Origin of the sequence: Corynebacterium sp. MSK035 (genome assembly GCF_030232615.1) — a bacterium.
Taxonomy (GTDB): Bacteria; Actinomycetota; Actinomycetes; order Mycobacteriales; family Mycobacteriaceae; genus Corynebacterium; species Corynebacterium jeikeium_D.
This window is the reverse complement of the sequence record NZ_JASPJP010000005.1, coordinates 1-57,671: the sequence shown is the minus strand read 5'-3', so window position 1 is coordinate 57,671 and position 57,671 is coordinate 1. Positions and strand designations below refer to the sequence as shown.

The window sequence follows — 57,671 nt, the reverse complement described above, 5'->3', positions numbered from 1 at the left end:
CCGCGAAACCGACCTGGCGGAACTCATCGTTCAGCTTGCCGACGACATGCCGAGCCACATCCTGGTTCCTGCTATCCACCGCAATCGCGAAGATATCCGCGAGATCTTCCTCAATGGAATCCCCGGAGTCGACCCGGACCTGAAAGCCAATCCGGCCGATCTCGCCGAGGCATCCCGTAAGTTCCTGCGCGAGCAGTTTATGGAGGCCAAGGTTGCGATTTCCGGCGCCAACTTCGGTGTAGCCGAAACCGGCACGGTAGCCGTCGTCGAATCTGAGGGCAACGGCCGTATGTGTCTCACACTGCCGGAAACACTGATTTCGGTGATGGGTATTGAGAAGCTGCTTCCCACCTTCCAGGATCTGGAAGTCTTCTTGCAGCTACTGCCACGGTCGTCGACAGGCGAGCGTATGAATCCCTACACCTCTCTGTGGACGGGAACGACTGACGGCGACGGCCCGAAGAATTTCCACATTGTGTTGCTGGACAATGGGCGCTCGGCCACTCTTGCAGATCCGATTGGGCGTGAAGCGCTGAAGTGCATTCGCTGCTCGGCATGCCTGAATATCTGCCCTGTTTATGAACACGTGGGCGGGCACGCTTACGGTTCGGTCTACCCGGGCCCGATTGGTGCGATTTTGTCCCCGCAGCTCACTGGCATGGATTCCTACGATGATCCGAATGCTTCGCTGCCCTATGCGTCTTCGCTGTGCGGGGCTTGCTTTGAGGTCTGCCCGGTGCGAATTGACATCCCTGCGGCACTGCTGGAGCTGCGCCACCGTAAGGTCACGGAACACCGCCCGCCGGTGGAGGGCAAGCTGTTTGCCACGCTCGGGTTCATCATGGGCAATCAGAAGCTCTGGAATATGAGCGCAAAGATGGCCTCCCTCGCCCGCGTGCTGGGCCTCAAGGACGGCGAAATTCACGCCCTGCCGCTGTTCCTCAGCGGTTGGTCCGATGTGCGTGACACGCCGGTGCCGCCGCAGAAGCCCTTCCGCTCCGTGTGGGGTTCGGAGGATCTCTCCGCTCAGTTGGCGCGTGAATCGGCGCATCAGGTACCGACCAAGATCAATGGCCAAAGCGAAAAGGAGTCCTAGCGATGACCAACTCTGGCGCCAAAAACGACATTCTCGGCCGCATCCGCAACGCGCAGAAGATTGCCTTTGAGGGCCGCGATTTAGCCTCTGACGTGGGCATTATCACCGGCGAGCCCGGCGCGCACTTCTCCGTTCCACGCGACTATGAACGAAGCTCGGAGCTGCCCCACAAGGACATCGTTTCGCTTGCCGACGAACGCATCGCCGATTACAAAGCCGATGTGCGCCGTTGTGGCAGCTCGGCAACTGAAATCAATGACGCAGTGAAGAAGGCTATTGCGGATGTTGGGGCCTCGCTGATTGGTATCCCCGAGGGCTTGGACCGCGACTGGGTTGCGGGGCTTGGCTCTGGCGAGACTGCTGAAGGGGCGACCGAAATCCGCGTCGATACCGGTTTCAACGCCCGCGAACTGGACGAACTCGATGCCATTGTCACCAGCTCTGCGGTTACCTGCGCGGAGACCGGCACCATTTTCCTGGACGGCTCCGCTACCTCCGGGCGCCGAGCCCTGACCTTGGTGCCGGATAAGCATATTTGTGTCGTCCCAGCAGAAACGATTGTCTCTGGCATTCCGGAGGCCATTTCCCGCCTGCGAGAGGTTGACCCCACGGCTCCAATCACTATGATTTCCGGGCCTTCTGCGACCTCGGATATCGAGCTTTCCCGCGTCGAAGGTGTCCACGGCCCGCGCACCTTGATTGTGATTATTGCTGGGTAGGGGCGAATACTCCCTGTTATCGCCCTGGCCAGTACCTTTTGACTGACACGAATAGCATCACCGCTACCGCCACGATTGTCACCGCAGCGGTAGCGCCAACATGGTGCCGCGGCACATTTGATGCAACTACCACAGCGCAAGGACTGCAGCCCAACCTTGTCGCGCCCTTTTATCCCATTTGAAGGCATTGTCCTCCCAGTCCGGGTCAAAGACCCCTTCCCTATTGCGGTAATCAAAAACGAACTGAACCGCGATTAGTAGCAACACACCGGGAAAAATCCACTTAGTTGTCAATCCCGCCCATGCAATGACTCCGATTAAGAACCCGAAAATGGCAGCATAGATAACTGCTTGTCCCCATACTGCACTAGGGCTTTTGGGTCTTTTCAGCGCAACTTCGGTTTCCGTCATAGATTCCAGGCTAAACCTCAAATCGAAGCTCCACAGCGGTTTCAACCAAACCTCGGAATATTGACATGACAACAATGCGTTATGGAAAATGAAACAACCTAGCTAAAGGAGCCTTCCATGAGCGCAATCATTCAAAAGTTCTCAGTAGCCGACAACCCACAGCTCCCCGGCATGGACCCATTCCTGTTTGCCGTCCACCATTATGACCTATATCCACAGGCCAAGGGCCAAACTATGGCTCCCGATGCCTCGCTTCTTGGCCGCAATATCGGGATGGACTTTTCCGGCAAGGACGGCTGGTCCATGTACCACGGCACGACCGTCCCCGGTTTCCCTTCCCACCCACACCGCGGCTTTGAAACCATCTCGATCGTCGAGGAAGGCTTTGTTGACCACACCGACGCCGAGGGCGCACAGGCTCGTTACGGCGAGGGCGACACGCAGTGGCTGACCACCGGCGCAGGTACAGCGCACGCAGAGATGTTTCCGCTTTTGCATGTCGATGGCCCCAATCCCCACCACATGTTCCAGATTTGGCTGAACCTGCCGCCCGAAGGCAAGGAGGCAAAGCCACACTTCCAGATGTTCTGGGCAGAAGACACTCCGCATGTCACCGGCACTGATGACAATGGCCACGGCTACGACGTAAAGGTCATCGCGGGCGCATTCGGCGATACTCAGCCGCTTGCTCCGCCACCGGAATCCTGGGCCGCTGCACCAGATTCCGATGTAGCCGTGTGGGTGCTGCGCCTGCAGCCGGGCGCACAGCTAACGTTGCCACCAACCAATTATGCCGAGACAATTCGGACTCTCTACTCTCTACGCGGCAGCCTCTCCGTCGAGGGCGAAACGCTGGTGCAAGAGGGCGCAGTGCTACGCTCAACCGAGGCACTGGACATTTCTGCAGGTGACGAGGGGGCCTTCGCGCTCATCCTCCAAGGCCGACCAATTGGCGCTCCCGTGTATCAGCATGGCCCGTTTGTCGCGAATAGCCGCGAAGAGCTCGTTGAGGCATTCGATGCCTACCAGCGTGGCGAGTTCGGCGCATGGCGGTTTGATTCCAACGATCCGGTTGCACCCTTTGAAGAGGGGCGCTTTGCCCGCTATCCGGACGGTACGGTTCGTCGCCCGGTCAATTAACCGGGATCCCCCGACGGGCTGCACATGTGAAACTGTGTGAGTTTATGACACTTTCAGGCCATTTTTTGGGTCATTTTTGTCATAAACGCAGTCAGTAACTCGGATTGGTCCGCTTCCGCCAGGTACACCCGAAACAAAAATCCCTCAAGCAACCAGGCGAATCTAATCGAACCTAACCGCTTAAGGGATAAGACGTGCCCCCGAGAGGAGTCGAACCTCCGACCTTCGGTACCGGAAACCGGCGCTCTATCCACTGAGCTACGGGGGCGTGTGGCACAAGTACAACAAGTGCAACGAGAAGAGATGTTACCACGTGGCTGGGGCGATTAGCGAAATGCCCCGCACCCCAGCCAAATCCGCACTATGCGGCCTCAGAAACCTGGTCTTCCTCAATAGGACACACCACAGGCACGCCTCCATCATTAAGCACGCGGGCTCGAATTCCATAGACGCGGGCCAAAAGATCCGGTGTGAGAACGTCAGCAGGACTCCCCTGGGCAACCACGTGGCCGTCGTGAAGCATGACAAGCTCATCGCAGTAGCGGGCTGCGAGATTGAGATCGTGGATTGCGACGAGCGCCAAGGAGCTCCGTGAGGCGACCTCCGCGCGGACGAGCTGTAGGAGTTCCACCTGGTGGCGCAGGTCGAGGGCGGAGGTGGGTTCGTCGAGAAGCATGACCTCGGGATCGCGGACAAACATCTGCGCGACGGCGACGAGCTGACGCTGACCGCCGGAGAGCTCGCCGACGAAGCGGTCGGCAAGGTGCTCAATACCAACCTTCCGGAGAACCGCCGCCGTGTGCTCAATCTCGGAGCCGCGCACGCGCAGACGCCCGGCGCGCCGACCAGAGACCAGTACCGATTCGAATGCGGTCAGCGAGGCGCTAGCCGGCAGATCCTGCGGCACGTAGCCCACCACATCGCGCAGTTCGGAGCCGATGACCCGCTCATTGTCACGGGTCAGTGCAATCTCCCCGGACATGGGCTTTCGAATCCCCGCCAGAGTGGTCATCAGTGTGGATTTGCCCGCAGCGTTGGGCCCGAGCAAACCCGTCACCGTACCGGGCTTCAGCGTGCGTACTGAGGCCCCGCGCAGCACCTTCCGCTTGCCATAGCCTGCAGCTACTTCGTTGACATCGAGAAATACGCCCATTAGTTCCACACCGTCCTCTTACGCAGGAAAACCAAGCCAACAAAAAATGGGACACCGACGATTGCGGTAATGATGCCAATCGGCACTGCCACACCCGGCACCACCGTGATGGATACCGCATGAGCTGCCGCCAGCAGCGCCGCGCCTGCCGCCATCGATGCCGGGGCAAAGAAGCGCTGTTCTTCACCGACCAGCATGCGCGCAATGTGTGGACCGACCAGTCCGATGAAGCCGATGATGCCGGCAAAGGCCACTGCGGTTGCCGCCAGCAGCGAGGCTACAATCAGCGTCGCAATGCGCAGCCTATCCACATTGATGCCCACGGCTTTTGCGCGGGCATCGCCAAGTCGCAGCACCGTCAGCGCCCACGCATAGCGAATGGTGAACGGAATGGCGATCAGCAGTGCCGCCGCAATAATGCCGTTGGCCACCCAGTTCGCGCGCTGGAGCGAGCCCATCGTCCAGAACACAATCTGCTGGAGCGCCTCGGTAGTCGCGCGGTATTGCAACAGCGACAACAGCGCTTGGAATAGAAACACCAGACCAATACCCAGCAGAATCATCGATTCCTTACCCGAGCCGCGCCATACCGACGCCGCCGCCACAATCGCCACCGCGATGACGGATGATACCCAGGCCACGGCCGCCAGGTTGAACTGCGCATGCGGAATGATCACCCAGCCCAGCACAATCGATGCCGCCCCACCGAACGCCGCTGCAGCCGAAATACCGAGGGTAAACGGCTCCGCCAGTGGGTTGTCGAGGATTGTCTGCATCTGTGCACCGGCAAGCGACAGCGCTGCACCAATCAGCACTGCCATCACTGATGCAGGCAGGCGCAGCTTCCACAGCACCGTACGAGTGGTTTCGTCAACATCATTCGGGCTCACGATGCCCCGGACGACATCCCCCACACTCAGTGACATCGGCCCCACGATCGTCGCTACTACAAACGCGCACACGGCCAGCCCCACCAGCACCGCAATAACGGCAATCTTCCGGGCGGAGCGTCGTCGGTACTGTCGCGCAGAGTCGTAGGTCGTGCTTGACGACGGACACTCGTGCTGTTCGGTGGCGGGCTGCGACTCTTGACCGCCACTGTCGTTGGTGGAGGTGGGCTCGCGGGGTTCGTCGTCAAGCCCTGACGCGGGAGCGTGCAGATTGGTGTAAGTCATCGGATTCCTTCTTCGATGGTGGAAGATGGGTTACTTGGTCGGCTCCAGCGCGGTGAAGAAGGTGCCGCTGAGTTCGAAGGGCAGATAGTCCTTGTGGAACTTGGCGAAGTCAGCGACTGGGTCGAGGTCAGCGAACTCTTCGGGGTGAATCCACTTGGCGAATTGCTCGAGGGCGAAGACGTTGTACGGCGAGTCGTAGAACTGGTGGAAGGCGGCGTACAGGTCCCCCTTCTTCGGCGCGGTCAGGGTGTCAAAACCCGGAGTCTTCAGCAGGCCTTCCAGAGTGCGCTGTGCGGTCTCTGGAGTGGCGGTGTAACCGAGCTCAACGTGTGGCAGGACTTCCGGCTTCTGCGGGTCGAGCGCCCAGGAGCCGCCGGTGGCGATGATCTTTTCCGGCTGGACGGACAGGACTTTCTCTGCGGTCACGCTGCCCGATTCGGTATTGATGAGGCTGTCTCCGAGGTTTTCACCGCCGGCTGCTGTGACGAGGTCACCGAGGTTGGACTTGTTGACGGTCGAGCAGCAATCCTTGAGACCAGCTGCTCGCCAGACAAAGGTCTTTGGCTTGTCTTCGAGCTTGGCGGCACGTTCGGTGATCTCGTTGACGCGCTCAGTGTAGAAGTCGGTGAACTTTTTGGCATTGTCCTGCTCGTCGACGATCTGGCCGAGGAGCTCGACGGACTTGGCGGTATTCTCCAGGGGCTTCTGACGGAAGTCGGTGAATACGTACTTCAGACCTGCCTGATCGAGCTTGGTGAGGAAGCCGGACTCCTCCGCGGCCTTCTTGTGGTCAAGGGTCATGACGACCACGTCTGGGTCGTGGGAGATGAGGTTTTCAACTGTGACATCGCCCTTGGCAATATTGCCGATGGTCGGCATATCCTTCAGCTCTGGATTCGTCTCGAAAAGCTTGGCTTCAAACGATGGAGCGCCCGAATGCAGATCGCTGCCCATGGCGACAACATGGTCACCCGGGTTTTCTTGGTCAAGCATCGCGGTGACAAACATGGCGCGGCCTTCACCGAGCACGACTCGTTCTGGCTGCTTGTCGAAGGTCACAGTGCGACCTGCGACATCAGTGACAGTGAGTTCTCCCTTGTTGTCGGCAGCCGTGTTCGACTCTGCGTCCGCACCGCATGCTGTAGCGACGAAGCTCAGCGCTGCACACCCGATTGCGGCCAGAGTTTTGGTCTTTGGCGCGGTTTTAGCCTTGGCGAAAATATTGACTCTCATGCGTTCTTGTTTCTGCCTTATTTATCTCTGCGTAGTTTTTTTGGTGTTTAGGGCGCACAAAGAGAAGTGAATACTCATCCCTTTGCATTAGGCACGCCTTACCTTACAGATTGAAACGGAGAGAAAAAAGCGCCCTGCTAGTGGTGGTTTTACTAGCAGGGCGTAGGAGGCTTATTTCCTTTCGAGAACCGCCTGGAAGCACCTCAACATCACTTCGCGGTCTTCATTCGCAAGTGGCGAAATAACTTCCTCGCGAACGGTGTCTACGTAATCCGGCGCCGCTTCGGCAAACACGTGTCGACCAACACCTGTTAGGACGACGACATAATCCGAGTCCGGGTCTTCGCCGTGATCTTCGGTGTGAATAAATCCGCGCTTTTCCAATCTGTTGGTATGCAGCAGCGCGCGGGGGTGGTTCCACTTCAGTCGATCACAAATCTTGTCAACATGCAGAATCCCATCCTCCACCTCATGCAAAGCGATGAGCAGGGTAAAGTCAGCGAACGTCAGCCCGGTGCGAGTGCGTAGGCTCCGCTCAATATTGCGCTCTACCTCGCGAAAAGCAGCTACCATCGACTGCCAAAAGAGCTGTTCATCATCACTCAGCCATTCAAATGAGTTCATACTGCTCTAGGCTAATGGTGAGAGCCTCGAAGCGGAGACAAATGAGAAAACACTCACAGAAAAACTTTTGACTACTCTGCTTTTCCGTCGACGGAATCGGTGACCGCAGCATTGGCGGTCGCTGCAATCTTATCGAGCACAGCGGAAATCCCCTGATAGTCGATATTTTCACCGAGCACGTCAAACAAGACATGACGTACAAGCTTCACATGGTTCGGCGCCGCCTTCTCAATCACGGTTCGACCGTGTTCAGTAAGCGTGACATCGATACCACGGTTATCGCAGGCGCAGCGTTCCTTAGTTACTAGTCCACGTCGCTCCATGCGAGTAATTTGGTGCGACATTCGGCTGCGGTCCCATTCCAGGGACTCACACAGGGTGCGCATGCGCACAACATTGTCTTCAGCCTCGGAGAGAACAACCAGAACCGAAAAATCTGCAGTGGAAATATCGAGAGAATCTTGCAGCTGAAGGTCAATTGACCTGTCAACGGCCCGTTTAGCGTTCAGAATTGAGCGCCATAACCGCTGCTCTTCATCACTTAACCACGGAACATCTTGCATATGTACAGAGCCTACTATCTTGAAACCAAATCCTGAATTTTCATAAATTCCGCTCCTGTCACGCGATCAAAACGGGCTTCATCGCACGTCAGGACTAATACCTGCATATCGCGCCCCGCTTTGGCAAGAGCATTATTCATCCGCCGCAAACGGTGTTCGTCTGAATAACCTAACGCATCATCAATAATCACCGGAGCGCCTTGGCCGCCCTCCAGGACACCGGCAACGGCCAAGCGCAGCAGAATGTCCAGCTGCTCCTGCGCTCCACCAGATAGTTCATCGACATCGAACTTGCCATCAGCATTGGACCGTGACTCAATCTGCAAGTCCTCATTCATCGTGAACTGGGTTCCCGCACCGAACACACCGCCGCCGTACTCTTCGAGCTTGCGGAGCAAGGGGTCAGCCAGCGCATTCCGCGATGCCGCACGTGCCTGTGTCATTACCTCCATAAGAGTCTTGGCGGCGGCTGCACGGCGACGCATCGAGTCCCGATCTCGCTGTGTTCGCTCCACTACCCCCTCAGCAGCTGCCAGCTTCTCATTCGCGCTGTCGAAATAGTCCAAGTGCACCCGAATCTCTTGCCGGCGCTTTTCCAGCTCAGCCAGGCGATTCTCAACTGCATCCCGTCGCTGCTTAGCGCCCGCGAGCGATGCTTCCACGTCGTCGGCATCCCGCTGCGCCAACTCTTTCAGAGCCGCAGCCAGCTGCTCTTCTGCCACCTCATAGTCCTTGCCTCGGTTTTCCACCGCAGCAAAAATCTCGGCATCCGAGGCTTTTTCTCGCGCCGTCGTGAGCGAATCTTCGCGGACCTTTAGGACGGACCGAGCCCCTTCAAGCTCGCTGCTGGCCTTCGTATAGTTGGCGTGTGCAGGACGCTTTTCCAGCTTCGACAAGCGCATATCGGCATTGTCACGCTTCGACTCGGCATCCCTACGCCCCGCTGCAGCTTCTTCCAACCGCGCCTTCGCCGCTACCAAGTCAATCTCCGTCGGCGCATCCTCGCCCGCAAGTGCCCGATACCGCTCGCCCTGTACTCGTGCTTCTTCCTTCGCATCGTCCAACTCTGCGGTGAGCTGGTGATACTCCACACCGTCGGACACCGCAGTTATGGATGTCTCCACCTGGAATCTTGCTTTTTCCGCTTCACGCCGTCGTGTGTGTGCCTCTTGTGCTTCCGCGACGGAATCAGCGCCTGCCGCCTCAAGCTGTTCCTTGAGCGATATCTCTGCTTTTTCTAGCTTGCGCTGCTGCGAATCTGAGCCGTCTCCGGGCTGGATAGCAACCGTGACGTCGCCAACTTCGATGGCCAACGGCTTAGTAACCGCACGTTGAACTGTCTCAGCCTCCGGAGCTAGCCCCACTTTCTCGCCGTCGACTGTGACCTCCTGCGCACTACTAGCCGAGAGCTGCACACTCGGGCTCGACGCCTCCAGCACAGCGGTGGCTGTTGCAACTTCGCGTTCGCAGGTCAACAGTTTTTCCATTACCTCCTCGGTAACGGAATTCCGAGCAATTACCTCCTTTTGCTCTGCCAATTGCGCGCGGAGCGCATCGAGCTTCTCCACTCGCTTCGACAAGGCTTCAACCAAGCCGCGCTTCTCCCCCAATGCGACTTCAGCTGCAGCCAGCTCTTCTGCTTTTCGAGCTTCGCGGTACGCGGTCACAACTGCATCGCGATCCTCCTGCGCCTTCTTTAAAGCTGCGACCTCCTTATCGAACGCTTCCTTAAGTTCAGCAACTTTCTTCTCTGTGGCGGAATGCTGATCCCTGGCATCTTGTGCCTGCTGAATGAAGGTTTCGCGCTCTTGCTGAGCCTGTTTAGCTAAGTCGAGCTGCTGCTTCGCCGCTGCAGAGACCTCCTGTGCCTGGGACACGGCAACCCTGAACTTTTCGAGTTCTTCGAGCGCCTGCGCCCAATGCTCGACTTCGTTTTTGGCTTCTGGCAACGATGCCCGCTGCGTGTGTTGGCTTTCTTCATTACGAGCAGCTTCCTCATTGAGCGCTTCGAATTCCCGGACCTTTTTCGCCGCTTCGTCGCGCACCCGCTGGGCTTCCGCCAGCTCCTTGTCTACGTCGGTAAGCTGCTTGCGCTCTTTGCCATTTTTTTGGAAATAGTTGCCGTATTCAGCTTCAACGGCTTCAAACAGACCTACCTCTTCTGCGGTTTCCGCGCGCTGCCCCGATGCCGACTGCAGTGCGCTTGTGACCTGCGCATACCCGCCCAAGGAGAGTGTCTTTTGCGCTTGTCCCTGTTCAGCAACGAAAACCTGCCACAGGTTCTTGGTGTCCGCATTGTGCATTCGGGCGGCCAGCCACTCTTCCGCCTGGTCATCTTTAAGAACCTCGGCTGTCGGAGAGTGGACGGTGACGATTGTGCCGGTGTCCTTGGTGCTACCAAAGACCTTGTCCAGCGTAAATTCGTAGCCGTCAAGCTCCAGCCGGAGCTTAACCTGCGGCTTTTCCTGGCTGGAGTGACTGTTCAGACTAAGCGCTTCGCTTGACCTGGACTTCCATTTTGTCGTCAGCGCAACGTGAATAGCTTTGGCAATTGTCGTCTTACCTGACTCGTTTTCACCGGAAATCACTACCACGCCACGCTCGGCGAGCCCTGTGATTGAGAGTGAATCAATCGCACGTACATTGTGTAATTCGATGTCGTGAAAACGCATGATTTATTCCTTCTCTCCGGCCAGGCGCGCCAGCAAGCGAAGCGCATCGGCTGCTGCGGTGGTTTCAGATTCTGATAGGGGGCTGCCGCTCTCGGTTCGCCCTTTGCTCAAGACCGTTAGTTTTTCTGCAGCTATGAGCGGATAACCGGTGAGATTGAGATTAGAGATATCCCCCTCGGACGGAACCACCGTCAAATCGGAGCCACTTTCCCGGCGATAAAGTGCAGCGAAAAGCTGTTGGTACTGCTCAAGTCGGTTTTCAAAGGTCGTCGACTCTGACAGTGTCACGGTTCCTCGCAATGAATACTTCACCGCTGTGTCTGTCTTCGTCTCTATACCGTCCAGTTCAGCAAAGAACTCATCGAGGTCTTCCGCGCCAGTGATATCCATGTCGATGGCATGAAAAGCCCACCGCCCCACTCGGTGGGAGGCTACGGTAACTGAGCCCTTTTCGGAGTCGTCCTCTGCGATGTCGACGACTAGCGCATTGCCGGAATCCCGTTCTTTGTCGTCATACGCTGTGGTTTCGTGTGCGCCGGAGAAATAAACTCTGCCAGCATGGTCAAGTTGGCTCGTGGAGTGGGAATCCCCCAGCGCCACATAGTGCAACGCCCCACGGTCAATAGCCTGTTCCAAGCTGGTCAAATCAATGGTGGCTCCCGCATCAGCACCAAAGCCTTCTACTTGGCCATGTGCGACCATCACTCGGATTCCATCGGCCGGCTCAAGCTCCGTGGCTATTTCCGCCACGATGTCGTCTGCCGAATACTTGCCGCGTACTGGCACACCGATGAGTTCCACCCCGTCACGGATGGAAATGGGCTGGCTGTCGCGAATTACGTAAACTCCTCGGTCTTCCAAAGATTCGAAAGCACTACGTCGATAAATGGAAGAAGCATCAAGCGCATCATGGTTGCCGGGCAGGAGATACACCGGCACGGGTAGCTTGGCTATTCGCTCAAGAGCCCGCAAGAACACCTTGTCCGGCAATGTGTTGGAATCGAACACGTCTCCAGCGACGACGATGAACTCAGCGCCTTCGCTAGTCGCCAACTCACCGATGCGGTCGATGGCGTTGAGGCGACTTTCGTGGAACCTAGCTTGGGCTTCACCGCCATCGAGCTCTAGGAACCACCGAGTCATTCCCAGTTGCCAATCTGAGGTGTGAATGAATTTCATGACTAGCGCTCCTTTTGTCCCAGGCTCAGCGATTCCTGCAGATGTTGCCAACAATCTTCCAAATCGGCGACTGCACGAATGGTCTCTCTCGAAATTACGCAGGTTGGCTGCAATGCTTCATGCAGCAAACTACGGTCGGTAACTGTTAGTGGGGCAATAACCTCGAGCGAAGGAACACTGACTCGTTCCAAATCATTGCCCCAGTAGTCGGCTTCGACCGCGAAAAGCTCGGCAACCTTTTTCTGCTCGTTGTCACCGCCATCATTTCCACCAGCGCCATCCGCCTTCTGGGCGATTTTATTGGGATCCTCCCGAACCGCGCCGCCAAGCCCGAGGCGCTTTGGCGCAGTCCGGTTTCGCAGCTGTGTTAGTTCCTGAAGTCGGCGTTGCAATTCGCGCTGCGGATAATCGCGCAGCTGCATTAGCGACAGCGGATCACGGTCAATATCAGCGACAAGTTGAGCGGCGACTGCAACGGTGTGCTTACACACAGGTGCCGGGTCCGGGCAGGTGCATTCGCTATAAATGTGCTCTTCACCATCGCACAACAGCATTTCCATCTGCTCATACGGCAACTCGCCGTGCTCAAACTCTGTGAAGGCCGACGGATTGTTCACCAACCACCGCAGTACGTCGTCAGTTTGTTTCTGCTCCCGCCGTGGGAACCGAATAAAGACTGAGAATGGTTCCGGCTGGCTGCCCTGCACTTCACCGATGATGTAACCATCCGCGATTCGAAGCCCCAGCACATTGCCGTCGAACCTGTACTTCTCACCTCTGTGAACACGACCCGAATCAGCACCACGGATGATGAACTCCCACACCCACCGGGCAAAAGTAGTACGTGGCTCGACCGCCACGCGCGCTGCGGTTCCACGTCGCTGCTGTCCGGTAAATGCACCAGCCCAGTCCTGGGTGGCCAGGAGCTTTTCAATCGTCGAGCTGGTTGCTGGCGCGCTTCGCGCCGTAGTCCTTTTACGACCACGCTTTCCAGAGGGCCCCTTGCCAAACTCGGCAAAGATGACATTGTCGCCCCATGTCACGTCTCCGTCACCGGCCATCAGTACCACCTCTTCTGGACTCTAAACGGGGTCACATTGTTGGGAATCGAATCGTCATCCGAGGTTGTGGAGTCCCATGCCGTGCCCTCCGGGTTCACCCCATCAGTCACCGTCCCACCGGACTTTGACTCCGCTGCGTCCATCGATTCACGCAGTGCCTGAATCTTGTCCTTGTCCAATTGCCACAGAGACCGCAAACGGTGAAAGTCCATCTCCGTCAGCTTGGTTTCACCAGCACGCACAACTGCATCCGCCAATTCTGCCTTCTCGAAAATCAGCTCGTCGATACGCTCTTCCAACGTTCCCACACTGACCAGCTTGTGCACGTGTACGTCTTTACGCTGACCGATGCGGTAAGAGCGGTCCGTGGCCTGGTTTTCAACTGCTGGATTCCACCACCTGTCAATGTGAATGACGTGGTTGGCGGCAACCAGGTTGATGCCAACACCTGCCGCGAGAGTAGACAGCAAAATGATTGGTGGGCCGTCCGGGGCATTAAACTCTGCCACTACTTTCTCGCGCTGTGCCGGAGTCATTGCCCCTTGGATAAACGGAATGTCCACGCCCAGGCGCTTGCTGAAATGAGGGGCGAGCATCTTGCCGAACTCCACGAACTGCGTGAACACAAGCGCGCGTTCACCGTTTTGGACAATCTCATCGACGAGCTCTTCCAGCCGTGCAACCTTGCCCGAGCGATGCTGCCCATGATTAAGCAGCCCTGAGCCGTCGTGCTGGTAGTGCGCTGGGTGGTTGCAAATCTGCTTCAACTTCATGATGCCGCCGAGGATGATGCTCTTTCGCCCGAAGTTGCCAGAGCGATTCCGCTTCGAGCGCTTGAGCTTGTCCTCGATGTCCTTCACAGCTTCCTGATACAAGAAAGCCTGCTCCGTCGTGAGAGAAACCATCTCCACCTGCTCATTCTTCTTGGGCAGGTCCGGCGCGATAGCTGGATCCGACTTGAGTCGGCGCAGAATAAAAGGTGCTGTAATCGACTGCAATTGCAGTAGCATTTCCGCATTCCCATCACGCTCGATGGGAATCGCAAACTTGTTGCGAAATGCATTCGCCGACCCCAGCATGCCTGGATTACAGAAATCCATGATGGTGCGCAGCTCGCCCAAGTCGTTTTCCACCGGAGTACCAGTCATGGCGATGTTGTGTCGCGAGCCCAGGCTCCGCAGCGCTCTGGATACCTGGGCGTTGGGGTTCTTAATTGCCTGCGCTTCGTCAGCAATCACATGATCCCACTGCACTTGGGACAGTTCGTTCACATCGCGGGTAGCAACACCATAGGTCGTCACAACAACATCGTGTTTCCCGATAAATTCCTGTAGTTCTTCACCATGAGGGCGGTGTGAACCATGCAGCAGCCCAACCTTGAGCTCTGGAGTGAACTTTGCCGCTTCTGCTGCCCAATTGCGCAGCACACCTGTCGGAACGACCAGAAGCGAAGCCTTGTGCTCTTGATCCTTCGCATCCGCTTGACGACGGCAGCGCTCAAACTCCAACAGCGCCAGAATTTGCACAGTCTTACCAAGCCCCATGTCGTCAGCGAGAATGACACCAAAGCCGCGGTTGGACATATCCGCCAGCCACTCCACACCGCGCTGTTGATACTCTCGCAGCTCACCGACAAAACTCGGTGGTACCTCGGCCGACTCTGCGAGGGCCGTGGAACCGTCTGAGTACTTCGACACCAACGCCTTGAGCCAAGAGGGATCCCTGGGGGCGACTGGCACTGCTGCTGGAGCTTGCGACTCCAAGCCACCGTCGAAGACCAGCTCTTTCAGGGTGGCTTGCCCCTTACCGGTCTCCTCCCCGGCTTTGGTCTGCTCCACCAAAAACTTCAGGGCTTCTCTAGCTACCTCTGGGTTCGCGTGCACCCAGTGGTCGCGCAGATGCACTAGCCCCGTACTCGATGCAGCGAGCTCACGCATTTCCGCTTCCGTCAGTACGGCATCCCCCACGGCCAGCTTCCACTCGTAATCAACCAGTTGGTCAAATCCGAGTTTCGGTTCCGAACGGCGCCCAGCAGGCCCCGTCGGATCTAACTGGACGACTTCAGTGTGCAACTGCAGGGTGGTCTCCACCGACTTCCAGTTCGGCGGCAGCATCACATCGATATCGACCTTTGCCAGCTGCGAGATGCCATCAGTCATAAGCTCTATCAGCTGCTCTGAGGTCAGCAGCAGATCTAAGCCCGGGTGGCCCGCTGCTTTCGCATATTTGAGCGTCGGGAATGCCTCTTGTGCAGCCAATAGCTGCGGGCGAAGTAGCGACAGCACGGACCGGCGACACATTTCTGGGTTCAGGCGCTCCGGAGCTGCGACACCGATGCGGTAGTACATCCGCAATGGCCACAGAGTCTCATGTTCCACCGCAGCTGAACGAGGATTGAGGCGAGTTACTGAGCCGCCTTCGTCATCCGCTCGATCCCGCAACTCCAACAGCTGCGGAAGATCCACATCCGGCAAGTCTTCCAGCTGGCCTTCAAAACCAACGGGTTCCTGCACCATTAGCTGGAGGCGAACATCCTCACCATCGGCCGACAGCCTCCACTTTGCCAGCGACTGCGCCACCCCCGGTGTCGCGCGCCCCAGGGAATCCGACTGCAACAACGACCGCACGAAGCTCTGGCGCTGTTCTGCCGGTTCATCCAAATCGGCCAGGAGCGCGTTGGTGACCCAATGAAACATGCGATTGATGAAATCCTCAGCCACCGTGGCACCTCCGTTATCAATCAACACCGGTGGTGTACGGGAAATGACCTGACTCTGCCAGGCAATCTCACTCAACCCCTCCGACATCCGCCACGTCGGCCACCACTCATTGTCTTCCCACGTCAGCGCCACCAATGCCCGCCCAGAGCGTGCGAAAGCATCCAATCCCTGTACAACATCTACAAAGAACCTAAGATCCGGCGCCATCGCCGCCGAGGAAACTTCCTCCTGCAATTGCACCAGTGCTGTCACAGCAGCCCATGGCGGGAACACCCATGTGGGTACCGTTTTCTCTACTGCCCGCCCCTTCGGTGTGCGCAGTTTTAGCGTCAGCTGCGCTCGACTCCCCCGGTCCAGGACTGCAAAAAGCCGACGCTGATGCGCCGGGACTTCCAGCAAATCCACGTCCGCAATAATCCGGTGCCCCTCTGGCCGCTCCACCCATAGGTGAAGACCCGAATCATCCTTCCAGACCGCGTGCAGCAGCAACGGCACCGCTGACTTAGCAACTTGGCCCATTACTTCCTCCCCACTGCTTGCTCAGCCATCACCGTCTAATCACCCGGCGACTTCGCCACCAGATATTTCTTCAATGAAGATTCTGCCACGCACCCCGGAGCAGCTTTTCCATCACACCACAAAATTAGCACGCGTGTTCGAATTATGTATCTTGCAAAAACTACTTCACCTCCACCCAAATACCCCTTTTCCCAGGTAATTTGTCGCACTTAACCGATTTTTAAAGCCTTTTTCAACGCTTCTTATCTTGCAATGCAGCGCATCACATGCAAACGTCGTATGAGCTACAAGAATTAAAAATGTGTGACTCGTGCAATAGTTCTGCCATGGTTCGCATGTGCCAGTAGGCTCCGCTGACTGACGTAGACAGCCTGGAAGCTGAAGTTGTGTTTCATTGCGAATCGCAGGTTCCGCTGTTTCTGTCGGCCACTTTCTGGTTCGATGTTGCTGCGACGCTGTGAACGTCGTCAAGCGGACGGACTCAATTGAAATTGAGTGATGCGCCAGGAAACGGTTTCCGGCGTGCTGGGCAGTGCGTGAGTCCGACTGTACGCCTAATAAATAATGAGGAGTTGCCCTGTGGACCAACAAACATGGTTCATCATCGCACTAGTCATTTATCTGCTGTTGATGGTCTACATCGGTTGGACCGGATGGAAAAAGACCGCAGAGTATGACGAATACATGATTGGCGGTCGCGGTCTGCATCCGTTCGTCGCAGCACTGTCAGCGGGCGCATCGGACATGTCCGGCTGGCTGCTGATGGGTCTGCCCGGCGCGATTTATCTTTCAGGCCTGAATCAGACCTGGATTGCAATCGGCCTGGTCGCAGGCGCATGGTTGAACTGGAAGTTCACCGCACCGCGCCTGCGTAGCTACACCAAGATTGCTCGTAACTCGATTACCGTGCCGTCGTTCCTGGAGAACCGTCTGCACGATACGTCGAAGGTGCTGCGCGTTTCCGCAGGCCTGATTATTCTGCTGTTCTTCACCTTCTACGTCTCCTCGGGCATGGTCGCAGGTGGCCGCTACTGGGAGTCGACGTTCGGTGGCAGCTACCTCGTCGGCATGCTGCTGGTTGCGGGGATCACTGTCGCATATACCCTGTTCGGCGGCTTCCTTGCTGTCTCCTACACGGACGCGGTGCAGGGCATCATCATGTTCATTGCGCTGCTGACGGTTCCGACTGTCGGCATCATCTACCTGATTAACAACGGCAACTCCTTCTCGGACATCTTCAGCTTTGCTGCTAACAACCCGTACCCGGGCAGCGAGGGACAGCCGGTTGAGACCTTCTTCGATCCGTTCGCTGGTATTCCGCTAATTACGATTATCGGTCTGCTCGGCTGGGGTCTGGGCTACTTTGGCCAGCCGCATATTATCGTTCGCTTCATGGCTCTGCGCAGTGCAAAGGACGCAACTGAGGGTCGCCGCTGGGGCGTTGGCTGGCAGGCACTGTGCATGTTCGGCTCGGTCCTCGTGGCCCTGACCGCAACTGTTTTCTTCGCTACGAACCCAGATGCTTCGGTCACTGATGCGTCTTCCTACGAAACCATCTTCCTGGACATGACCCGCATCCTGTTCCACCCGCTGATTGCAGGCCTGATTCTGACTGCAGTGCTGGCAGCAATCATGTCCACCATTTCTTCGCAGCTGCTGGTATCTTCCTCCGCGCTGATTGAGGACCTGTTTAAGGCAACGGTCAACAAGTCCCTGCGTCCGAAGACCTACATGACGCTCTCCCGCGTCGCCGTTGCGCTGATCGCCATCATCGCCGCAATCATCGCTGCTAACCCGAACAGCTCCATTCTGGATCTGGTTGGCTTCGCATGGGCTGGCTTCGGCTCAGCATTCGGCCCGGTGCTGCTGGCCGCCCTCTACTGGTCGCGTCTGAACACCCCTGGTGCTGCTGCCGGCATGATCACCGGTGCGGTTGTCTCCTTCGCATGGGGCATGAGCTCGCTCAGCGACACTCTCTACGAGATCGTCCCGGGCTTCGCCGCTGCAACTGTCGTGATGATTATTGTCACGCTGCTTACCAAGGAGCCGAACGAGAAGATCAAGGAAGAGTTCGACCACGCAGCAAAGCAGGCTCTGGTCTAACGCCTTGATCTAGGCTTGGCCTCCGCTAGCCCCGCAGGCTAGCCCCGGCGCATACCTACAAGGGAACCGAAAAAGTATTTTTCGCGCCCAACTAGGTATGCGCCCTTTTTTATTTGCCATCCTGGCCGCCGCCCTGACTGCCGCCTTTGTCTCATCCTTTGCGCTTACGCGAGTTCTCGTCACCTCCTCCCCCGCGGGGTCGGAGACGGAAGCCGTCGTCAAGCAACTGCGCACCGTGCGCGTCGTCGCCGACCGCCCCACCGTCACTGGGTACGAACGCGAGCGCTTCGACGTCTGGGCAGGCTCTGCCGATTGCAATACACGCCATAAAGTGTTGGCGGCGTGGTTCGGGGGCTCTGCGTGTTCGCTTGACGACGGCTCCCCGCGCGAAATCCCCGACCCTTACACGGGTGACCCGGTTGGTGCGCATGAGGTCGATATCGACCACATTTATCCGTTGGCAGCGGCGTGGGATTTCGGAGCCTACGCCTGGGATCCCGAGAGGCGTCGGCAATTTGCCAACGATATCGAGACCAACCTCGTGCCCACGCGAAGCGCGGTCAACCGGGATAAAGGAGATGCCAGCCCGGCGGAATGGCTTCCCGAGGATGCGAAGGCGTGTGACTACTCGCATCGTTACTTAGCGGTGGCCATTAAATGGGACCTGCCCGTATCGTCGGCAGACTGGAAGGCGATGGCCACTGCGTGTGGAATCCGCGCGAGGAAAGGCACGAAATAGAGAAAATAGTGCGAGCACGTTAAGTTAAGGACTGGTCTTAATAAAGAAATATCCAGGCCACTCCTCGCTTGAACGCGAGGCCTACATTCAGTCGTGGAAAGGTAATACGTGCAAAACGTAGTTCTTATGGTTCACGTCCTGGCGGCAATTCTGCTGCTTGGACCGGTGACTGTCGCAATTTCGATGTTCCCGAAGCTCGCGCTTGCAGCCCGCGGCGGAGAGGCTGGAACGGTCGGCGCCGCGCGCACCATGCACGCCATTTCGCGCACCTACGGCATGTGGTCGCTGCTCGTGCCGCTGCTCGGCTTCGGTGTCATGTTCACCGATGTGTCGACCTACATGAAGTCCGGGGCAATGCACGCCGCAATTCTGCTGGCTATCATCGCCTGGGCACTGTTGTTCTTCCTGGTCATTCCGCGTCAGCGTCTGATGATGGCCGGCCTCGGCATCGCTGACGAAGACGAGGATGCTGACGATCCGGAGTTCATCGAGCGTCGCAAGAAGGCTGAAGAGCTCGACTGGGACAAGCAGAAGGGCCAGCTGGCTATGTTCTCCGGCATCTTCTCCCTGCTGTGGGTTGTCGCCGGCATCCTGATGTTCTTCATCTAGAGCTCACGCTCAGACACAATAAAACTGCCGGTGCGCCTGTACGTTTCGGCCCGACTTTTAGGGCTTGGAAGTACATGCGCACCGGCAGTTTTTTTATTTTCTAGGTCAGCGCCAAGGGCGGTCGTCGGTTGTCGCCTGACGACGCTCCCCCCCAGCTCACCTCACCTAGCAGGTTTAGCGGCGTCCGCCTCGGTAACCACCGCGACGGTCATCACGGCCACCACGGTAGCCACCGCGACCGCGACCGCCACCACGACGGTCATCGCGACCGCGACCACGGCCACCGAAATCGTCACCGTCATCGAAGTTTCCACGGTAGCCACCACGGCCACGGCCACCACCACGACGGTCATCGCGACCGCGACCACCACGGTATCCTCCGCGACCGCGGCCGCCATCACGACGATCGCCACGGTAGCCACCACGGCCACAGCGGTAGTCATCGCTGTCGTCGACCGAGGTGCCGTCGTCAAGCTTCAGCCCAATGAGCTGGCCGGAGATGCGAGTATCGGAGAGGTTGTTGATGACTTCTTGCGGCAGGTTGGCCGGCAGTTCGACCAGTGTGTGGTCGCCACGGATGTCGATGTGTCCGAAGTCCTTGGAGGACAGGCCACCCTCGTTGGCGATGGCGCCGACGATGGCACCCGGGCGGACGTGCTGGCGACGACCGACGCTGATGCGGTAGGTTGCGGTGCCCTCGCGGTCGAATTCGACCAGGTCAGCGCGCTTGCCCTGACCGCGCTCACCGCGGGAGCGACCATCGCGGCCACGGTTGCGGTCGCGGTCGAAACGATCACGGTCACGGTCGTTACGACGGCCACGCGGCGGTTCCTTCATTAGGAAGTCGCCCGACTGTGCCTGCGCAGCGATAGCGGCGGCGATATCAACCAGTGGGGTGTCGTGCTCTTCTGCGTACTCCTCGATGAGCTCACGGAAGACCGGAACCTGCGAATCAGCAAGCGCCTCGGTCAAGTCATCAGCGAACTTCTGCTTGCGAGAGTCGTTGACCTCATCGACGGTCGGCAGCTTCATCTCGTGCAGCTGCGACTTGGTTGCACGCTCAATCGAGCGCAGCAGGCGTCCCTCACGCGGGGTGACAAAGAGCAGCGCCTCGCCGGAGCGGCCAGCGCGGCCGGTACGACCGATGCGGTGGACGTAGGACTCGGTGTCGTGCGGAATGTCGTAGTTGACCACGTGGGAAATGCGGTCAACGTCCAGGCCACGAGCAGCCACATCGGTTGCCACCAGGATGTCCAGGCGGCCGTCCTTGAGCTGATCAATCGTGCGCTCACGGAGAGTCTGCGGGATGTCGCCGTTGATGGCAGCAGCGGAGAATCCGCGGGCACGCAGCTTCTCGGCGAGCTCCTCGGTCTCGTGCTTGGTGCGCACGAACATGATCATCGCTTCGAATTCCTCGACTTCGAGGATGCGGGTCAGCGCGTCCAGCTTGTTGCGGTGGCTGACCATCAGGAAGCGCTGGCGAATGTTGTCCGCAGTGCGAGTCTGGGACTTGACGGTAATCTCTTCCGGCTCCGTCAGGTACTGCTTGGACAGGCGACGAATCGCAGCCGGCATGGTAGCCGAGAACAGCGCGACCTGCTTGTCATCCGGGGTGTCGGCAAGAATGCGCTCGACATCCTCCTGGAAGCCCATCTGCAGCATCTCATCGGCCTCGTCCAGCACCAGGAAACGCAGGTCGGAAATGTCCAGCGAGCCCTTCTCCAGGTGGTCGATGACACGACCAGGCGTGCCGACGATAATCTGCGCACCTCGGCGCAGACCCGACAGCTGCACTCCATAGGACTGACCACCGTAGATTGGCAGGACCTGAATCTTGCCCAGGTGATCAGCAAACGACTGGAAGGAGTCCGCAACCTGCAGCGCCAGCTCACGGGTCGGAGCAAGCACCAGAGCCTGTGGTGCACGGACGGAGCGATCAATGCGAGCCAGAATCGGCAGCGCAAACGCCGCGGTCTTACCGGTACCAGTCTGAGCCAGGCCGACGACGTCGCGGCCGCTCATCAGAGTCGGGATAGTTGCAGCCTGAATTGGGGACGGAGTCTCAAACCCAACCTTGCGAACTGCATTGACAATGTCATCCGGCAGCTCAAGCTCATCGAAGCCGACGGTGTCGTCGCCGTTGTCGTCTTTGTTCTTTTCGGCCTTCTTCTCGGCCTTTTCCTTGACCTCAGCCTTTTCGGTCTTTTCCTCAGCGGCCTTCTCTTCGACCACCGGTGCTTCCTCGGCCACTACATCCTCGGCCTTCACAATTGCGTCCTCGCGGTTTTCGCGCTGATCCTCGCGGTTTTCCTCGACGCTGCCATTCATTTCATTATTAGCCATTTGGGGCTCTTCCTGGGCCTTTTCGCCCGCACACTCAATATTCAACAGTTGATTACTCACAGTTGGGTCGCACATACATGACCCGCCCAATTTACGTTCTTGTTTTTCAGTGCTCTCACGTCGGAATTGCGATGACATCGCTTCTCTTGCACATACTTCGAAAAATTGCGCCCAAACCCAATTCAGCTTTTACTTCCGAGGAGGGGCGCCCATCATGCACTATGCACTTTCAAGCGTTTCACCAGCGAATTTATACCGCTGCCAGATTCTCTGCGACATTGTCGTCAGGATTTCACACCGATTGCCCAGACTACGCCACCGTCGGTCAAAAAACCATTTCCTGTCCGCAAGGTCACGACACTAGACGGACGATTTCTTGGACGAGGCCCGGCGCTGGGGCCGTCGTCAAGCGAGCGCATTGCACCCACTTCGGGGTGCCTACTTTGTAATTTCCTAGGGTGAGCTGGCTAACATTTTCCCTACAAGTTTGTACACATATCAGCTATTTTCCGCCGTGGAACACCCACCGTTCGGCGGATTTTTGCAATTTCGCAACGCATAAGCCCAAGGTCGCTAGAGAATGTCCAGCTATAACAACGCACCAGAAACGCAGCCGTCTTCGCCCCGGCAGTCCCCGCTAAAACCACATTCTCCCGAGGAGATTTCTGGGAATGGCAGGCAGGAAAATAAGGCACCGTCGAAGCTCTCGGCAATGATTGAAGTTCTCGGGTTTCCGGGCTTTATTTTGGCGGGTTCGGCGCTGGCATTCTTCTTCCCCGCCCCGTTTACTCCGCTGACGGATTACATCACGTACTTCCTGATGATCATCATGTTCGCGATGGGCCTCACCCTGACCATCCCGGACTTTAAGCAGGTCGCTAAGCGCCCGTTGGCGATTCTCTTCGGCGTTATTGCGCAGTTTGTCATCATGCCGCTGCTGGCGATTGCCGTGGCTAAAGTCCTCGGACTCAACCCGGCACTCGCTGTTGGTCTGCTCATGCTGGGCTCTGTTCCGGGCGGCACTTCGTCGAATGTCATCGCATACCTGTCGCGTGGCGATGTCGCGCTGTCCGTCGCCATGACCAGTGTGTCGACACTGGTCTCGCCGATTATGACGCCGTTTCTTATGCTCGTGCTTGCCGACGCGCACACGGATGTCGACGGCCTCGGGATGGCCTGGAGCCTCTGCCAGACAGTCCTCCTGCCTGTGGTTGGTGGCCTGGTTATTCGCGTTGTGGCCGACTCGTTTATTAATAAGATCCTGCCGATTCTGCCGTGGATTTCCATTCTCGGTATCGGTGGCGTGGTCTTCGGTGCCGTGGCCAAGAACGCTGAGAGCCTGGCGAACATTGGCCTGATTGTGTTTGTGGCTGTGATCATCCACAACGTCCTGGGCTACGTGCTCGGCTTCTTTGCAGGCCAGCTGGTGGGGATGCCGACTGCGGGCAAGCGCACGGTGGCCGTGGAGGTCGGTACACAGTCCGCTGGCCTGTCCTCCGGTATGGCAGCGAAGTTCTTTACCCCGGAGGCAGCGCTTCCCGGCGCGGTGGCCGCTGTGGTGCATAACATTACTGGCGCTATCTACGTGGCTATTTGCCGAAAGCTCGATGAAGGCAAGGAAACTAGCAAATCCGCCTCTGCTTAAGCTGTTTTCGCTTCGGCTTCTTTGGCTCCGCTGTTCGACGAGTGGGCTGGTAGAGTCTCGCGCCCGAAGATCCAGCCCACCATTGCGACCAGCGAAATGACACCGCAAACAAAGAAACCGGCCTTGAACCCTGCGGCATCCACGATTGCGCCGACAATCAGCGGGCCGGAAATCGCTCCGAAGTCCTGAGCCATCTGGAAATTGGCGAGCACCTTTCCACCTTGGCGGTTGGCGCCGATGACGTCGGCAAGCACAGCCTGCTGCGATGGATTGATCATGCCAGCGCCGAAACCCGCGAGGACGGAGAGAATCAGTAGCGGAATGGCGCCGCTGCTAAATCCGATAGCGCCAGTGAATACGCCGTTGATAAACAGCCCTGTGATGAGCAGTGGGCGACGGCCAATGCGGTCGGAGAGACGGCCGGAAAACTGCAGTGCCGTAACATTGCCGAGTGCGAAGGCCGTCAGCGCAAAACCAGCTGTGGCAGTGGCGGCTACTGCCCCATCGCTGCCCGGTTCTGGTGCGCCGACATGGGAAAACGTTGCCGCGGCGAACAACGGGACAATCGCGACGCGCACGCCGAAGTTCGACCAGCCGTTGGCGAAAGCTCCGACTAGTGCGCTTCGATATGCCGAGTCGCGGATTGCCTCGGAGAACCTCAGCACCGGGGTTGTGCGCTTGGGCACTACGTGGCGAAGATGCTCTGCACTCAGCGACATACCGACCACAATCGTTGCCACAATCAGCGCGCCACCGTAAATGAAAAACGGCACCCTCATGCCCCATGCGCCCATCGCAGCACCAATGATTGGTCCAAAGACATTGCCCAACAGGAAGGCTGTGCCGTAGGCAGCCGAGCTCTTACCGCGGATCTCCGGCGGTGAAATCCGCACAATCAGCCCCATTGCCGAGACCGTAAACATCGTCGAACCGATGCCTCCGAGCGCACGAAACGCCAGCAGTTGCCAATATGTCTGCGCAACACCGACAAGCAAAGTCGAGAGCGCGACGATGCTGATGCCGGTTAGGTACGTGCGCCGATATCCGAGCTTCTCTACCAGTGAGCCCGATGCCGGTGCGAAGATAAGCCGGAAAATGGAGAACGAACTGACCACGAAGCTGGCCGCGAACACCCCCACATCGAAGCTGCGCGCGTACTGCGGCAAGATCGGTGCAATCAGACCGAAGCCCAGCGCGATGATGAACGCAGCGCTGACCAGAATCCAAATCTCTCGCGGAATCGGCTGTTTAGTCCCGTCTAATTCACCCTGCCAAGGATCCCGACCTTGTGGTTTGCTTCCCACCTCCGATGCGATATCCGGCTGAGATTCGCACTTTGCTTTACGACGAAGCAGGTCGCGCGAACGGGAAGCTGACAAGGTAACGGTCCTTTCTACTGTGCAAAAGAGAGAATAAGAAGCCCAAGAGTTCACCATAGCCCGATCTGCAAACAGTGACGATTACTAGAATGAGGCGCAATGACAGAACGCGGAGTTGAGATGAAAAAACGAATCGAAGTTGTAGGTGCCGTTCTTACCTACGAAGGAAAAATCTTCGCCGCCCAACGCGGCCCAGGTCGCTCGATGGAAAACTATTGGGAATTTCCCGGTGGAAAGATCGAAGAAGGCGAGTCCCCTCGTGAGGCTCTAGCCCGTGAACTAAGAGAAGAGCTAAAACTTGACGCTGAGATTGGGAACCACATTCTCACTGTCGACCATGAGTATGACTTCGCCGTTATCTCACTTGCGACATACTTTTGTTCCGTTTCTTCTCCCGAAATCAAGCTAACGGAGCACACTGAATATCGTTGGTTAGAACCGTCCGAGCTTTATTCCGTTGATTGGGCGCCAGCGGACATCCCTACAGTCGACATTCTTGTAAACGAACAGTAATCAATACAAGCGACGCAGCGCGCATTTAGTATGCTAAAACAATGATGAATTCCCTGGTCGGAGACCTACGCTACGGCTTCATCGATAAAAACACCGTTGCCGACAAAAAATACAATCCCCGACTCATTCGCAACGACGAGTCGGCCACTATGTACAATGCGCTCCGCGAGGAGCTACGCACCGCTACGAGTTTCATATTTTCAGTAGCATTTATTTCTCCGGCCGCTCTTGCCATGCTGAAGGAGGATCTCCTTCAGTTTTCTGGCCCAATGACGATCATCACGTCGAACTACCTTGATTTCAATTCACCATCGATGTTCAGAGAACTACTCGAAATTGAGGGACTGAACGTCTACATCTACCCCGAAGATCATCACCGGGGTTTTCATCCAAAGGGATACCTCTTTTACAAGGAGGTTGAGCTTTCAGCCATCGTCGGCAGCGCAAATTTGACGCAAAAGGCGCTCCAGGAAAACGAAGAGTGGAATCTGCACTTTTCCAGTCACCAGAATGGTGATATCACATTCCAAATTGAGACTGCCATTGATATGCAACGTAGCCGTTGCATCCCACTAACTCATCAATGGGTCGATGAGTACGAACAAAACCGCGTACCTCCAGTTTCGAAAAACACGCACACAAAGTTGCTGCCCGAGGGCCCAGTTATCGCCAATCAAATGCAGCAGGTAGCGCTGTCGAATATCGCTGACTTGAGGCAGTCAGGCGAGCGGAAAGGCCTCATAATTTCCGCTACCGGCACGGGGAAGACGATCCTTGCTGCACTAGCAGTTAAAGAAGCACAGGCCAAGCGGGTCTTGTTCGTTGCCCACCGGGAACAGATTCTGGAAAAGACTAAGAGTGAGTTCCAAAAGGTACTTGCCTACTCCGGTTCTGAGCTTACGGACGCCGACTTTGGACTCTTGGTTGGTGGGAAAAGAGAAACTGATGCACGATACCTTTTTGCCTCAGTTCAATCCTTGTATTCCCAATCGACTTACAAAACCTTTTCTCCAGATGCCTTTGACTTCATCATTATTGATGAGGTTCATCGTGGCGCTGCTAATTCCTACAAGCCAGTTTTTGCATACTTCAACAGTGAGTTTGTCCTCGGCTTGACCGCAACTCCCGAGCGTCCAGATTCAGGGGACATCTTTCGCCTCTTTGATTTCAACGTTCCTTACGAAATCCGACTGCAAGCCGCTCTTGAAGCCGACATGCTCGCACCATTCCATTATTTCGGTGTCACCGATTTTGATGATGGAGTTCGAGCGATCGGTGATAAGACTGCATCCATCGATGCTCTCGTCGCTGAAGATCGTATCGACTATCTCCTGGAGAAGCTCCGTGTCTACGGGTTTCCTGAGAGAGTTAAGGGGCTCATATTTTGCAGTCGGAAAGACGAAGCGAAAGCGCTATCGGAGCAGCTTAACCAAAAGCAGCTCTTTGGCCGGCAGCTACGGACGAAGGTGCTTCTAGGTGAAGACTCAATCTCGACACGAAATGCTGTCGTTGCGGAGTTATCTGCAGGCGAACTCGACTACATCATCACCGTTGATATTTTCAACGAGGGCATCGACATTCCGGCAGTAAATCAAGTAGTGATGCTGCGCGGCACCGAATCAAACATCATTTTTACCCAACAGCTGGGCCGTGGCCTTCGCAAAGCCCCAGGAAAAGACCATCTCCGAGTAATTGATTTCATTGGAAACTACAAGAACAATTACATGATCCCGATGGCTCTTTTCGGAGATTCATCTAGAAATAAGTCGAAGCTCAAGAGCAAAGTCGTTGATCCCTCCAATATCCCATCGGGCTCTACTGTGAGCTTTGATGAAATTGCCAAGGAGAAGATCCTTAAAGCCATCGATACAGCCTCGGTGGACACGATTGCTGAATTTAAAAAGGATATTCAACTTCTCCAGTACCGACTGAATCGTGTACCACGACTAATGGATTTTGCTCGATTCAACCTCGTTGACCCTACAGTGATCTCCACCAGGCGTACCAAGAATTATTGGGAACTCCTACACCAGGTGGACAAAGCAGCAACAGGACCAACGGATAAGCAGAGTGAATACTTGAAGTTTTTGTCCCGCGAGCTACTTCCCGGAAAGCAACCCCAAGAGTTACTTCTACTTGACCAGCTTATTAAGCATGGTTCCATCACACGTGAAGAGTTTTCAGATTTACTCGACACAAGGGCTGTTTCTCACAGCGAGCTGGATCTCTCTGTTGTCGAACGAGTGCTCAACCTCGATTTTTACCCGAAGCGGGCCTACGAAGAAATTAGATTGGTCCGGTACGATGACGAAACCTCACGTTACAGTCTGACTGAGGAATTTTTGACTTTGTACAACAAGTGGGATTCGTCATATCCAAACAGCTTTCGAGAGCATGTGGATGACATCATTCAAACTGGTCTTTTCCTGTCCCGCGAAAATGATTATTTCGCGGGTGTGCTTCGCCGCAATCAACGATATTCCAGAAAGGATGTTTCTCGTCTTTTGAGGCTTCGGTCGGATCAATCAGGCACGCTAAATGGCTACAAGATTGATTCCCACTCGCAGACGATTCCAATCTTTGTAAACTACCGAAAGCACAAAGGGCTTGCTCCTCGCATCGCATACGAGGATGAATTCATTGACCATTCGACGATGCGTTGGTTTACACGTTCAAATAGGACACTAAAGAGTCAGGAAGTCCAGAGCATCATCCAACATAAATTCCCTATCCATTTGTTTGTACGCAGGGATGATTTACCAGATGAAGGATTCACCTACCTTGGCGAAGCCACTCCAAGTGATCCCCAGCAAGCAAAAATGAAGGGGGTTAAGGGGAAAGACTCGAATGTTGTCACAATGAAGCTTCACCTTGAACATCCCGTTCCCGACACATTCTTCGAGTACCTTCACGCAAAGCCGATTGACTAACGAAAGCAAACCCCCTACCCCGCCACTGTGGCGGAATAGGGGGTTGGACGGAGCGTCGTAAAGCGAACGCCCTATCTACGAGACTGCGGTGACCTGATTAGAACAGGCTCGGCAGGTTCGCCTGCGAGGAAATGTTGCTGGCTGCCTGCGTTGCCTGAGCGGTCGCACCCGACAGCTCCGGAATCGGCAGCTCCGGGAGAGATGGGCTCTCCGAGATGATGTCCGCAATCTCCGGCGGGACCTCGACGCCCTCTGGGAGCAGCTCGCCAATCGGGCCCAGGTCCGGCTCTTCCTGCGGGACGTGCTGGTTGGTGAACTGGACGTCCTCGTCAATCGTGCGGAACTCGGACTGCGGTTCGGTGGAGGTCTCTACCTTGAAGCGCTCGTTGACCTGGCCGTCCGGAATATCGTACTGCTCTTCAAGAGCAACGTCAATCGGCTGGAAGCGGCTCAGCGGGCCGATGCCCATGGAGTTAACGCCGATGGCCTCGCGAGTCTCCGGGTTGTAAGCGTTTCCGCCCGAATCGCCGTGGTCAATCGGAGCGATAGCCCAGACACCGTTGCGGACACGGAAGACCTGGAAGCCGCAGCCGCGGCCAGTACGGGAACCGTCGGTGCACACGGGCTCACCGAGGTTGTCGAAGGAAATCTCCATCGGCTCGAGAGTGCGCTTGTCCTCGATACCGACGATCTGAACCGGCTCGCCGTGGACGTTGCCGAACTCATCCACAGAGTGGGACATAGAGGTGGTCTTGATGTCGTCCTGAACCTCAATGATGCCGTAGTCACCGCTATTGAAGAGCTCGTTGAAGAACTCCGGCATAGTGGTGTTTTCATCGAAGTCACCCTCTTCCGGCATGACATCGGTGCCCATGTAGTCCTTGTTGACCAGCTTGTCGCCATCCTTGGTTGGGATGAAGAACTGGCCGGTGACCTCTTCGCCGGTTTCAGTATCCTTCGCCACAACACAGTGGCCGGCAGTCATGATGACACGATGCGAAACACCATTCTGATCCACAACGGTGCCAGGAACTCCCAGAGAGCACATCGGGGACTGAACATGACGTCCATCGATGTTCTTGCTGCTCGGGAACGGCATTCGCAACGGCGAGCCCGGGCCGATGACAACATCCGAGTTTGCCGGTGCAGCCTCAGCTACCGCGATTCCGGGCACAAAGCCACCTGCAGCTACCGACAGTGCAGCCGTAAGTGTGGCGACCTTCTTCGAACTGGCCATAGTGTGCGCTACTCCATTTCTGTACAGAAAACTTGTCCCACTCAGTGTATTAGGGACACCTTTACAAAGCTCTCCAAAAATGGAACCTAGGGTGAAATTCTCAGTCGTGGAACCGTTCAATCGCCTTCACGGCACGCGCATTACGCATCAAAAAGTTTGTTCAACAGCAATGCAAGAGCCAGAACCATCCGCCTTGGATGATTCTGGCTCTCTTAACGGTTCGGGGGTGATTTTTGTCAGATTCTCAGACTGGCGCTAGCCCTCAAAGCTTGGAAGCTGAATTTCTGCCAACTGAGGCAGCTCAAACGGCTGTGACGATTGTGGCAATTGGGGCGATTGTGGCAGCTCAGGCAGTTGCGGCGACTGCGGCAACTGGTCCACAAGATCAGTTAACTGCGGTACAGAAGCTTCCTGCGAAGCCTGCGAATCCTGCGCCCGGGCATACTCCTGATCCGCCGCCATATCCTCATTGAGGGTGCGGTAGGAGGAGTCGCGCTGAGCCGTGGAATCCGATACCTCGAAGTGGTCATTTACCTGACCATCGGGAATGCCGTAGGCCTCCTGAATGGCAATATCCGCGGGCATCACACGCGAGACCGGACCGAAGGTCATCGAATTTACGCCAATAACTTCGTTAGTGGTCGGATCATAGGCATTTCCGCCGGAGTCACCATGGTCAACGCCAATACCAACCGTCCAAATGCCGTTTCGAGCCCGAAATACCTGATAGCCACAGGCACGTCCAGTACGCATGCCGTCCTTACAGATAGGTTTGCCAAAATTATCGAAGGAGACCTCGCCACGCGGCAGATCTTCATTGTCTTGAATGCCAGTCATCGCTACAGGCTCCCCGTAGCTCTGACCATTTTCATCGATGGAGTAACTTGCGCCGGTAGTTTCTACGTCCGGATCAAGGTTGATTACTCCATAGTCTGCACCATTAAAGGCCGCCGGCAACGACTCCAGTCCGACATCTTCCTGCGGCACTTCCCAACGGTGAGCACCTGTCGTACCAATGCGCTTATCGCCTTCGGTGGTTGGCACATACACCTCACCGGTAACGATTGGCAGACCCACATCCGGAGCATCATTCACACAGTGCCCTGCGGTCAACATGACCCGATGCTTTTCCCCATTGCGGTCCGTCACCGTCCCAGGAACACCCGCCGAACACATCGGCGAGTTGACATTTCGGTGCCCATCCCACGGGCTTCCCTCCATGGGAGTTCGAATCGGGTCACCCGGACCAACCACGACAGCATGTGCCGCGACCGGGGCTGCTAAGGACAAAAGTGCTGCGAAAGCCGATACCGCCATTCGACTTCTTGCGTGCTTCATTGAGACGAATCTTTCAAATTTTTAGTTTTCCTTTAGGACCATCCCCCACACTAATCCACCACCCCACCCACAGAAATAGCGTTTTCTCAGACTCTTGGACTTTTACAAAAGTCGTTATCGAATCGTTTCCACAACCCCACATGTCCCTGCAATAACACCAGGCACCTAGCCAATTGACTACCCCCACTTGGGTAGCCAATTGATGCTAAACATATCTCGAACATTAGTTCTATATGTTCGAAAATGTGAGTCCGGGGTGTTCGATAACTTGTGAACCATGAACACAGCAGACGAGTTTCCCATTCATCGCCGCCTAGCTCTTCCCCCACTATCCGCTACCTACCGTGCAGAATGTTTCGAAGACCTCGACCTCATCCGCACAATCCTCTGCCACCCCACCATCGGCCGTAGGCATTCGCCCGGCGCGCTAGATCACACCTTCTCGCTTCCCGACGGGCCTGTGGTCACCGTCCGCGCGTCACGGATAGCGCTTCCTCGCGCACTGGTCTCCCAGCTTGCCGACGTGCACGCGGAATACTTCATCCTGAAGGATGAGCCCATGTTCATGTACTCCGTTTCCGTCAAGGTGGAATCCTCATCGGAGGTAGTCCTCCGCGGAATTGGCGGTTCGAATCGGACGCGGGAAGAAAACCGCCGACGTACTCGGGCTGTGGCTGAGGCACTCCATCGTGCGCAGGACTGCAGCAAGATACACGAAAACGGCACTGACCTCGCACTCCCCGGGCGCCGTTATAGCTGGATTGGCACCAGGGACGCGCGGCCACTGCCGTGTCCTAACGAGCTCTTTTCTTCTCGCCCATCAGCGGCTTAGCACTGGTCACAGTGCTGCCACAGTACGGCTACTCGCTGTCGTCGCCTTCTTCGTCGTCCTCGTCGTCATAGTCGCCATCGTCATAGAGGTCATCATCGTCGTCATCGTCATCATCTTCCCCGTCCAAGGAGGCAACGTGATCAGAGTAGATATACTCCGCGTACCCGTCATCGACGGGTGCCAGCTGATCTTCCCATTCCTCTGCGCGGTCTACCACGAGCGCAAGGACATCCATCAGCTTGTCAAAGTCCTTGAAGGTGCCCAGCGTCAGAACCTCATTGCGCAAGGTCTGGATGTCAGAGTAGAGGTCAGCGAACATCTTGCGACGGTCATCATCGGTGAGAACCGTTTCGGTGTCCGAGTCCCAGAACTCTGCGATGGCCTGGTCGACAATGTCGTCCAAGTTCGCGTCCTGAGAGATGAAGCGGACGTGTGCGCTGGGCTCGTTGTTGTGGGCAGTTACCAAAACCTGGACCAACGAGGAGGTACCAACTTCGGAGGTGACCAAGGTTGCCTCTTCGGGGTCCTGTTCAAACTCCAGGTCAGCAATGCGGTCATCATCACCATCGAGCAGAGTGCGCAGCAGGCCAACAACCTGGTCAGTAGCTACATGGTGGGCGACTGCCGCGACGGCGTCTTCGACGGAGAATACAGCGGAGACCAGAACAGCTTCGAACTCATCGTCCTCATCATCCACATCGGCAGCGGCTACGTAAACTTCGGCAGCCGGGATGTCCTCATCAATGGTGACGAACTGAACCTCCAGGTCAGAGGTAATGGGAACGAAGAGGGTGTCATCGTTGACACGGCTTTCAATGCCCTCGCGGTCCAGTGCCGCAGCAATCTGCTCGAAAAAGCTCATGGGTGGAATCCTCCCTTGAAAGATAATTGGCCTCTACCCGCAGCCAATCGTAGCGACAAACGCGCAATCATGGGGTGGCTCATGCCCCCGGCAATTGCTGCGAAAGATCGCGCCGGCAGCGTGCGTGCTGCTGCAAAGCCGCCAACGCGGTCGGTTGAGGAGCAGGCCGCCAGCTGTCGATTCTCGAAAACAGAGCGCTCAGTAGCGTGCCCAGAGTTGATGGCGTTCCTCACGAGAACGTTTTGGACAGGAGACACACAGATCGGCATCTGGGCTGTGATAAATCATGCAGCAAGTAGCTCTCTCCAGGTGAGTAACTACATCGAAGTCCGGTTCTTCTCCCGCCTCAGCAGCAGCTTCATCCCAGGGGAGCACCTCGCCTCCGCAGGAATCCATGAAACGAGGAAGAGGAACCCGATGTACTCTCTGTATTCCCTCAACGACATGTTTGCCAATAAGCGCTCCACGCCAGGGCTCCATCAGCTCATTACCGGCGGATATTGCGGCGTTAGCTACGGCATCGGCAGCCACGGCCCAAAGAGGGGCAGGCTTGATTTCCCCGACTTCTCCAACAACCTGAGCCAACGGCTCCAAGAAATGAGCCAGTGCTTCGCCGGAATCCTTCAGCTCATCCACATCCTCAGCGGAGATGCTTTCAAACTGTTGAGCTTGGAACCCAACCCAATAGTCATCTCGAAGAAATGTGAGCCAAGAAGACCACTGCCACACTGGAACTCGATCGGACACCAACACGCATGCCAGCGATGGCCCTACCAATGCTCCGCACATGGACCACCACCACAACTGGGCCTGGAAACGGGTATCCACCTCAACCTCGGGCATGGGAAACAGCTTTCTCCCAGCCTCAATTCCGGCGGCTACAGCTTCGGTAGAAAGGTGCCACTCCGCAGCGCCGTCGTGAGGCGTGACATCTGCGGAAAACCGAGGAAAGTCCGCCAAAAGCTGGGAGTACTCGGGAGGCAATGCGGCACCCCGCGTGACATCGTTCACCAGTCTCATCCTTCTATCGACTGTGTTAATCGCCGTACACCTGTCTATTTTTCCACCGACTACGGAATTTCCCCACAGCTCAGTAGTGTTTATATGGGCATATGGCTCTCAACGGACCCGTTTAGGAGGTCTACTACTTTGTTCCAAAAGACGAAGAAGGATTCAACTCGCACAGTAACTGATGCGGTGAACTCAACCCCCGAAGCGATCGAACGTGATGCCGGAAAACTGGGAACCCTTCTTATCCAAACCCTGGATAAGACCATGAGCTGGCAGTCGTCTGCCATCACCGGGTACGTCAGTTCCCTGCACAAGCGCAAAAAAGATGAAACTCCGGCGCAGGTACAAGAACGTATTGATTCCCACTACCTCAACCTGGTCACCGGCACCGGTGGTGCCGCCGGCGGCAGTGCGGTTCTTCCCGGCGTCGGCATGATTACGGGCTTGGCTGCGGTTACCGGTGAATCGCTGCTGTTCCTGGAAGCATCAGCCTGGTACACACTGGCCTCAGCAACCCTGCGCAATATTGACATCACCGATCCGCAACGCCGTCGCACGCTGATTCTTGCGGCCATGAGTGGTTCTGAGGGGACAGCTATTATGGCCTCTCTGCTTGGCGAGGAATCGCTGCGGAAGCAGACCAAAACTTCCGTAAATTCTCTACTGCCACGGCTTGGCGTTCCGCAGCTGGGTGCAGCAAACCGCCTGCTGATTCGCGAGGCACGCAAGCGCTTGATGAAGAACGCTCGCCTGGCCATCATCGGTAAGATTTTGCCATTTGGAATTGGCGCCGTGGTTGGGGCCTCCGCCAACCGCAAGCTCGGTGGCATTCTTATCAGCTCCACTCGCGCATCTCTGGGCCCGCTTCCCCAGGATTGGTCGGGCTTTGAACGAAAGCTACCGGCTAAATCCAACACCTCTGAGGACTCGAAGAAGGACTCAAAGTCATCGAGGTTCTCTATTCCCTCGGCGCTGAAGTGGCCGAAGAAAAAGAAGAATAAGTAGTTCCTCTTACCCCGATTACCCTTCAGCGACGTTTTTCAATGGAAGAGCGGTACCCACCATGGCCCAGAGCAAACCCCTCAGAACCTCTCCCATGAAGTTCTTGTGGAAACAGTCTCTTCACAGGCCACTACCGCTCTATGGTGTCATTGTTGTAGCGCTAATCGTTGTCGGGCTAGAGTCCGTACTTCCGCTTCTCACTAGAGATGCCATTGATGTGGCAACGGGCTCTTCCGATGGCGGTGTCCCCGCGCGCCTACTGCCTTCCCTAACTCCCCTGCAGGCAGTCATTTCCGTCTTTCTGGCCATCGCGTTAGTACGCTTCGTCGCCCAGGTGGGGCGCAGATTCTTCTCCGGCAAACTCTCCATTGATGTTCAGCACGACCTGCGACTAAAGATCCTTCGCTCCCTACAAAACCTCGATGGTCCAGCACAAGACCGAGTCAACACCGGCCAGGTCGTGTCACGGTCAATTTCCGACCTCCAGGCAGTGTCCGGACTACTGGCGATGTTGCCGTTGACACTGGGATCCGTCGTCAAGCTGTTCATCACTATCGGCATCATGCTCGCCCTCTCGCTGCCCCTGACACTGGTCGGCCTCGCCGTCGTGCCAGCGATTGTCTACATTGCGGTGAATTCGCGTGACAAACTCCATGCCGCAACCTGGGCTGCCCAACAGCAAGCAGGCGAGATCGCCGGACAAGTCGAGGAAACCGTTTCCGGCATTCGCGTTGTCAAGGCGTTTGCGCAGGGTGACAACGAAGTTGCGAGGATGGAGCGTAACTCGTCGCTGCTCTATTCCCTACGCCTGCGAGCGGCAAAACTCAGCGCTCGATTCCAACCGGCGCTGCAGTCGTTGCCGCAACTGTCCCTCGTCGGAAATATCGCAGTCGGTGGCTGGCTCGCGATTAACGGACACATCACCCTAGGCACGTTCGTGGCGTTTGCCACGTATCTCACCAGCCTGACTGCCCTGTCGCGTCTGGTCTCCAACATGGTCATCTCGATACAGCTGACGTCGGCAAGCATCGACCGCATTTCCGATGTCATCGACGCCCGACCAGACAACCCCGAACCCACCGACGCGCTCCCCCTCCCCAACGGTCCTGTTGGCATCAGCTTCAACCACGTCACCCACAGCCGTGGCGGACGCACGCTTATCGACGATGTCTCATTCTCCGTCGCGCCAGGGGCGACCTTAGCGTTGATTGGCCCACCGGGGTCCGGAAAGACTATCGCCACGGAGTTACTCGGCCGTCACTATCTGCCGGATTCGGGAACTATCACTATCGATGCGCCCAGCCACAGCACATCCACAGATACGGCGCGCATTCTCTCCAGCGACGTATATGACGCTATAACTGTCGTTCCGGACACTCCTTATCTATTTGCGGGCACGTTGCGTGAGAACATCGCATTCGCCAATCCCGCGGCGTCCCAGGAAGAGATTAACGCCGCAGCGACCGCCGCCCAGGTCAACTTCGTCGACGATCTGCCTCAGGGGTGGGACACAGCCATCGGCGAGCGCGGGCATAATCTCTCCGGCGGACAAGCTCAACGCGTCGCGTTAGCACGGGCATTCCTCGCCCGTCCTCGAGTTTTGGTTCTCGACGACGCGACCTCAGCAATCGATGCTGCAACAGAGTTAGAAATCTTCAACGCGCTGACCTCGCAGCTAGCGGAAACGACTATCGTCATCGTGGCGCATCGATCTTCCACTCTCGAGCAGGCGGACCACATCGCCATTTTCGAAGACGGTGCCATCACTGGCATTGGCACCAAGGCCGAACTGATTACTTCTCATCCGCGCTTCACCGAGCTGATGGACATCGACCAGAGCGCCTACCCCGAAATCGAAAACCTCGTTCTCGACCCCATTGGCAGTGAGGACCCCAGCCCCGAGGAACTCTGGCCCGACGAAACCGCGCCAACCTCCGACAACTCCACGCCAGACACCGCTGCGCGGCTTCCCGGAGGTGCCACTTCTCAAATGAGCCGCGGGGTTGGCCGAGCCGGAGGAGGTCCAGGCGGTCCAGGTGGACCCGGTGGTCCAGGTGGCCGCGGCGGCGGTCGTGGTGGCATGGGGGCGGCTCTCGCCAATGCTCCTGCGACGCCTGAGCTTCTCGAGCGTGTGCGAAACCTCCCACCCGCTACCGAAAAACCGCGTGTGCCCGCTGCGGCACTCGACAACTCCGAGCTTTTTTCTCTGCGCCGGCTGCTCTCCTATGTCCGTGGCCTATTTATAAGTGTCATTGCGCTACTCGCCCTCATTGCCGTCGCCGATCTGGCGTTCCCCATGCTCGTGCGCTACGCCATTGACCACGGCATCAGTGAGCACAATGAGGCCGTGCTGTGGGCCTGCGCCGCAGGTGGCTTGGCGACGGTCCTCATCAGTTGGCTTGCCGTAGCCACAAATGCTGTTATTACTGCGCGCACTGGTGAGCGGCTGCTCTATGCCCTGCGTGTGCGCTGCTACCGTCACCTGCAGTCGCTTGGCATTAACTACTTCGAGGCCAATCGCTCGGGCGCCATCATGACGAGGATGACAACCGACATCGACGCGCTGTCCTCTTTCCTGCAAACGGGACTGGCAGAAGGGGCTATCGCCGCGTTTACTCTGCTCGGTGTCACAGCGCTGTTGCTTGCCACACAGGTGTCACTCGCCGCAGTGGCGTTGGCATCGCTTCCCATCATTGTGGTGTCCACTCTGGTATTCCGCCGGATCTCCTCGCGCCTATACAAGGCTGCGCGAGAGCAGCTCTCCTTGGTCAACGCTGATTTTCAGGAGACTATTGGTGGGCTTCGCGAGATTCAGATGTACCACCGCGTCGCCGATATCGAATCTTCCTTTGCCGAGGAATCCAACAAGTACCGCGCAATTCGTCAGAGAGCACAGCTGGCCGTGGCTCTATTCTTCCCCGGCATCAACTTCGTCTCTGAGTTGGCAACAGCCGCGGTATTGGCTGTCGGTGCCCAACAGGTTGCTTCGGGAACCACGACACCCGGCGTACTCGTCGCCTTCACGCTGTACCTAGGAATGCTCTTTGGCCCGATTCAGCAGCTGTCCCATGTTTTCGACGGCTACCAGCAGGCGAAGGTCGGCCTCAATCGCATTGATGACCTCCTACAGACCGCCCCCATGCCAGATCACGGCACTACTGACGGCGCGTCCCGCGCAGCTGCTGGCGACCTGCGCTTAGACAAGGTAACTTTCTCCTACCCCGCCGCCGACTCTGAGCACGAACGCCCGCAGGTTCTCGATGCTCTCGATTTGCAGATTCCTGCCGGAGAAACAGTCGCAATTGTCGGATCCACCGGCGCCGGAAAATCAACAATCATTAAGTTGTTTGCTCGGTTCTACGATCCAGTTGACGGTGTGGTGCGAGCCTCCGAAACTGACATCCGCGACTTCCCTCTTAACGATTGGCGACGCACCCTCGGCTATGTCCCCCAAGAATCACACCTGTTTTCGGGGACAGTAGCAACAAATATTTCCTACGGTCTACCGGACAGCAGTCATGCTGAAATTCAGCAGGCCGCGAAAAACGTCGGTGCCCTCAGCACCATTGCCAGCCTGCCCGGTGGCTTCCACCACCCCGTCGGCCCAGATGGCCGAGGGCTCTCCTCCGGACAGCGTCAGCTCATCGCACTCGCTCGTGCCGAAATGATGCGTCCTGAACTGCTGCTTCTCGACGAAGCCACCGCGACACTCGACCCTGCAACAGAGTCGGCAATCCTTGAAGCCACTGACCGTGCGTCGCGTCAACGCTCGGCAATTATTGTGGCCCACCGCCTGGCTACAGCGGCTCGGGCCAACCGGATTTTGGTACTTGACCACGGGCGTATTGTCGAGGACGGCTCCCATGACGAGCTCCTAGCGGCGGGTGGCCAATACGCAGAGCTTTGGAGCAAGTACCATATGGGGAGCGCGACGGTGTAGTAATTCAGAATTTTCGTTATCCTTGAATGACACTTTGACACTTGCGCTAATTAGAATAAACGTGAGTTAGTAAAACTAAGACGAAAAGAGGCGAGTACCTGCCGTGAGCAGCGACATGAGCTTCGGCCAGAACGAATGGCTGGTCGACGAGATGTACCAGCAATTCCAGAAGGATCCACAATCTGTGGGTCAGGAATGGCGCGAATTCTTCGCAACCCACACCCCGTCCCAAAAGGGCGAGGACCTTTCCAATATGGCAAAGCCAGCAGCAGCCACGAAGGAGGAAGCTAAGGCAACCGGACGTCGTGAATCCAAGGGGGGCGAACCAACTAAGACCCCGAACAAGCCGGCGTCTCCGAAGCCGAAGAAGTCCCCGATGGATGCAGCAGCCAAGGTTTCGGCTGTTGAATCCGGCGAAGAGCCTCTGAAGGGCGTCGCACGGGCTATCGCTAAGAACATGGATGTCTCCTTGGAGATGCCGACTGCTACGTCGGTTCGCGATATGCCGGCACGTCTGATGTTTGAAAACCGCACCTTGGTTAACAATCATCTGGCACGCGCCCGCGGCGGCAAGATCTCCTTCACCCACATCATTGGTTACGCCATGGTGAAGGCCGTCATGCTCCACCCGGACATGAACAACAACTACAAGGTGGTTGACGGCAAGCCAGTTCTGGTTACCCCGGAGCACATTAACCTCGGCCTGGCCATTGATATGCCAGCTAAGGACGGCTCTCGTTCGCTCGTAGTTGCTGCTATCCGCGAGTGTGAAACCCTGACTTTCAAGCAGTTCGTCGACGCCTACGAGGACATCGTCGTTCGTGCTCGCCACGGCAAGCTGACCGGTAAGGACTTCCAGGGCGTCACCATTTCCCTGACCAACCCGGGCGGTATCGGTACTCGCCACTCCGTCCCGCGCCTTACCAAGGGGCAGGGCGCGATTATCGGTGTCGGCTCCATGGATTACCCGGCTGAGTTCGCCGGTGCTTCCGCGGACCGTCTGGCAGAGATGGGCATCGGCAAGCTGGTGACCATCACCTCTACTTACGATCACCGCATCATCCAGGGTGCAGAGTCCGGTGAGTTCCTGCGCACGATGAGCAATCTGCTTGTCGACGACAAGTTCTGGGACCACATTTTCCAGACCATGCATGTTCCTTACACCCCAATCCGTTGGGCGCAGGATCTGCCGAACACGGGTATTGACAAGAACACCCGCGTCATGCGTCTGATTGAGGCCTACCGTTCCCGCGGTCACTTGCTGGCTGACATTGACCCGCTGCGTTCTGACCAGCCAAATACTTCTGCTCCGAACCACGCTGACCTCGATATCGAGGAACACGGTCTGACCCTGTGGGATCTGGACCGTACCTTCAACGTCGGTGGTTTCGGCGGCAAGGAGACGATGACGCTGCGCGAGGTTCTCTCTCGCCTTCGCAACGCATACTGCCTCAAGGTCGGTTCCGAGTACGCTCACATTCTCGACCGCGAAGAGCGCGAGTGGCTGGAAGAGCGCATTGAGGGCGGCCAGCCAAAGCCGTCCCACGCTGAGCAGAAGTACATCCTGCAGAAGCTAAACGCCGCAGAGGCATTCGAGAACTTCCTGCAGACCAAGTACGTCGGTCAGAAGCGCTTCTCCCTTGAGGGCGCAGAGTCGCTGATTCCGCTGATGGACTCCGCCATCGACACCGCTGCTGGTGCTGGTCTGGATGAGGTCGTCATCGGTATGCCACACCGCGGTCGACTGAATGTGCTCGCAAACATCGTCGGCAAGCCACTGCGCCAGATCTTCACCGAGTTCGAAGGCAACATCGACCCGGCACAGATCGGCGGTTCTGGTGACGTCAAGTACCACCTGGGTACTACTGGCCGTCACATCCAGATGTTCGGCGAGGGCGAGATTGACGTCACCCTGACTGCGAACCCGTCCCACCTCGAGGCCGTCAACCCGGTCGTTGAGGGTCTTGCTCGTGCACGCCAGGACAAGATCAACAAGGGCGAAGAGGGCTACTCCGTCATGCCGCTGCTGCTGCACGGTGACGCATCCTTCGCGGGCCTGGGCATTGTCCAGGAGACCCTGAACCTCATGTCCCTGCGTGGTTACAAGGTCGGCGGTACCGTCCACATCGTGGTGAACAATCAGATTGGCTTCACCACTTCGCCGGACTCCGGTCGTTCCTCCTACTACGCAACCGACATCGCCAAGGCATACGGCTGCCCGGTCTTCCACGTCAACGGTGACGACCCGGAGGCTGTCGTCTGGGTCGGCCAGCTGGCTGTTGAGTACCGTAACCGCTACGGCAAGGACGTCTTCATCGACCTGGTTTGCTACCGCAAGCGCGGCCACAACGAGGCCGATGACCCGTCCATGACTCAGCCGCTGATGTACAAGATCATCGACGAGAAGGAAAGCGTTCGTGCTCAGTACACCGAGGACCTCATCGGTCGCGGTGACATCTCCGAGGAAGAGTACGAAGCAGTACGCCGAGACTTCCACGACCAGATGGAAGCGGTCTTCAACGAGGTTCGCGCAGCTCAGGACGCAAAGCCGGGCGAGCAGACTGGTATCGCCGGTTCTCAGCCGCTGCCGCACGGTCTCAAGACCGGCATCGACAAGGCTGAAATCGTCGAGATTGGTCAGTCCTACGTCAACCTCCCTGAGGGCTTCAAGATTCACCCGCGTGTTGCGCCGGTCGCTAAGAAGCGCGCGGAGATGACTCAGGAAGGTGGCATCGACTGGGGTATGGCCGAGCTGCTGGCAATCGGTTCCTTCACCGGTGCTGGCATCGACGTCCGCTTCGCAGGTGAGGATGTCCGCCGCGGTACCTTTACCTCTCGCCATGCAGTTCTGATTGACTCCGAGGACGGTTCGGAATACAACCCGATCGACGCCTACGGTAAGTCCAAGAACGGTGGTCGCTTCATGATCTACAACTCGGCTCTGACCGAGTACGCAGGCATGGGCTTCGAGTACGGCTACACCCTGGGTAACCCGGACGCAGCAGTGTTCTGGGAAGCACAGTTCGGTGACTTCGCCAACGGCGCTCAGACCACCATTGACCAGTACGTTTCCTCCGGCGAGGCCAAGTGGGGTCAGACCTCCAAGCTGATTCTGCTGCTACCGCACGGCTACGAGGGCATGGGCCCGGACCACTCTTCGGCACGTATCGAGCGCTTCCTGCAGCTCGCAGCCGAGGGCTCCTACACCGTTGCTCAGCCGTCCGAGCCGGCTAACTACTTCCACCTGCTGCGTCGCCACGTCCTGTCCGACCTGCACCGTCCGCTGGTTGTGTTCTCGCCGAAGTCGATGCTGCGCAACAAGATGGCAGCGTCTGCTGTCGAGGACTTCACCAACCCGAACAAGTTCCGCTCGGTCATCGATGACCCGAACTTCGAGTCCAAGGACAAGTCCGGCATCAAGACCCTGCTGCTCTGCTCCGGCAAGATCTACTGGGAGCTGGAGAAGAAGCGCAAGAAGCACAAGCGCGACGATCTTGCAATCGCTCGCCTGGAGATGCTGCACCCGCTGCCGCACAACCGCCTCCGCGACATCTTCGAGTCCTACCCGGATCTTGAGGAAGTCCGCTGGGTTCAGGATGAGCCGGCTAACCAGGGTCCGTGGCCGTTCCTGGCACTGAACCTCCCAGAGGTTCTGCCGGATATGCCGAAGCTGACCCGCGTTTCCCGCCGTGCACAGTCCTCCACCGCAACTGGTGTGGCTAAGGTCCACCAGATTGAGGAGAAGGCTCTGCTGGAAGAGGCTCTCAAGTAGGTCTCATTGACTGGTCTTCGCCAGTTGGCGTGTAAACGCTAAGGGGCTCCAACCGAACGGTTGGAGCCCCTTTCTTGTTGCTTGGGCGATCGTTGCCAGGCATCAAGGGCGAATAGTCAAAAAGCGTGTCCGGTCGGCGTGCCACCGGGTCGGCACCATTTACTACTTAGTCCTCAATGCGAGTTACTGACTACGTTTATGACAAAAATGTCCCGAAAAATGGCATGAAAGTGTCATAAACTCGCACAGTTTCACATTTGCAGCCCGCATTCATGGGTTAATCAACAAACTTGGCGGCAGCCAACAGCAGATACACGTCCGATACCGCCACAACTAGCCCCCGCCACCCCGACTACGCCTTATCCAGCCACTCCTGAGCGACCAACTCAGGGCTGGCGCCACCAGCCACAGCCCGGGTCATCAGCTTTAAGTCCTCAGTGCTCAGCGAACCCGCAATTTCATTGAGCACGCGGACTCGATCATCTCGGTCCAGCGCTGGCTTGACGTAGAAAGGCACAAGCCATTGCGGCAAGTCAGCCCCAGCATTGTCAGCTGACAGATCCGCGCAGCCCTGTGCCATGCCCGCGTCGGTGGCCATAACTTCACCCGGCAGCGACCGCGAAAATGCGTCGTACACACGGTCGCGCCACTCGCCGCTGAACTGCTTGTCCGGGGTGGAGTCGTCCGCGTATTCCTCCGCCAGTGAAGCCGCCGACGCAGGGTCGCTCAGGCCGAGTAGCTCACCTGTGCATCCGAAGGAGACCAGGACCGCTTCATTGCGTACGGCCCGCAACCGGTCGTCAGCATCGCGAATGCCGACGACCTCCGCTTGCCGCCCTATCCTCTCAAAGCTCTGCGCATACACGTACGCAAGAGCTGCTTGCTCAGGGTTGCGTAGGTCTGCCCCGACAGTCACCACCGCCTCCTGCTCGGGAGGAACGGGCATCTGCGGATCCAAATCAGAACATGCGGCAAGACCGAACCCCGTCGCCCCAGTGACCAATGCCAGGGCGGTAAAAGTGCACGCAGTAGCCGTGGAGCTACCCTTGCACCCCATTGAGCGGATGCGAAAGTGGAACCCGGCGTTCGCACGTCTAAAATCAATCATCGACACCAGCGTAACCTACGAACGGATTGTGAGGTCACCCAGAATGGGCGAAGAGAAAAGCCGCAACATCAGCGCTTCGGCGAAGGCTCGCAATCCGCGAACTAGCTCGGCCAGTCAAAGCCAAAAACCGTCGGCCACAGGAAAACCCGGTAAAACCGCTCGGGCGACGAATGCGGCTAAATCCGCAGCGAAGTCGGCTGTCTCGAAGGTGACGCGCACCAACGGCTCGTCGTCAAGCACAGGAACAGGACAGTCGAGGGCGGTGCGCGATGCCCTGCGCGATTGCGGCGTCTACATCGGCGGCAAGCGGTTGCCCGGCACCTACGACCACTTCTCCGGGCTGTCCGAGGTACGGAATTTTGGCGAGGGCTTCACGTGGCTGTCGTTGTCGCGCCCCAACGCGACACAGATGGATGCCATCGCTGAGCTTTACGGGCTGGATGAGCTGACGGTGGAGGACGCACTGACTAACCGCCAGCGCCCCAAGATTGAGATCCACGATGATCACGTTGTTTTTGTTATTCGCTCGATTCACTACTCCCCGGAAGGTCTCGCGGACGACGAAAATGAAATCATTCGCTCTGGCCAGCTGATGATTGTTATCGGCCAGGAGTACGTCATTACCATTCGGATGGGCATGCCGAGCTCGGATATGCAGCGCATTAGCGCACGCGTGGAGAACACCACCGACGCCATCGACTACGGTCCCGCGGGCGTGCTGTGGGCGCTGACGGACAACCTCGTCGATGCGTACCTGCGCATTGCGTTGCAGCTGGAAGATCGCGTGGAGATTATGGAAGATGCCGTCTTCGAGCCGAATTTGGTGTCGGATATTGAGGACATTTACATCCTCAAACGAGAGATTCTGGAGATGCGCCACGCAATCGATCCGCTGACGCCGGCGCTGCGCTCCCTGATGAATCTGCGAGAAGACATCATGCCTAAGGACGTCAGCCGTTATCTTTCCGATGTTCTCGACCACCAGCTCGCCGCGGCGGACCTCGTAGCCGGACTCGACGAACGCCTCTCCTCCCTCATCGACGCCGCCGCAGTGAAGATCCAGCTGCAGCAGAACCAGGACATGCGTACTATCTCGGCATACGCGGCTATTCTCGCCGTGCCAACCGCCCTGGCCGGTATCTACGGCATGAACTTCGACCGCATGCCCGAACTGCACTGGGAGTACGGGTACTTCATCGTCCTCGCCATCATGTTCGCCATTGTGGCGTTTTTGGTGTGGCTCCTGCGCCGCAACAAGTGGCTGTAGTTTCCGCTTCTGGCAGGCAACGCTTTACGACGAGTACAACAACCTACCCGCGGTTCCCACCGAGAGCCCGCTGCGCCAACAGGTCGCGGGCGCGCTCGGCATTGCGGGGATTGCACAGGACGTCGTAGCGACGGGCAACAATCTCCGTTGTGCTCGAGAAATCCCGCTTGCCGTTTTGCATTGCGTACGGAACTGCGGCCAGCACGATGCCGAAGATGGCGCCCATACCGAGGCCAACAATCAGCGGACTAACCCAATCCTCCTGGAAAAGCCCCAGAATCAGGCCGAAGAACAGGCCCATCCACAGCCCGTACAGCGCGCCGCCGCCGAGCACCTTCGGCCAGGTCAGCCTGCCAACCACGCGCTCCACCTGCATCAGGTCAACACCGACGATGGTGAGGTCGGAAACCGGGAACTCATCGCGATCACTGAGCGAATCCACCGCCGCCTGCGCGTCGGAGTAGTTGGTGAAACTGCCCACCGGCCACCCCTCGGGTACCTGGCGCTGAGGCAACCGGGACTTCATGCTCTGTTCCCGGCCGCTCCCCCAACCGCTGCCCGCTTCCCCATTTGCCATCGGTACTCTCACCGTTCCCTTGCAGTTGTTGTCACAGTAAAAGGTGACTCAGTTGCTAAAAATATTGCTAAAACTATCGCTATAAAGCGTTCTATCAAGGACAACGTCTGACGGTTGGCAATTGTTCCGCCGTCTGGTCCACCGCCCATTCCACCGCCACCGCGCTTGCCGGAGGGGTTGGTCGCTGTGACCGTCGTAAAGCGGCAAATTACTGATTTTGTCAGTAGTTCTTTGTCTTGCGGGGTCTCACGATAAGATTCACTACATAATGTCTACGATTACTGAAGCTGAAGTTCGCACCGCCCTGGCGCAGGTCGAAGATCCTGAGGTACGTCGCCCGATTACCGAGATTGGCATGGTCAAGTCCATCTCGGTGGCGGACAACAATGACGTGGCCGTGGAGATTTACCTCACCATTGCCGGTTGCCCCATGAAAAACACCATCATCGAGCGCACTGAAGAGGCGCTGAACGGTATCGAGGGCGTTGGCAACGTCACCGTCACCACCGATGTGATGAATGACGAGCAGCGCCGCGAGTTCCGCAACGCCGTCCGCGGCACCGCCTCCGAGCCGGTGATCCCATTCGCCCAGCCGGACTCCCGCACCCGCGTGTTCGCCGTCGCCTCCGGTAAGGGTGGCGTCGGTAAGTCCTCCGTGACCGTGAACCTCGCCGCCGCGCTGGCCGCGAAGGGTCTGTCTGTCGGTGTCCTCGATGCCGACGTCTACGGACACTCCATTCCGCACATGATGGGCTCCGAGGAAAAGCCGCACCAGGTCGACGACATGATCATGCCTCCGCAGGCGCACGGCGTGTCACTGATTTCTATCGGACACTTCGTCGACGACAACGCACCGGTTGTCTGGCGTGGGCCAATGCTGCACCGCGCTATCCAGCAGTTCCTCGCGGACGTGTTCTGGGGCGACCTGGACGTCCTGCTATTCGACCTGCCCCCGGGAACCGGCGACATCGCCATCTCCGTGGCGCAGCTCGTGCCGAACGCTGAGCTGCTGATTGTTACTACCCCGCAGATGGCCGCCGCCGAGGTCGCAGAGCGCGCCGGCACCATTTCGCTGCAGACCCGCCAGCGCATCGCCGGTGTCATCGAGAACATGAGCTGGATGGAGATGCCGGACGGCTCCAAGATGGAGGTCTTCGGCGCAGGTGGCGGCGAGACCGTTGCCCGTCGTCTTACCCAGATCACCGGCGGAAAGGTCGAGCTGCTCGGCCAGGTGCCGCTGGACACAGAGCTACGCGAAGGCGGCGACAAGGGCACCCCGATTGTCCTGTCCAAGCCGGATTCGGGCGCGGGCGAGGCCCTGAACGCCATCGCTGACAAGCTGGTTGTTCGTCGCGAGTCGCTCGCAGGCAAGTCGCTCGGCCTGGGCGTGACTCCGAAGTAGGCCTTCGCTTTACGACGATCACAGCGACGCCCCCTCCCCGGTAGTTTCGGTGCCGGGAAGGGGGCGTCTGCTTTTGTGGCTGCGGTGTCTGGGGCGTATGTGTTGCTGGTGGTGTTTTTAGTGGTGCGAGCGGTGTATCCGCCGAAGCGGCTGCGTGCACTTACTGACTAGGTTTATGACACTTTCGTGGCAAAATTTGTGCTCAAAGTGTCATAAACCTAGTCAGTAACTTGCGGTCGGGAACGGTTTGCGACCGCTATAGGTTGTCGTCGTCGACCCAGGCCTGCACCCCACGGGGCTGCTGAGGTTGTTGCGGCTGCTGTGGTGTTTGTTGCGCTTGCTGTTGGCGGGCCTGGGCAACTGGATCCTGCCACGTTCCCGGCTGCTGGGCTGGCTGCTGCGACAGAGCCGGCTGCACTGGCTGGTTCATATTGGACTGCTGGTACTGCTGACCCGCAGCCCCGGCCGTTCCTGCAGCGCCCGCAGCTCCGGCTGCACCAGTTCCGCCACCACCCGCTGCAGGCTTACCGGAGAGCATGTCCAGGTAGGTGTCATCGCCATCGAAAAGCGTCCTGGTGATGGCGGTCTTCGGGTTGAGACGACGGAGATCGTTGAGCTCCTGCAGCGGCTTGCGAAGATCATCGAAGTCTTCACCGAACTCGTCCGAGAGGTTATCGCGTGCGTCATTGATTGCGGTGCGCGCAGCCAAGAGCAATGCGCGGACGTCCTCAATTACCTTCGGCAACCGCTCAGGTCCGATGAGAATTAGTCCGAGGATAAAGAGGACAAGAATCTCGCCCCAGCCAACATTAGAAAACACGTTATACCACCTTAGTTACAGTGCACCTCGCATGCAGCATTGCGCGGCCAAATCCACCAAATCTGCCAAATCCGCAGAAACCAGCCGAAACCGGTCGAAACCAGCGCCCCCCTACTCCGGCGTGATCTTCGCCTCCAGCTCGGCTCCGTGGCGAACGATTTTCAATACCGCCTCATTACCAGCGCCAACAGTCCACAGCGCCACCGTGAGCTCATCTGCGGACGATACCGCGCGGTCTCCCACAGCCGTAATCACATCGCCTTCCTGCAGGCCTTCCCGGTCGGCAACGCCTCCCGGCAGGATGCTGGCAATCTCGGCACCAGTCAGTGCGCCATTGGAAACCGTGCGCACTGTCACGCCAATCCCAGGATGAACCGGCTGCTCACCGGCAATGAGCTGCTCAGCGATGGCAACGGCTGAATTGATTGGAATCGCAAAGCCCAACCCCTGTGAGCCACCCGAGCTACTGAAAATCACCGTATTAATACCGATAATGGCACCGCGGATATCCACCAGCGGACCACCCGAGTTACCCGGGTTGATGGAGGCATCGGTCTGAATCGCATCGGCGTAACCGTCCGTGTCGGTCCCTTCAGCGGCCAGGCGCACCGGCCGATTAAGCGCGGAGACAATTCCCGAGGTCACCGTGCCGCCCAGCCCCTGCGGCGAGCCCATCGCAATCACTGTGTCACCGACCGCAACCGCGTTGGAATCACCAAGCTGCGCCACGGTCAGCCCCGCAACATCTTCGACCTTAATTACGGCGAGGTCGGTCTTCGGGTCGCGGCCAATAATCTTGGCCGGCACCTCTTTCAGCTTGCCGCCGTCCCAAAACGTTACGGAGACCTGCATATCCTGCCGGTCCGCCACCGCCGAAACGACGTGGTTATTCGTCAAAATATGACCGTCACCATCAATGACAAACCCCGAGCCCACGCCCGAGACCTCACCGGCACTGACCGCAATCGACACCACCGCGGGACGAAGAGCCTCCGCCACCTTGCCGATTTCGGTCAAATCACCGTTGCCCGGCCGCCCCTCAATCTGCTGCAGCTCCACACGCTGGTAGTCCGAGCGGAAAGACTTGCCAGCCCAACCGCCAACAAAGCCGCCTACACCGCCAATCAGCAGCACCACGGCCGATGACGCCGCAATCACACGCCACGGCACCTCGCGGCCAAAAATCACTTCCCGCGCGCTGACGCGGGGAGCCGTCTTCGGGCGAGGTTTCTTTTTCGCTTCGGGTTTGCGGGCTGGACGCCCCGTCGTCATGCGTGACGACGAATCCTGCCACGGCGAATACTCTTGGGCGGTGGCACTGGCGTCGTCGTCAAGCTTCTGCCCTGGAGCACGCTGTAACCCGCCAGTTGCGGCGGCACGATCGGAGTCCGGGGCGAACGCGGAATCATCGAAAGAGCGATGTTTGCCCACTAGTGACTACCACCTTTACGAAAACCGCGAACGATCTGCTCCAACGCGGCACTCAGCGACTCCGGCGGACGGTGCGTGAGATGCCGCGCCGACCGATGGGGCTCTGAGTCCTCGCAACTGCCTGCGAAATCAGCAATACGAGCGCGCAGCTCAGCTGGAATGTGCAAGGGCGCACTATCACGCAGACGCTTGGCTGCCTGCCGCTGCTTCGCGACCTCCCGGCGACACTCCGGGCATGCCATCAGGTGCGCCTGCGCACGACGCTCAGCTACGACCGACAACTCGCCGTCAACAAAAGCGGCAATCGCCTCGGTGCCGAGATGCTCCGTTGACAAAAAACGCTTGTCATCGCCCTGCTGAATCACAGACTGCAGCACCTCCAGAAATCGCACCTATTTAACTAGCCCCACAATAGCCGCTCCCGCGGATTGAGTGCGGGAAATCTAGCCTGCGGTGACCGACTCCGGCAGCTCCTGTCGTTCCTTCTCCAGGCGCTCCAACGTCGCCCGCAAGCTGGAACGTGCCCGGTGAATACGCGAACGCACAGTGCCCATCTTGAGCCCAAGGGTGCTGGCAATTTCCTCGTAGGTCAGCCCCACCACATCACAGAGGACAACCACCGCGCGATAGTCCGGCTGCAGCTCAGCCAGCGCGATTTCCAAATCCGGGTCGAGCATCGCGTCATCGACGGCCTGCTCCGGGGTCTTCAGCGTACCCGGGACGCGGTCGTAGTTCTCCGGCAACGCCTCCATCCGGATGACCTGCCGATGCCGGACCATATCCAAAAACAGGTTAGTGGTAATCCGATGCAGCCAGCCTTCAAAAGTGCCGGGACGGTATGACTTCAGCGAGCGGAACACACGCATGAATGTCTCCTGCGTCAGGTCTTCCGCGTCCTGCTGGTTACCAGTCAACCGATATGCGAGCCCATAAACACTATCCGCGTGGGCCTGGACCAGCTCCGACCACGACGGCATCTCCCCCACACCTGCGTCAAAAGCCGCGGTGCCGGACAGTTGCTCAGTTACGTCAGCGGACGCGGCGTCCTCGCGGCTGGCGCCTACGCTGACTCGTTCGGACTTGACTCGTTCGGGCATGAGGTTCAGTGTTCCTTACCAACCTTAGGTTTGTAGTGACCTTACCCTGAAAATAGTTTGAGAGTCCAGACAAACTTGAGGCTTGTTTACCCACCTAGTCCGGCACTGACCGGCGCGCCCCGCTGCCCTGCCCGAAGTTTTTTCCTACGCTATAGAACGTGTCCGAAACGAGTTCTTCTGCTACCCCGCTATCCGCACGTGACGCTATTGCACAGCACGTCAACAACACGACCGTAGTCTCCGAGGCCCTTGAAAGCGCCCGAGAGAGCGCTCGCGAATACGGAGTTGCCGTCCCCGATACGATGACCGGCGCCGCTTTGACCTCGCTCATGGCTCTGACCAGTGCCCGCCGCGACGGTCACCCCGCCGCTGTCATCGCATCGCCTGCGGCAGGCGTAGTCGGTTTGCACCTGGCCGCCGGCCTCGGCGATGACGGCGTTCTCACCTGCATCGACCCGGAGCTCGAGCACCAGTCTCTGGCAAAGTCCGCTTTCCGAGCCGCAGGCATCCGCCCCAACCGACAGCGCTTCCTGCCTTCGCAGCCGCTGGAGGTCATGGATCGACTGGCCGCCGACTCCTACGACTTGGTCTACTTGGACGTCGCCCCGGCGATCCTCCGCGCCGCCCAGGAAAAGGCCTGGCCGCTGCTTCGCTCCGGTGGCGCGCTCGTCCTGACCGGCGCGCTCCTCGACGGCACTGTCGCTGACTCGTCACGCACTGACCGTGACACCGTCGCTGCCCGCGAAGCCGACGAATATATGCTCCAGCTTGACGACGCTTACGTGATGCGCCTACCTCTAGCAGCTGGCACCACTGTGCTGGTGAAGAAGTAGTTTTCTACTGTTGGCCGGCCGGCTAGCGGCAGCGGTGGGCCACTGCGACTTACTGACTGCGTTTATGGTTGGTGGCGACGGGTCGAGCCGAGTTACTGACTGCGTTTATGACAAAAATGGCCCGAAAAATGGCGTGAAAGTGTCATAAACTCGCACAGTTTCACATTTGCAGCCCATGCCCGTATTCACATGCGAAGCCCTTAGCCACACGTGCAGCCCATAATTTTTAGGGCTGCCAGTTTTGGGGCTAGGTAGCAACTAGGTAGCAAAAAGGGTTAAAGGCAAAAGGCACGTACCCCACGGTACGTGCCTTTTCAGCCGGTCGGACTCAGACAGTCTAGATAACCTGGTTCTTACCAACGGCCACAACGCCACCAGCGCTGACCTTGAAGCGCTCTGCGTCCTTCTCCGGATCGACACCGATAATGGCGCCGTCGGAAACTACAACGTTCTTGTCCAAAATCGCATGGCGAACCACTGCTCCGCGGCCGACGCGAACGCCTGGGAAGAGAACCGAGCCCTCCACCGTCGCGCCATCCTCGACCACAACGTTGGTGCTAATCACCGAGTTGCGGACCGTACCACCGGAGACAATCGAACCAGCACCGACCATCGAAGCCTGAGCAATACCGCCCTGGACAAACTTGGCCGGAGGCAGGTTCTCCTCTGAGAAGGTGTGGATTGGCCACTTCTTGTTGTAGAGGTTAAACACCGGGTGGACGGAAATCAGGTCCATGTTGGCCTCGTAGAAGGCATCGATGGTACCGACATCACGCCAGTAGCCCTTGTCACGTTCGGTCTCACCCGGAACGTAGCTGTCCTTGAAGTCCCAGACGAAAGCTTCGCCCTCCTCTACCAGCATCGGAATAATGTTTCCGCCCATATCATGGTCGGAGTTTTCATCTTCCGAGTCACGCTTAATAGCGTCGATAAGCGCGGAGGTAGTGAAGATGTAGTTACCCATCGACGCGAACGTCGAGTTCGGGTCATCCGGGGTGCCGGGCGGATCAGCCGGCTTCTCCAGGAACTCGGTGATTCGGTTGTTGTCATCGGCATCGATGACACCGAATGCGCTGGCCTCAGAACGCGGGACGCGGATACCAGCGACCGTCACGCCAGCGCCAGACTCGATGTGGGCCTCCAGCATCTGCTGCGGATCCATGCGATAGACGTGGTCGGCACCGAAGACGATGACGTACTCCGGATCCTCGTCGTAAACCAAGTTCAGCGACTGCAGAATCGCGTCCGCCGAACCGGTGAACCAGCGCTTACCCAGACGCTGCTGAGCCGGCACCGGGGTGACGTACTGGCCGGTGATGCCAGACAGCTGCCACGCCTGCGAAATGTGACGGTCGAGCGAGTGGGACTTGTACTGGGTCAGCACACAGATCTTCAAGAAACCTGCGTTGACCAGGTTCGACAGCACGAAGTCGATAAGCCGATAGCTACCGCCGAAAGGCACGGCGGGCTTAGCGCGGTCTTCCGTCAGCGGGAAGAGACGCTTGCCTTCGCCACCGGCAAGGACAATGGACAAAACATGTGGTTGACTCCTCACACCAACCAACCTATATGCGATTTACGTTCCTCGCTGCCAGTCTCCCCTCCCCGCTACCCACACCCAGGCATATCAAGCGACGGAAATTGTCAAATCTGGTTACGCTGGAACTATGCGTGTTGCCATGATGACCAAGGAATACCCTCCGGAGATTTACGGCGGAGCAGGTGTTCACGTAACTGAACTGACTCGTTTCATGCGCGGCCTCGACGGCGTTGACGTCGATGTGCACTGCATGGGTGCTCCTCGCGATGAGGCGGATGTATATGTCCACGGCGTTGACCCGGAGTTGAAGGATGCCAACGCCTCGATTAAGACGCTGTCCACGGGGTTGCGCATGGCAAATGCCGCCGCGGCAACCGACATTGATGTCGTCCACTCTCACACCTGGTACTCAGGCCTGGGCGGTCACCTCACCGGTCTACTCAAGGGCATTCCGCATGTGGCCACCGCGCACTCACTGGAGCCGCACCGCCCGTGGAAGCGCGAGCAGCTCGGCGGCGGTTACGACGTTTCCAGCTGGTCCGAGCGCAATGCTATGGAGTACGCAGACGCTGTCATTGCTGTTTCCGCGCGCATGAAGGACGCCATCCTGGACGCCTACCCGCGTATCTCCCCCGACAAGGTTCACGTTGTCCTGAACGGTATCGACACCGAGCTGTGGCACCCGCGCCCGACGTGGGAAGAGTCCAAGGAACAGAACGGCTGGTCTGTCCTGGAGGAGCTCGGCGTTGACCCGTCTCGCCCGATGGTCGCGTTCGTCGGCCGCATCACCCGTCAGAAGGGTGTCGCTCACCTGGTCAAGGCCGCATCGCTTTTCGACGACGGTGTGCAGCTCGTTCTGTGCGCCGGCGCTCCGGACACCCCGGAAATCGCGAAGGAGACTGAGCAGCTCGTCCATGACCTCCAGGAGAAGCGCGATGGCATTTTCTGGGTGCAGGACATGCTGCCGAAGGAGAAGATCCAGGAGATCCTGACAGCCGCGGATTCGTTCGTCTGTCCGTCCATCTACGAGCCGCTGGGCATCGTTAACCTTGAGGCTATGGCCTGTGGCACCGCCGTTGTCGCCTCTGATGTCGGCGGCATTCCGGAGGTTGTCGTCGATGGCGAAACCGGCACTTTGGTTCACTACGACGAGTCTGATCCGGAGGGCTTCGAGCGTGGAATCGCTGCCGCGGTTAACAACATGGTCGCCGACCGCGACCGCGCTACCAAGATTGGCCAGGCGGGTAAGAAGCGTGCTGAAGATGTGTTTAGCTGGGAGAGCATCGCTCAGCAGACCGTTGAGGTTTATAAGTCTTTGATGTAGCTGGCTGTCTGCGAGACGCCACGGATGCGCGGTGGACGGAGTCTCCTCATAAGGCCCATCGCTTCCGAGAAGGAAGCGGTGGGCCTTTCTTAGCCTTTTTACTAACCCCGTTCAGGACATTTACTTATGCCCTTGCCCACTTTTCTAAACCTAATTTGAGTTTTGGCTGAATTTATCATTACTGGTCAATAGCATCCTGAGTATGAGATTCACTAAGAAGGTGGCAGCAGTTGGTGCCGCCATTGCCATAGCGCTAGCGGGTGCACTACCGCATCAGGCGCTCGCTACAGAAGTAGCCCCATCCCCTAGTACCGCTACCATCACCGAGCGTGGTCCCCTTGGACAGTCCGGTCGCTGGTTTACCGACGGTGATGGCCGTGCTTTCCTCACTCAGGGGTCGAACATCGTCTACAAGCACGATCCTTACACCCCAGAGGCCGGAGGCTTTAACGAGGACGATGCTGACTGGCTCGTGCAGCAGGGCTTCGACTCCATGCGAGTCGGCATTATCTGGAAAGCAGTAGAGCCAAAGCCCGGCAAGTACAACGACAAATACCTGGATTCCATTGCCCGCACTATCTCCATGCTCACTGAGCGTGGAATCGCGGTCTTGGTCGATGCCCACCAGGACATGTACAACGAGAAGTTCGAAGGCGAATTTGCCCCGGATTGGGCTGTCATTGACGACGGCGTTCCCAGCCTCTTGAAGGTTGGCTTCCCCGCTAACCAGGCCCTCAATATCGGCCTCATTAGGGCATACGACAACTTCCTGAATAACCGCGAAGGGCCGGGCGGTGTTGGGTTGCAGGAGCGTTACGCAGCCATGTGGGGCCATGTCGCCAAACGCCTTGGCGACATGCCGGGACTGATGGGCTACGACATCATTAATGAACCGTGGCCAGGCTCGGCATACCCACTGTGCTATCTGGCTCTCGGCGACTGCGGCCCGGCTAAGGAAAAGCTCGATGAACTGCACCAGAAGGCTGCCAATCAGATTGTCAACAAGGACCCGGACGCTATTGTCCACTACGAGCCCTACTCCATGTGGAACACCGGATTGAACACGAATCCGGCAGCCCCGGAGGTTCCTGAAACCGCTGGTACGGCTCTCAGCTGGCATGTCTACTGCACCACGAATGCCCTGTTCAACACCTACACGGGCTGTGATTTCTTCGATGGTCGTACCTTCGACAATGCGGAAATCGTCTCATCCGGTAACGGCTCGGCCACACTGCTTTCCGAGTTCGGCGCCACCGACGATGCCGATACCCTCAATGGCGTAATTTCGCTTGCCCGGCGCCACATGGTCGGCTGGCAGTACTGGTCCTACTGTGGATGCGACGACCCGACGACGCAGAATCAGAAGGAACAGGGCATGGTCTTCGACCCGAAGGTTCCAGGACCTGTAGGTGCCGATGCCTTCAACCGCGACAAGATGACCATTCTCGCCGCTCCACACCTGCGAGCGGTCGCAGGCACCCCGCAGGCTACTGACTGGAACCGCGACACCCGTGTCTACAAGGCCAGCTGGAACAATAGCCGCGTCGACGGCACCGGAGTTTTCGCACCTGGTTCCACCAGCGAGCTCGTTGTGCCCTCAATCAACTTCCCGAATGGGTTCACAGTGAATGTCGAGGGTGGCCACGCCACTGTCGCTGCCGATGGCCAGACGGTTCATATCGTCTCCACTGCTGACCACGTGTCAGTCACCATCCAGCCGAAGTAGAACCAACCGCTCGATTCACCAAATAACGCCCTGTGGATTCTTCCGCAGGGCGTTTTTCGTGCCGCAGGGTCCTCCCACACCATCGGACCGAAAACCCACCTCAGCTTGGGCTACAAATATCGGGAATATAATGGCTTCCATGACCACTCACGAGAATTTTCCAACGGTCCGACACACAATTTTCCAAAACTCACTGATGTCCGCACTGCTCGATGGCATCTACGACGGCGAGATGACCATTGGCGAAATCCTTGGTCATGGAAACTTCGGCATCGGCACCTTCGACGGTCTCGATGGCGAAATGGTAATCCTCGACGGTGTCTGCTGGCAGGTGCGTCACGACGGCTCCGCGACCCGGGCCACCATGGATCAGCGCAGCCCCTACACGGTGGTCACCAACTTCGTTCCCCACACGGTGATGGATGCGCCGGAAAACCTGACTCGCAAGGAAATTAGCCCCATCATCGATTCCCTGGTGCCGAGCCAAAACTTTATGTACGCACTGCGGATTACCGGCGAATTTGAGTGGGTGAAGACTCGAACCGTCGTAAAGCAGGAAAAGCCGTATCAGAAGATGGTTGATGCGACGGAAGAAGACGCGTCGGTTGATTTCGAGAACCTGCGGGGCACGATTGCGGGCTTCCGCACGCCGGTGTACGAGAAGGGAATTTCGGTGCCCGGCTGTCACGTGCACTTCCTTGCGGAAGGCGGCACCGGCGGCGGGCATGTGCTGGACTTTAAGCTGCGCTCGGGCACTATCGAGTTGTGCCCGGGCACTGACCTGCAGCTTCGCCTTCCGCTAACGGCGGAATTCTCGGATGCTGACCTGGATCCGGAAGACCTGGACGAGCAGATTCACAAAACCGAGGTCAAGGAGTAAACGCTAGTCTCCCGGGCGGCCAAGACGAGTGACGTAGGCACGGGCGGTGACGTGCATCTCTGCAGGTAGCGCCGCAATGCGTTCCTGCAGCACCTCCGGGTGAATATGGCGTGCCGACGGGCTCATACCGATCTGTGCGGCGATTGCACCCTGGTTGAGGTTCATACCGAACTCCACCAGCTCCGGGTCGCCAACAGGCACGAGGTGCCCCTCTGCCTGGGAAATCATGCGCTCGACCTTGCCGCGCTCGACATCAATGATGCCCAGTGGCTCACGAAGCTCACCCAAGTGACCAGTGGTGGCAGTCAGAACCACAACCTGGCCGCCCGGCTTGAGCACGCGAGCGAACTCCTCCGCGTTGCGAGGTGCGAAGACGACTGTAAGCGCATCGATGGAGCCATCACGCAGCGGCAGACGCGCCCACGCATCGGCCACAACCGCACCGAGCCGCGGGTGACTCTTGGCCAGGTGCTTGGCGGCCGGCACTGAGACGTCGATGCCCACGCCCCGGGAATTGGGAATGCTGTCCAGCGTGTGTGCGAGGTAATAACCAGTGCCCGCACCGACTTCGCAGATGACTGGGCTGGCGGCCTCGGACACGTTGGCGTCGTCAAGCACGTCCTGGACGTTGCCTGTAACTGCCTCAACGAATGGAGCATAGTGGCCACCAGAGAGGAACTCCTCGCGGGCGGTAATCATCTTGGCGTCATCGCCGGTGTAGCGCAGGCCAGCCCCACCGGCGAGCGTAACGTAACCCTGGCGGGCGACATCATAGCTATGTCCGGATTCGGACTTCAGAGTCATTCGTTCGGCATCACCAAACTTCAAATCAGTGCCATCGATGGGGTCAGCAAGCACATCAATGATGTCAGCTAGCACGTCGGTCACTCCTCAAACTGAGCTAGAAAAATAATTTTCACTATCTTAGCCCGTGTCGAGCTCAGCCAAGTAACTCCAATGCGAGTTACTGACTACGTTTATGACAAAAATTGCCCGAAAACTGGATTGAAAGTGTCATAAACTCGCACAGTTTCACATTTGCAGCCCGTACTTTTTGTTCATAAACCCTGGGTTAAGTAGCAAAAAGTGTGTCCGCTCGGCGTGTTGCGGGGCGGGCACACCGTTTGTTACTTCATGGGGCCTTTT

Annotated in this window: 43 protein-coding genes and 1 tRNA gene (1 of these 44 running past the window's edge); 19 read left to right on the top strand and 25 right to left on the bottom strand. The window is 57.7% G+C overall.

Features of this window, described 5'->3' with window-relative positions:
* On the top strand, positions 1–1,096 hold the 3' portion of the coding sequence (locus tag QP978_RS04645) for a LutB/LldF family L-lactate oxidation iron-sulfur protein (RefSeq protein ID WP_049172036.1). Its footprint begins 452 nt before the window's first position; the window shows 1,096 of its 1,548 coding nt (coding positions 453–1,548); its start codon lies off the left edge, out of view; the stop codon is at positions 1,094–1,096.
* Positions 1,097–1,098: 2 nt separating this feature from the next.
* A complete protein-coding gene (locus QP978_RS04640; protein WP_016422443.1) occupies positions 1,099–1,815 on the top strand; it encodes a LutC/YkgG family protein in 717 nt (238 codons plus the stop codon).
* Positions 1,816–1,941: 126 nt separating this feature from the next.
* Here QP978_RS04640 and QP978_RS04635 read toward each other — a convergent pair whose 3' ends face one another.
* A complete protein-coding gene (locus QP978_RS04635) occupies positions 1,942–2,226 on the bottom strand; it encodes a YwiC-like family protein (RefSeq protein WP_284856899.1) in 285 nt (94 codons plus the stop codon).
* Between the two features lie 117 nt (positions 2,227–2,343).
* Between QP978_RS04635 and QP978_RS04630 the strand changes: the two genes are divergently transcribed.
* Entirely contained in the window at positions 2,344–3,366 is a 1,023-nt protein-coding gene (locus QP978_RS04630) for a pirin family protein (protein WP_284847075.1), read from the top strand.
* 195 nt (positions 3,367–3,561) lie between these two features.
* On the opposite strand, the gene QP978_RS04625 is transcribed toward QP978_RS04630, so the two are convergent.
* From QP978_RS04625 to QP978_RS04580, 10 genes are all read right to left on the bottom strand, one after another.
* Positions 3,562–3,634: transfer RNA gene (locus QP978_RS04625), tRNA-Arg, on the bottom strand.
* 93 nt (positions 3,635–3,727) lie between these two features.
* Entirely contained in the window at positions 3,728–4,519 is a 792-nt protein-coding gene (locus QP978_RS04620; protein WP_284856898.1) for an ABC transporter ATP-binding protein, read from the bottom strand.
* Positions 4,519–5,694 (bottom strand): FecCD family ABC transporter permease, encoded by a 1,176-nt coding sequence (locus QP978_RS04615; RefSeq protein ID WP_070546782.1) that lies wholly within the window; start codon positions 5,692–5,694, stop codon positions 4,519–4,521. The genes QP978_RS04620 and QP978_RS04615 overlap by 1 nt, the downstream gene beginning before the upstream one ends.
* Positions 5,695–5,724: 30 nt before the next feature.
* On the bottom strand, positions 5,725–6,927 hold the full coding sequence (locus QP978_RS04610; protein WP_049172028.1) for an ABC transporter substrate-binding protein: 1,203 nt from the start codon (positions 6,925–6,927) through the stop codon (positions 5,725–5,727).
* Positions 6,928–7,098: 171 nt separating this feature from the next.
* The gene (locus tag QP978_RS04605; RefSeq protein ID WP_016422437.1) at positions 7,099–7,551 is read right to left on the bottom strand and encodes a MarR family winged helix-turn-helix transcriptional regulator; all 453 of its coding nucleotides are present in this window, start codon (positions 7,549–7,551) and stop codon (positions 7,099–7,101) included.
* A 71-nt stretch (positions 7,552–7,622) separates the two neighbouring features.
* Entirely contained in the window at positions 7,623–8,114 is a 492-nt protein-coding gene (locus QP978_RS04600) for a MarR family winged helix-turn-helix transcriptional regulator (protein WP_049172025.1), read from the bottom strand.
* A gap of 14 nt (positions 8,115–8,128) precedes the next feature.
* Positions 8,129–10,786: an ATP-binding protein gene (locus QP978_RS04595; protein WP_284856897.1), complete on the bottom strand. Its 2,658-nt coding sequence runs from the start codon at positions 10,784–10,786 to the stop codon at positions 8,129–8,131.
* A 3-nt stretch (positions 10,787–10,789) separates the two neighbouring features.
* Positions 10,790–11,965, bottom strand: a complete 1,176-nt coding sequence (locus tag QP978_RS04590) for a metallophosphoesterase family protein (RefSeq protein WP_069358834.1) — start codon at positions 11,963–11,965, stop codon at positions 10,790–10,792.
* Between the two features lie 2 nt (positions 11,966–11,967).
* On the bottom strand, positions 11,968–13,026 hold the full coding sequence (locus QP978_RS04585; RefSeq protein WP_284856896.1) for a hypothetical protein: 1,059 nt from the start codon (positions 13,024–13,026) through the stop codon (positions 11,968–11,970).
* A complete protein-coding gene (locus QP978_RS04580; protein WP_284856895.1) occupies positions 13,026–16,265 on the bottom strand; it encodes a DEAD/DEAH box helicase in 3,240 nt (1,079 codons plus the stop codon). The genes QP978_RS04585 and QP978_RS04580 overlap by 1 nt, the downstream gene beginning before the upstream one ends.
* A 579-nt stretch (positions 16,266–16,844) precedes the next feature.
* On the opposite strand from QP978_RS04580, the gene putP reads away from it, so the two are divergent.
* The 3 genes from putP to QP978_RS04565 all read left to right on the top strand — a co-directional run bounded on the left by putP (position 16,845) and on the right by QP978_RS04565 (position 19,716).
* Positions 16,845–18,368, top strand: coding sequence for a sodium/proline symporter PutP (gene putP, locus QP978_RS04575; protein WP_053093008.1), 1,524 nt, complete (start codon positions 16,845–16,847; stop codon positions 18,366–18,368).
* A 97-nt stretch (positions 18,369–18,465) separates the two neighbouring features.
* Positions 18,466–19,107, top strand: a complete 642-nt coding sequence (locus QP978_RS04570) for an HNH endonuclease family protein (protein WP_284856894.1) — start codon at positions 18,466–18,468, stop codon at positions 19,105–19,107.
* A gap of 108 nt (positions 19,108–19,215) precedes the next feature.
* A complete protein-coding gene (locus tag QP978_RS04565) occupies positions 19,216–19,716 on the top strand; it encodes a hypothetical protein (RefSeq protein WP_049172012.1) in 501 nt (166 codons plus the stop codon).
* A 174-nt stretch (positions 19,717–19,890) separates the two neighbouring features.
* On the opposite strand, the gene QP978_RS04560 is transcribed toward QP978_RS04565, so the two are convergent.
* A complete protein-coding gene (locus QP978_RS04560; RefSeq protein WP_284856893.1) occupies positions 19,891–22,059 on the bottom strand; it encodes a DEAD/DEAH box helicase in 2,169 nt (722 codons plus the stop codon).
* Between the two features lie 712 nt (positions 22,060–22,771).
* Between QP978_RS04560 and QP978_RS04555 the strand changes: the two genes are divergently transcribed.
* Positions 22,772–23,704: a bile acid:sodium symporter family protein gene (locus tag QP978_RS04555; RefSeq protein WP_049190072.1), complete on the top strand. Its 933-nt coding sequence runs from the start codon at positions 22,772–22,774 to the stop codon at positions 23,702–23,704.
* Here QP978_RS04555 and QP978_RS04550 read toward each other — a convergent pair.
* Positions 23,701–25,083: an MFS transporter gene (locus QP978_RS04550; RefSeq protein WP_049190071.1), complete on the bottom strand. Its 1,383-nt coding sequence runs from the start codon at positions 25,081–25,083 to the stop codon at positions 23,701–23,703. The genes QP978_RS04555 and QP978_RS04550 overlap by 4 nt on opposite strands.
* A 120-nt stretch (positions 25,084–25,203) precedes the next feature.
* Between QP978_RS04550 and QP978_RS04545 the strand changes: the two genes are divergently transcribed.
* Complete coding sequence (locus QP978_RS04545; RefSeq protein ID WP_187400138.1) at positions 25,204–25,596, top strand: (deoxy)nucleoside triphosphate pyrophosphohydrolase; 393 nt, start codon at positions 25,204–25,206, stop codon at positions 25,594–25,596.
* Between the two features lie 41 nt (positions 25,597–25,637).
* Positions 25,638–28,526, top strand: coding sequence for a DUF3427 domain-containing protein (locus QP978_RS04540; protein ID WP_187406492.1), 2,889 nt, complete (start codon positions 25,638–25,640; stop codon positions 28,524–28,526).
* Between the two features lie 97 nt (positions 28,527–28,623).
* Here QP978_RS04540 and QP978_RS04535 read toward each other — a convergent pair whose 3' ends face one another.
* Positions 28,624–29,763: a trypsin-like serine protease gene (locus tag QP978_RS04535; RefSeq protein ID WP_242458664.1), complete on the bottom strand. Its 1,140-nt coding sequence runs from the start codon at positions 29,761–29,763 to the stop codon at positions 28,624–28,626.
* Between the two features lie 255 nt (positions 29,764–30,018).
* The gene (locus QP978_RS04530; protein ID WP_284856892.1) at positions 30,019–31,101 is read right to left on the bottom strand and encodes a chymotrypsin family serine protease; all 1,083 of its coding nucleotides are present in this window, start codon (positions 31,099–31,101) and stop codon (positions 30,019–30,021) included.
* Positions 31,102–31,378: 277 nt separating this feature from the next.
* Here QP978_RS04530 and QP978_RS04525 point away from each other — a divergent pair, with 277 nt between their 5' ends.
* Positions 31,379–31,933, top strand: coding sequence for a hypothetical protein (locus tag QP978_RS04525; RefSeq protein ID WP_049190066.1), 555 nt, complete (start codon positions 31,379–31,381; stop codon positions 31,931–31,933).
* Positions 31,934–31,961: 28 nt separating this feature from the next.
* Here QP978_RS04525 and QP978_RS04520 read toward each other — a convergent pair whose 3' ends face one another.
* Entirely contained in the window at positions 31,962–32,795 is an 834-nt protein-coding gene (locus tag QP978_RS04520; RefSeq protein WP_070643448.1) for a hypothetical protein, read from the bottom strand.
* A gap of 198 nt (positions 32,796–32,993) precedes the next feature.
* A complete protein-coding gene (locus QP978_RS04515; RefSeq protein WP_240593320.1) occupies positions 32,994–33,815 on the bottom strand; it encodes a (2Fe-2S)-binding protein in 822 nt (273 codons plus the stop codon).
* Between the two features lie 177 nt (positions 33,816–33,992).
* Here QP978_RS04515 and QP978_RS04510 point away from each other — a divergent pair, with 177 nt between their 5' ends.
* From QP978_RS04510 to QP978_RS04500, 3 genes are all read left to right on the top strand, one after another.
* Complete coding sequence (locus tag QP978_RS04510; protein ID WP_240593319.1) at positions 33,993–34,811, top strand: hypothetical protein; 819 nt, start codon at positions 33,993–33,995, stop codon at positions 34,809–34,811.
* Positions 34,812–34,902: 91 nt separating this feature from the next.
* On the top strand, positions 34,903–38,748 hold the full coding sequence (locus tag QP978_RS04505; RefSeq protein ID WP_284856891.1) for an ABC transporter ATP-binding protein: 3,846 nt from the start codon (positions 34,903–34,905) through the stop codon (positions 38,746–38,748).
* Between the two features lie 103 nt (positions 38,749–38,851).
* Positions 38,852–42,520 carry a multifunctional oxoglutarate decarboxylase/oxoglutarate dehydrogenase thiamine pyrophosphate-binding subunit/dihydrolipoyllysine-residue succinyltransferase subunit gene (locus QP978_RS04500; RefSeq protein ID WP_284856890.1) on the top strand — a complete coding sequence of 1,223 codons (3,669 nt, stop codon included), beginning with the start codon at positions 38,852–38,854 and terminating at the stop codon, positions 42,518–42,520.
* A gap of 352 nt (positions 42,521–42,872) precedes the next feature.
* Here the strand turns inward: QP978_RS04500 and QP978_RS04495 are convergent, their stop codons facing one another.
* Positions 42,873–43,628: a type 2 periplasmic-binding domain-containing protein gene (locus QP978_RS04495; RefSeq protein ID WP_284856889.1), complete on the bottom strand. Its 756-nt coding sequence runs from the start codon at positions 43,626–43,628 to the stop codon at positions 42,873–42,875.
* A 43-nt stretch (positions 43,629–43,671) separates the two neighbouring features.
* Here QP978_RS04495 and QP978_RS04490 point away from each other — a divergent pair, with 43 nt between their 5' ends.
* Positions 43,672–44,895, top strand: coding sequence for a magnesium and cobalt transport protein CorA (locus tag QP978_RS04490; protein WP_088611464.1), 1,224 nt, complete (start codon positions 43,672–43,674; stop codon positions 44,893–44,895).
* A 43-nt stretch (positions 44,896–44,938) separates the two neighbouring features.
* Here QP978_RS04490 and QP978_RS04485 read toward each other — a convergent pair whose 3' ends face one another.
* Positions 44,939–45,421: a YflT domain-containing protein gene (locus QP978_RS04485; RefSeq protein ID WP_042388577.1), complete on the bottom strand. Its 483-nt coding sequence runs from the start codon at positions 45,419–45,421 to the stop codon at positions 44,939–44,941.
* A 319-nt stretch (positions 45,422–45,740) separates the two neighbouring features.
* On the opposite strand from QP978_RS04485, the gene QP978_RS04480 reads away from it, so the two are divergent.
* Positions 45,741–46,874, top strand: a complete 1,134-nt coding sequence (locus QP978_RS04480) for an Mrp/NBP35 family ATP-binding protein (RefSeq protein WP_049193006.1) — start codon at positions 45,741–45,743, stop codon at positions 46,872–46,874.
* 256 nt (positions 46,875–47,130) lie between these two features.
* On the opposite strand, the gene tatB is transcribed toward QP978_RS04480, so the two are convergent.
* From tatB to sigE, 4 genes are all read right to left on the bottom strand, one after another.
* Entirely contained in the window at positions 47,131–47,694 is a 564-nt protein-coding gene (gene tatB / locus QP978_RS04475) for a Sec-independent protein translocase protein TatB (protein WP_284856888.1), read from the bottom strand.
* 111 nt (positions 47,695–47,805) lie between these two features.
* Positions 47,806–49,125, bottom strand: a complete 1,320-nt coding sequence (locus tag QP978_RS04470; protein WP_284856887.1) for a S1C family serine protease — start codon at positions 49,123–49,125, stop codon at positions 47,806–47,808.
* On the bottom strand, positions 49,125–49,517 hold the full coding sequence (locus tag QP978_RS04465; protein ID WP_239271898.1) for an anti-sigma factor family protein: 393 nt from the start codon (positions 49,515–49,517) through the stop codon (positions 49,125–49,127). Before QP978_RS04465 ends, QP978_RS04470 begins: the two co-directional genes overlap by 1 nt.
* A 51-nt stretch (positions 49,518–49,568) precedes the next feature.
* Positions 49,569–50,222, bottom strand: a complete 654-nt coding sequence (sigE, locus tag QP978_RS04460; protein WP_070429357.1) for an RNA polymerase sigma factor SigE — start codon at positions 50,220–50,222, stop codon at positions 49,569–49,571.
* Between the two features lie 158 nt (positions 50,223–50,380).
* On the opposite strand from sigE, the gene QP978_RS04455 reads away from it, so the two are divergent.
* Positions 50,381–51,055, top strand: coding sequence for an O-methyltransferase (locus tag QP978_RS04455; RefSeq protein ID WP_049193703.1), 675 nt, complete (start codon positions 50,381–50,383; stop codon positions 51,053–51,055).
* Between the two features lie 337 nt (positions 51,056–51,392).
* On the opposite strand, the gene glgC is transcribed toward QP978_RS04455, so the two are convergent.
* A complete protein-coding gene (gene glgC, locus QP978_RS04450) occupies positions 51,393–52,610 on the bottom strand; it encodes a glucose-1-phosphate adenylyltransferase (protein ID WP_042388575.1) in 1,218 nt (405 codons plus the stop codon).
* Between the two features lie 112 nt (positions 52,611–52,722).
* On the opposite strand from glgC, the gene glgA reads away from it, so the two are divergent.
* From glgA to budA, 3 genes are all read left to right on the top strand, one after another.
* Positions 52,723–53,919: a glycogen synthase gene (glgA, locus tag QP978_RS04445; RefSeq protein WP_284856886.1), complete on the top strand. Its 1,197-nt coding sequence runs from the start codon at positions 52,723–52,725 to the stop codon at positions 53,917–53,919.
* 202 nt (positions 53,920–54,121) lie between these two features.
* Positions 54,122–55,645, top strand: a complete 1,524-nt coding sequence (locus QP978_RS04440) for a glycoside hydrolase family 5 protein (protein WP_070429514.1) — start codon at positions 54,122–54,124, stop codon at positions 55,643–55,645.
* A gap of 139 nt (positions 55,646–55,784) precedes the next feature.
* Complete coding sequence (gene budA, locus QP978_RS04435; protein WP_049171946.1) at positions 55,785–56,525, top strand: acetolactate decarboxylase; 741 nt, start codon at positions 55,785–55,787, stop codon at positions 56,523–56,525.
* A 3-nt stretch (positions 56,526–56,528) separates the two neighbouring features.
* Here budA and QP978_RS04430 read toward each other — a convergent pair whose 3' ends face one another.
* Positions 56,529–57,404 carry a methyltransferase domain-containing protein gene (locus QP978_RS04430; protein WP_048732862.1) on the bottom strand — a complete coding sequence of 292 codons (876 nt, stop codon included), beginning with the start codon at positions 57,402–57,404 and terminating at the stop codon, positions 56,529–56,531.
* Positions 57,405–57,671 lie beyond the last annotated feature (267 nt).

Coding starts and splice junctions, on each gene's coding strand:
- QP978_RS04485 (WP_042388577.1), bottom strand. CDS start 45,421: ATGAAGTCCCGGTTGCCTCAGCGCCAGGTACCCGAGGGGTGGCCGGTG.
- QP978_RS04560 (WP_284856893.1), bottom strand. CDS start 22,059: ATGGCTAATAATGAAATGAATGGCAGCGTCGAGGAAAACCGCGAGGAT.
- QP978_RS04505 (WP_284856891.1), top strand. CDS start 34,903: ATGAAGTTCTTGTGGAAACAGTCTCTTCACAGGCCACTACCGCTCTAT.
- QP978_RS04610 (WP_049172028.1), bottom strand. CDS start 6,927: ATGAGAGTCAATATTTTCGCCAAGGCTAAAACCGCGCCAAAGACCAAA.
- QP978_RS04525 (WP_049190066.1), top strand. CDS start 31,379: ATGAACACAGCAGACGAGTTTCCCATTCATCGCCGCCTAGCTCTTCCC.
- sigE (WP_070429357.1), bottom strand. CDS start 50,222: ATGCCCGAACGAGTCAAGTCCGAACGAGTCAGCGTAGGCGCCAGCCGC.
- QP978_RS04440 (WP_070429514.1), top strand. CDS start 54,122: ATGAGATTCACTAAGAAGGTGGCAGCAGTTGGTGCCGCCATTGCCATA.
- QP978_RS04595 (WP_284856897.1), bottom strand. CDS start 10,786: ATGCGTTTTCACGACATCGAATTACACAATGTACGTGCGATTGATTCA.
- QP978_RS04520 (WP_070643448.1), bottom strand. CDS start 32,795: ATGAGCTTTTTCGAGCAGATTGCTGCGGCACTGGACCGCGAGGGCATT.
- QP978_RS04480 (WP_049193006.1), top strand. CDS start 45,741: ATGTCTACGATTACTGAAGCTGAAGTTCGCACCGCCCTGGCGCAGGTC.
- QP978_RS04600 (WP_049172025.1), bottom strand. CDS start 8,114: ATGCAAGATGTTCCGTGGTTAAGTGATGAAGAGCAGCGGTTATGGCGC.
- QP978_RS04630 (WP_284847075.1), top strand. CDS start 2,344: ATGAGCGCAATCATTCAAAAGTTCTCAGTAGCCGACAACCCACAGCTC.
- glgA (WP_284856886.1), top strand. CDS start 52,723: ATGCGTGTTGCCATGATGACCAAGGAATACCCTCCGGAGATTTACGGC.
- QP978_RS04635 (WP_284856899.1), bottom strand. CDS start 2,226: ATGACGGAAACCGAAGTTGCGCTGAAAAGACCCAAAAGCCCTAGTGCA.
- QP978_RS04620 (WP_284856898.1), bottom strand. CDS start 4,519: ATGGGCGTATTTCTCGATGTCAACGAAGTAGCTGCAGGCTATGGCAAG.
- QP978_RS04615 (WP_070546782.1), bottom strand. CDS start 5,694: ATGACTTACACCAATCTGCACGCTCCCGCGTCAGGGCTTGACGACGAA.
- QP978_RS04590 (WP_069358834.1), bottom strand. CDS start 11,965: ATGAAATTCATTCACACCTCAGATTGGCAACTGGGAATGACTCGGTGG.
- QP978_RS04515 (WP_240593320.1), bottom strand. CDS start 33,815: ATGAGACTGGTGAACGATGTCACGCGGGGTGCCGCATTGCCTCCCGAG.
- QP978_RS04580 (WP_284856895.1), bottom strand. CDS start 16,265: ATGGGCCAAGTTGCTAAGTCAGCGGTGCCGTTGCTGCTGCACGCGGTC.
- QP978_RS04530 (WP_284856892.1), bottom strand. CDS start 31,101: ATGAAGCACGCAAGAAGTCGAATGGCGGTATCGGCTTTCGCAGCACTT.
- QP978_RS04640 (WP_016422443.1), top strand. CDS start 1,099: ATGACCAACTCTGGCGCCAAAAACGACATTCTCGGCCGCATCCGCAAC.
- budA (WP_049171946.1), top strand. CDS start 55,785: ATGACCACTCACGAGAATTTTCCAACGGTCCGACACACAATTTTCCAA.
- QP978_RS04535 (WP_242458664.1), bottom strand. CDS start 29,763: ATGGCCAGTTCGAAGAAGGTCGCCACACTTACGGCTGCACTGTCGGTA.
- QP978_RS04570 (WP_284856894.1), top strand. CDS start 18,466: ATGCGCCCTTTTTTATTTGCCATCCTGGCCGCCGCCCTGACTGCCGCC.
- QP978_RS04490 (WP_088611464.1), top strand. CDS start 43,672: ATGGGCGAAGAGAAAAGCCGCAACATCAGCGCTTCGGCGAAGGCTCGC.
- QP978_RS04540 (WP_187406492.1), top strand. CDS start 25,638: ATGATGAATTCCCTGGTCGGAGACCTACGCTACGGCTTCATCGATAAA.
- QP978_RS04545 (WP_187400138.1), top strand. CDS start 25,204: ATGAAAAAACGAATCGAAGTTGTAGGTGCCGTTCTTACCTACGAAGGA.
- QP978_RS04555 (WP_049190072.1), top strand. CDS start 22,772: ATGATTGAAGTTCTCGGGTTTCCGGGCTTTATTTTGGCGGGTTCGGCG.
- QP978_RS04495 (WP_284856889.1), bottom strand. CDS start 43,628: ATGATTGATTTTAGACGTGCGAACGCCGGGTTCCACTTTCGCATCCGC.
- QP978_RS04605 (WP_016422437.1), bottom strand. CDS start 7,551: ATGAACTCATTTGAATGGCTGAGTGATGATGAACAGCTCTTTTGGCAG.
- QP978_RS04585 (WP_284856896.1), bottom strand. CDS start 13,026: ATGGCCGGTGACGGAGACGTGACATGGGGCGACAATGTCATCTTTGCC.